The sequence below is a fragment of the Vibrio sp. 10N.261.52.C2 genome, assembly GCF_041471425.1.
GTDB lineage: Bacteria > Pseudomonadota > Gammaproteobacteria > Enterobacterales > Vibrionaceae > Vibrio > Vibrio crassostreae_C.
In genome coordinates this window covers 115,343-155,750 of sequence record NZ_JBFROH010000010.1, presented here as the reverse complement: position 1 = coordinate 155,750, position 40,408 = coordinate 115,343, and the positions used below count along the sequence as shown (strand labels likewise).

Here is a 40,408-nt window from a genome sequence, read left to right as displayed (position 1 = left end):
ACTATTGGGGGTCAGTTCAGATTTTGAGGCTTTTCATATATATGAAAACTTATCAAAACTGCACCATATTTCCTTCATTTTTACATACACTTTTCCGTGATAGATCCCGCCATTATTGATGAAATGAAAGCGATTTCAAGCTGATATTTCACGCGTTTCCTTTCCTAAGTTTCTGATATTAAATTAATAGTTTTGGGTATGACTTTTCTAAAAGTTTCATGGCTCTCGACCTAATTTATCAGTGTGAACAGCAACCAACTTTTCAACGCTTTCATTGCTTAATATTTCCCTGTTCGATGAAAACTCAAAAAAATAATAGGGAATTACAATGCAAAAATTTAAGCTTTTGCCAATAACAGTCGCAGTGGCGGCCTCGCTTGCTTCACTCTCTTCTTTTGCTGCTGATACTGATATCGAAGCATTAGAAAAACGCATTCAAGAGTTAGAATCTAAGGTTGTGGATATTGATTATGTTAATGATCAACAACCCGCAGTTTTAACAGCAGAAACTAAGGTGCCAGATGGCATCGTCTTCTCTGGTTATGCTCGTTACGGCGCTCACTACAAGAGCGGTGATGAGCGTTACGTAGACATCGGTACAACAGGTCGTTCTGTCGGTCGTTTGGGTAACGAAGCTAATGGTGGTGAGGTTCAGCTAGCTAAGCTTTTCCAAGCTGACAATGGTGCGATTTGGGACATCGTATTCATGGCTGACCACTGGGAAGCAGACGCTTGGGCTGACGACGGCGGCCTGAGTATGAAAAAAATGTACGCAGGTGTAACTAACGTATTTGAAAGCCAACCAGAACTTTATATGTGGGCTGGTCGCGACTTCCATCAACGTCCGCAACAAGGTTTGAACGATTACTTCTGGATGACACACGATGGTCAAGGCGCTGGCTTTAACAACCTAGATTTCGGCGGCGCTAAGCTAGATATGGGCTTTGTTGGCCAAGTGAAAGGCGGCCTCGTAAATGACAATGGCCGATACGCCGTGACAGCGAAGCTACACAGTATTGACGCAGGTATTGGTAATCTGGATTTTTACGCGAACTACGGTTTTGCATCGAGCGAAGCGGATACGTCTACGACGACTGAGTACGTATACGATCCAGTGACAGATTCAATGCAGCCTGTCGTGACTCAAGGACAAAAAGTCAGTGATGAAACGGCCTACCTAGTAGGTGCAACATTAGGCTTGGGTGAGTCTAACAAGTTGGTTGTTAAGTACGGTGACGGTGCCGATTCATCGGTATATGACCTTAAAGGTGATTACCAGACTTTTTATGCAAGTGTTGAGGGTAGCTACGCTGCATCTGAACAGTTCATCATTGATTACTTAGTGTCTTACAAAGACAACTCTGGCTCAGACTTAGATCGTGAGAATACTGAATACGCGGGTATCGTTCGTCCACAGTACCAATGGGATGATGTTCACTCTACATGGTTAGAAGCTGGCTACGGCATGGTTGATTACGATGATGACGGTGAAGAGAACGCGTGGAAAGTCACTTTGTCTCAAAACGTATCTTTAGGTGGCTTACCTTGGAGCCGTCCAATGCTTCGTTTCTACACAACCGTGGGTGATGTAGAAACCAAAGGCAACACAGTGAAGACAACGAATGTTGACACATTGTCGTTCGGCGCAATGTTTGAAGCTTGGTGGTAATCACCGATATAGAAAGAGCGGCTCTTTGAATTCGGCATATTTTCAAAGAGCCATGCTTTCGAATATCCATGCTTTTCAATAGTACGTAAATACTGTCCATTTTAGCCCTAAAGGCAGATTGATTAGGGCACGTTTCAATTAACTCCATTCTTGGGCACATTTTTGTGCCCTTTTTTTCGCCACTAGATCAGGGATTTACTATGAGACTTTCTTCCATCGTGTCTCGAGTTTATTTAGGTTTCTTCGTACTGACTGTGATCATGCTGGGTTCTGCATGGTTAAGCATCAGTAGCAATAAAGACATCACCACTCGAATCGAAAACATCACCCAGCAAGCTACGCCATTAATACTTCAATCTTCAACGTTAACCATCCGATTTCTGGACATTAATCGCAGCACCACACCCTACTTATCCGCTAACTATATTGATGAACTTGAGCCACTGAAACAAACCGTCTTAAACAACATCGAGCTATATCAGCAGCAATTGAACTGGTTCGAAGGTAAGGGCGTAGCTGGTTCACAAATGGAAGCCATGCTTAACAACATCACTCAAACAGGTTTGTTGACTATCGATAAGATAGAGCAGGTATTAGAGCTTTATGTTGAGTATTTGGATAGCAAAGATCTCGGTTCGATGGGACAAGCGCAATTTCAATCTGTGGTTGGACAGCTCAATAATACTTTGGTGAATCAACTCGCGAGTGCAGATTCAGAGCAGACACAAAAGGCAGTCGAAGCTTTGTTGGTGCAATTGAGTTTGATTGCCGCGGAAGCCAACGAAGCGTTTTCACTGCAAACATCTTCGGAGGTTCGTGGGGTAGAGCGTCGCCTACAAAGTCGCAAAGAGCGATTCGAACAAGCGGTCGCAGGTTTAGATAATCTGGATTCATCTTTGCTGCGCCGCAGTAAACAGTCTTTATCGTTGCTCGCTTCACACGCGTTTTCAGCCAGTGGCTCAGTCGCTACCCATAAAGAAACCGTCAAACTCGATGAGTCTATCTCCCTTCAAAAGCAGGAAATTGAACAGCTAATCGATCAACAGTTAAGTCACTTTGATGAGCTTTCAATGTACGCTGAAGACACCGCGACACGCCTGTATCACGAATCGATGGACTCTTCACAGCAAGCCCTTGTGATGCAGGGTTTTATTGCACTTGCTTCCGTGCTTATTGCTCTGTTGATCGGGTTGAATATTGCCAAAGGTATCCGTAAACCAAGCAAGCTGCTACAAAGTGCACTCGACCAAGTTGCCAATAAAGACTTGAGCGCGATGGTGCAGTATCAAGCCAATAATGAGTTCGGCTCAGTGAGCGACAAGGTCAACTTAGTGATCAGTCACCTGACTCAAATGATTGAGAACATGCGCCAATCGTCAACGCGCCTAAAAGAAGCATCTTTAGAGAACCAAAGCACTAGCCGTTCATTGAGCGAGGCGATGCAAGACCAAACCAATCAGACCGTGATGGTGGCAACGGCCATGGAGCAAATCGAGTGCTCAGTGACCGAAATAACTCAAGCCGCTAATCAAACGTTAACCTTGGTGACCGAAGCGGTGTCGAGTTCCAATCATGGCCAACAGACGATGGACAAAAGCGTCGAGTTGATGGGCAGTTTAGAGCGTAAGTTAGCAGAATCAACAGCGACCATTGGTCAGATTGAAAGCGAAAGCGCCAGTATTGGCTCTATTTTGGATGTAATATCTGGTATCTCTGAACAAACCAATTTGTTGGCATTGAATGCCGCCATTGAAGCGGCGCGAGCAGGAGAACAAGGGCGCGGTTTCTCTGTGGTGGCTGATGAAGTTCGCGTGTTAGCGGCCAAAACCAATGCTTCTACGCAAGAGATACACAACAAGATCGAGCAGTTGCAAACTAGCTCTAAACTGGCGGTTGAACAGATCAATCAGTGCATGGTGGGTATGGTTCAATGTGTTGAGCAAACGGGCGAAGTGAATCACTCGATATCGACGGTGTCTGATCTTCTGAACGAAGTAGAGCAAAGAAGCCATCAAATTGCGACCGCGACGACAGAGCATCAAGTCGTTGCCTCTCAAGTCACTCAAAATATCAGTCAGATACACACCTTGGCTGAAGATAACTCGCAACGTTCTCAAGTGCTTTTTTCCCACGGTCAACAGCTTGAAACTATGTCGCAACAGCAATTCTCATTAACTCAAGAGTTTAAGTTAGCGGAATCATCTAATCACAAAGATTAGAGCCAGCTAATTTCTTCTATGATTTCACGCCCAGCCTTCCGCTGGGCGTTTTCGTATCTGGTTTTTCTGATGAAAAGGCTTTGAGCTAAAATTACCGTGAAATGTTCTCATACAATTTCGAAAGGCCATTGAAATAACAAGGTCACTTTCCCCGTGTATATTGCCGTCAGCTGCGGATTCATCATCAAATGACGTTTTCAAAAAATGGATTTAGGCGGGCTTGTTTGATCTGACGAACAAGTAACCGAGCGCCATCTTGATAATATGAACAATAATTTCATGAAACAGTTTCATGGCGTGAAGTGAATCTGTAAGCGCTTTCATGATTTCCACAACTGGCCTTTTTACCTCCAACTTTAGTGTGATGACACTCACTTCAACTAAAACGTAATTTCTTAATAATCGTTTTGTAAGCGGTTACAAGCTAATGAAGTATCGAGGTTCGAGTGGCGACAATTAAACACGTATCAGAACATGCAGGTGTGTCTCAAGCGACAGTGTCTAGAGTGATCAACGGCACCAGTAGAGTGAGTCATGACAAGAAATTAAAGGTTGAAAAAGCGATCAAGGAGCTGGGTTATCGCCCGAATTCTATCGCCCAAGCCTTGGCTTCAAGTCGTACTGGTAGTGTGGGTGTTGTTGTTCCAGAACTTGGCGGCTCTTTCTATTCAGGCATTTTGCATTGCATAGAGGAAAACCTACGCCGCTTTGGTTACCACGCTGTGGTTACAGCGGGTTCGAATACTGAGCAAGGGCAACGTGAGTCTGTGGAGTTTCTGTTGGGGCGTCGTGTTGATGCTTTGATTCTTCATACTCAACTGCTCAGTGATGATTATTTAATTGAATTGGAAGAACAGGGGACCCCTGTGGTTTTAATTAACCGCTTCATCCCAGAAATGGCGATGAGTTGCATTGATATTGATAACGAAGTCGGGGGGCTACTCGCTACTCAATATCTTTTGCAAAAGGGACATACAGATATCGCGTGTATTACCGGGCCTTTAGATAAAGCAGATGCTAGGGGGCGTTTGCAGGGGTATCGAAAGGCCTTGGAAGAAGCGGGTGTGCCATACGATGAAGCATTAGTCTCGGAAGCGGGCTTTACTGAAGAGACGGGCATCAGTGCTATGAAGAAGCTGATTAATCGTAAGTGTCATTTCACAGCAGTATTTGCTTCGAATGACCACATGGCATTTGGCGCCTTCGAGGTGTTGCATCAAGAGGGACTGTCTGTTCCTAAAGATGTATCACTGGTGGGCTTCGATAACACCATCTTCGCGCGCTATCTGACCCCTAGTTTGACCACCATTAATTTCCCTATTGAAGAGATGAGCGTTGAAGCAGTACAGCTCACTCTACAGAAGCTAAAAAAAATAAAACATGACGTGAACTTTAAATTGCTGCCGACGTTGGTCACTAGAAACTCGGTATCGGATTTACCAGTTACCCTATAAAAATATTAAGGATAGAACATGAAATTTAAGACCTTAGCGCTTTCATGCGCGGTTGCTTTAGGATTAGGTACAACAGCTGCAAATGCAGCAGACAAAGAAATTCGTTTCGACGGTTTCCCTGATTTCGATAGCAGCCTGAAGGTATTACTGCCTGATTTCGAAAAGGAAACGGGTATCAAAGTTGATTACCTTATGAACAACCACGGTGACCACCACACGAAACTCACAACGAACCTTGCAACGGGTTCTGGTGCCGGTGATGTGATTGTTGTCGACGTTGAGAAAATTGGTCCATTTGTTGGCTCTGGCGGCCTAGTTAACCTGTCTGAAAACTACGGTGCAGATAAATACGAAGAACGATTCGCACCTTACGCATGGGCACAAGGCAAAGGCGCTGACGGCGATATGTATGGTATCCCTGTCGACCTAGGTCCAGGTGTTATGTACTACCGTACCGACGTGTTCGAAAAAGCGGGCATTGATGTAGAAGAAGCAATCAAAGATTGGGATTCATACATTGCTGCTGGTGAAAAACTGAAAGAGCAAAACGTACAACTTATCGCTTCGGCAGCCGACGTGGCACAAGCGATTATCTTCACGACCGTTCCTGAAGGTGAAGGTCTGTACTTCGATAAAGATGGCAACCCAGTGGTTACATCAGAGCGTTTTGTTCACGCTTTTGAAGTAGCAAAAGAAATTCGCGACAAAGGCTTAGACGGCCGCATTCTGGCTTGGTCTAACGAATGGTACGAAGGCTTCCGCAACGGCACATTTGCAACTCAACTTTCTGGCGCTTGGCTTCTTGGTCACCTAAACAACTGGATTGCTCCTGAAACTAAAGGTAAGTGGGCAGTAGAAAACCTACCTGATGGTATCTACGGCAGCTGGGGTGGTTCATTCCTTTCAATTCCAACTCAATCAGACAATCCAGATGAAGCTTGGGCGCTTATTGAATACATGACGACTGACCGTGAAGTACAGCTTAAGCACTTCGAAACGATTGCCGCTTTCCCTGCGAACATCACAACGTATGACGATGAGCTTTTCCAAGAAGAGATGGAGTTCCTAGGTGGACAAAAAGCCCGTCTTCTTTTTGCTGAAGTGGCGCAAAACATCAAACCCGTCTCTCCAGCACAAGGCGACCACGTTGCACGTTCTATTATCTTAGAGAACGCATTGATGGAAGTACTTGATGAAGGTAAAGACATCAAGACTGCGCTTAAAGAGGCAGAGCGTCTAATCAAGCGTCGCACGCGTAATCTTTAATTTGTTTTTACTTTAAGTAAGTGAGGGAGCGTGGATAACGCGCTTCCTTTTTAAGAGGTCGTTACTATGAATCATACAGCGAGCACAACGATAGAACCTGCGGACAAAAGCCTTTTTTCTCGTCTAAATTTGAAAGCGCTTACACCGTATGGATTTCTTCTGCCGTTTCTGATCATTTTTTCTGTATTTGGGATCTTCCCGCTGTTGTTCTCTGTTTACCTGTCGTTCCACGAGTGGAACCCGGTAAGAGGCATGGATGCGATGGAGTTCGTTGGTTTTGAGAACTATCACATTGCTTTAACGGACCCATGGCTATGGCGTTCATTGAAGAACACGCTTTGGCTAGCGATCACTTCAGGCGTGGCTCAGCACTTAGTCGCTATTCCAGTGGCTTACATGTTGGTTTCAATGGGTGACCGTATGCGTCACTGGCTAACATCGGCGTATTTTCTACCGTTCATTACATCAACGGTCGCAGCGTCACTGATTTTCTTCAATATGTACTCTCCTAACTCAGGAATTATTAACCAAACGCTAATGGCACTAGCCGATAGCACGCTGTTTGGTTGGGCATTCGCTTGGGTTAACGATTTCCAACCCATCCGTTGGTTAGACGATGCCACTATGGTGAAGCCGTCTATCGCAATCATGGTTTTCTGGAAATACACCGGTTTTAACATCGTCCTTTACACCACAGGTTTAATGACGATTCCTAAAGACATCTTAGAAGCTGCACGTATGGATGGTGCCAATGCCTTCCGCCGCTTCTGGAACATTTCACTACCAATGATTCGTCCATTCATCTTCTTTGCTATCACGATGACCATCATCGGTAACCTGCAAATGTTTGAAGAACCGTTCGTACTAACACGTGGTACAGGTGGTACTGGCCAATCTGGTTTAACTATCTCGATGTACCTCTACAAAGTGGGTTGGGAATGGCTAGAAATGGGCACAGCATCTGCTATCTCGTGGTTACTGTTTGCACTCATCGCGACTTGTACATTGGTTCAATTTTTACTCTTTGGTAAGAAAGGCTTAGGGGAACATTAAGATGTCGACATCAATTAAGACAAATACCTCACCACTAAGTGGACTGATGCCAAGCGAACGCAGCATGTACATTCTGACTAAGATCTTGATGGTCATGTTAGGCATATTACTGGTTGTTTCAGCGCTGATTACAGTCTTCCCATTTGTGTGGTCGGCACTGCTATCAACGCGTGACCGTTCTGAAATTTTCGGTACGGGCATTAGCTTTGCGATAGGCGATAGCCTGGCGATTAACTACGCCAAATTGCTTGAAATCATGCCGTTTTGGAAAGCGATGTTTAACTCGATTTACGTGGCTTTCTTAGGCACCACCATCTCGCTGCTGTTTTGTAGCATGGGTGGCTACGCGTTTGCTGTGTTTAAGTTCCGCGGTAAGAACGTGTTGTTCGGCATGCTGGTTGGCTCAATGGCGATTCCGCCTGTGCTTAGCTTGATCCCTTACTTCATGATCGTGAAATTCTTAGGCTTGCTGGATAACCACATGGCGGTATGGCTACCGTTCACCACCACACCATTTGGTATCTTCTTGATGCGTCAGCACGTGATTGCATCGATTCCCAAAGAGCTACTTGAAGCGGCGAAATTGGATGGTGCTGGTGAGTTCAGAACGTACTGGAGTGTGGTATTGCCACTGATGAAGCCTGCACTCGCAACATTGGCTATCGTTCAGTTCGTTTTCTTCTGGAACATGTTTATGCAGCCTCTCGTGGTGCTAAATAACCCAGATAACTATGTTATTACGCAAGCACTTCGAAGTGTTCAAGGTATTCCGAATACGCCATGGGGCGCGGTAATGCTAGGTACCACAATTTCTATTTTACCGCTCGTGATTACTTACCTGTTCGCATCGAAACAGATGATTAGTGGTTTAACGTCCGGCGCAGTCAAAGGTTAGGTTTAAGGGTTATAACAATGAATAAATATCAACTTCCAAGTGATTCAAAGTTACGCAGTAAGGAATTTGTATTCGGTGTCGCGACATCTTCATACCAAATTGAAGGCGGCGTTGAAGAGGGCGGTCGTACACCGTCTATCTGGGACACTTTCTGCAAGACGCCGGGCAAGGTCGATAACGGCGACAATGGTGATGTGGCGTGTGACCACTACCACTTATGGAAACAAGATATCGAGATGATTCAAGGCTTAGGCGTTGATGCTTACCGTCTCTCTATTGCATGGCCGCGCATCCTGCCACAAGACGGTGTCGTCAACCAGCAAGGTCTAGAGTTTTACGGTCAGATCATCGACGAGTGTCATGCTCGCGGTATGAAAGTGTATGTGACGCTGTATCACTGGGATCTTCCGCAATACCTTGAAGACAAGGGCGGGTGGCTAAACCGAGAAACGTCTTACAAATTCGCAGAATACGCAGAAGTGGTGAGTAAATACTTTGGTGACAACATCGATGTGTACACAACGCTGAATGAACCGTTTGTGTCTGCATTCCTAGGTTACCGCTGGGGCGAACATGCGCCAGGTATCAAGGGCGAAAAAGAGGGCTACCTAGCGTCTCACCACCTAATGCTGGCACACGGTTTGGCAATGCCGATCCTTCGTAAGAATGCACCTCACGCTAAGCATGGTGTGGTATTCAACGCGACGCCAGCTTACCCGCTGACGCCACAAGACCAAGCGGCAGCAGACTACTGCGAAGCCGAGAACTACCACTGGTTCATCGACCCAGTATTAAAAGGCGAGTACCCACAATTGGTGGTTGAACGCCAAGCGATGAACATGCCTATGATCCTTGAAGGTGATTTAGACATCATCAGCGCACCGGTCGATTACATCGGTATCAACTACTACACACGCAATGTCGCTCGCTTCAATGAGAACGGCGATATTGAATCGGTGAAGCAAAAAGATGCTGAACACACTTACATTGGCTGGGAAATTAACCCACAAGGTTTAACCGACTTATTGCTAAGACTGGATGCTCGCTACGAAAATATGCCACCTATCTACATCACAGAAAATGGCGCAGCGGGCAACGATGAACGTGTAAACGGACAAGTGATGGACGACCAACGCGTTCGTTATTTCCAAGGTCACATCGAAGCGGTTCACAACGCGGTTGAAGCGGGTGTGAAAGTCGACGGTTACTTCGCTTGGAGTCTGATGGATAACTTTGAGTGGGCATTCGGCTACTGCCAGCGTTTTGGCATTGTCCATGTTGACTACACCACCCAAGAAAGAACATTGAAACAGAGCGCAATTGCGTACCGAAATATGCTGCTAGAGCGCGCTGAGGAGAACAGATAATGGCTAAAGTAGAATTTAAGAACATCAAAAAATCATTCGGTGATGTTGAAGTCGTCAAAGAGTTTGATTTTACGGTTGAAGACGGTGAGTTCGTGGTTTTCCTTGGCCCATCTGGCTGTGGTAAATCGACAACGCTACGCATGCTTGCTGGCCTTGAAAGTATCAGTTCTGGTGACATCGTGGTTGGTGGCAAGTTGATGAATAAAGTCGACGCTAAAGACCGTGACTTAGCGATGGTATTCCAAAGCTACGCTCTGTACCCGCACATGACGGTGTACGAGAACATCGCGTTTGCGCTAAAACTGAAGGGCATGCCGAAAGCAGAAATCGACGTAGAAGTGTTAAAAGCGGCGAAAATGCTAGAGCTTGACCCACTACTCAACCGTAAGCCGAAAGAGCTTTCTGGTGGTCAACGTCAGCGTGTGGCAATGGGCCGTGCGATGGTTCGTACGCCTAAGGTTTTCTTGTTTGATGAGCCGCTGTCTAACCTAGATGCAAAACTTCGTGGCGTGATGCGTGAAGAGATCAAACATCTACACCGTGAACTAAAAACCACCACGATCTACGTAACCCACGATCAGATCGAAGCGATGACATTGGCGGATCGCATCGTGATCCTGAAAGACGGATATGTTGCTCAAGTTGGTACACCAACCGAGGTGTTCCAGCGTCCGGCAAACAAGTTTGTCGCGCAATTCATTGGTAACCCGTCAATGAACATGTTGGAAGCAAAACTGATTGAAAAAGAAGGCGAGTACTTCGTTGAAATCGGCGATGTTCATATCCCACTGCCTGAGCGCTTTAAGTCTCTGGCGTCTAAGAACCTAGCGCTGCATTTTGGTGTTCGTCCAACAGACATTCATCTACGTGCCGAGCAAGTTGACCACGACCGCGTGCTGCCATTCCCTGTGAAAATCAAAGACAAGGAATTACTGGGCGCAAGCATTCTTCTGAAAACAGAAATTGGCGGTCAGCCGTTGATGGTTGAAACCCAAGCCGCTGAAGTGGATGTAAAAGATCTGACGCTTTACTTGGATTTGGATGCTTTCCACTTGTTCGATGCTCTGAGTGAGAACTCGCTAGCGAGCTAGTCAGTCAATTTAAATCAGTCATTGAGCTGACACCAACCAACTTACGACAAATTGTTTTGGCTCCTCCTGATTTGGGAGGGGCTAGGGATAGTGATGATGAAATTCGGATATTTTGACGATAAAAACAAAGAATACGTAGCAACCACACCGTGCACACCGATCAAATGGTGTAACTATGTTGGCACATTAGATTTCGGTGGCATTGTCGATAGCAACGGCGGCGTGTTGTTGTGTAAGGGCGATCCTGCACTCAACCGCATCACTAAGTACATTGCTCAATTGCCAAACTCAGATTTCAAAGGCTCGACCCTATACCTCAAGGTGCGTGACGAACCTGGCAACGTAGAGGTGTTCTCACCTTTCTACACGCCAACCTTGAAGCCGCTAGATAAGTTTGAAAACCACACCGGTTTATCATACACAACCATCATTGCAGAAGCATTTGGTGTGCGTTGTGAAGCGACTTTCTTCGTACCAAAAGCTGACCAAGTACTGCTACAAGACATCAAAGTCACCAACATTTCAGGTAAAGCACTGCACGTTGATGTGGTACCTGTGTATGAATTCACACACTTCGATGCACTTAAACAGCTACTCAATGCGGACTGGGTTCCACAAACCATGACGCTAAAAGCACACCAGCAAGAGTCGGGTCATACCGTGCTTGAGCAGTATGCCTTCATGAAGCGTGACTACGCGGTGAACCTGATGACAGCGGATCGCCCTGCAACGTCTTTTGATGGTGATCGCCAATCGTTCCTAGGTAATTTGGGCTACGGTACATGGGCAGCGCCACAAGGACTAAACAATGATGAATTAGGCAACACCGAGTGTTTGCGTGGCGACAACATTGGCGCACTGAACCTGCGTCTAGGTTGGTTATCTCCAGAGCAGACAGAACGTACAGTTGTACAAATCGCACAAGAACAGAGCCTAGAAGCAGCATTGCCTCTGCTGGCTAAATACCGTGACCATCAAGTGGTTGATTCAGCTTTCGCTGAACTGGCTGAACATTGGGATGGTTACCTGCAAGCGGTTCAGGTTGAAACGCCAGATCCTGCGATGAACTCGATGTTGAACGTACATAACCCACGTCAGTGTCACACAACCAAAAACTGGTCTCGTTACCTGTCTCTGTACCAGCTTGGCTATGGCGCACGTGGCATTGGTTTCCGTGATTCTTCGCAAGATACGTTAGGCGTAATTACTCACATGCCAGAAGAAGCGCGTGAGTTCATTGAGCGTCTGTTATCTGTGCAAAACACCAACGGTTCTGCGATGCACCAGTTCTTCCCATCAACCATGGAAGCGAACGCGGGTGACTCTCGTGAAGAGGAAGATCGCCCTGATTACTACGGTGATGATCACCTGTGGATCATCTACGCGGTGACGCAATATGTGAAAGAAACGGGCAATGCAGACTTCTTGAATAAAGAGATCTCGTTCTATCAAAAAGACAAAGCGGGCAACCCAGTTGAAACGGGAACGGTTTGGAACCACCTGTGCCGCGCGATTGAATTTACTTATACCAATACTGGTGAGCACGGCCTACCGCTGTTAGGTTTCGCTGACTGGAATGACACGGTGAACCTGCCAACGGGTGCAGAATCGATGATGGTGGCTAACATGTACGGCAAAGCACTGCTCGACATGTTGGACTTGTGTGAGCTGCGTGGCGAAGTGCAACTGACGGCTAAGTTTAACGATCAGTACCAACAGATGCAGAGCACCGTCAATGAATGCGGCTGGGATGGCGAATGGTTTGTTCGTTACTTTGATGAGCAAGGTTTGCCAATCGGTTCTCATAAAAACGAGCAAGGTCAGATCTACACCAACGGTCAAAGCTGGCCTGTAATCTCTGGTTTTGCGACTCAAGAGCGTGCTACTCAGGCGCTGGATTCGGTTTACAACAAACTGAACACGACCAATGGCATCAAGCTTTCAACACCGGGTTACAACGGCTTTGATCCTCAGCTAGGTGGCGTATCGACGTACCCACCAGGTGCGAAAGAGAACGGCGGTATATTCCTGCATTCCAACCCTTGGGTGATGATCGCAGAAGCGAAAATGGGCAATGGCGAACGTGCTTACGAGTACTACCGTCAAATCAACCCGGCTTCTAAGAACGATGACATTGATACCTTTGAATCTGAGCCTTACTGCTACCCACAAAACATTTTGGGTGACGAACATAAGCAATTTGGTTTAGGCCGAAATGCATGGCTTTCTGGTACTTCATCTTGGACTTACGTGGCGGGTACGCAGTGGATTCTGGGTGTTCGCCCTGAAGTGGATGGTTTGCTGGTGGACCCATGTATTCCTGCTGAGTGGCCTGAATTCAAAGTCCGTCGTCAATTCCGTGGTGCAACATACCATATTCATGTCACTAACCCGAATAACGTGTGTAAGGGTGTGGTGGAGATGAAGGTAAATGGTGACCTGATTTCAGGTAATAAAGCGCCAGTATTTACCTCTGGTGAGCACACCATCGAGGTGATTTTAGGTTAACAAAGAGAAGGGCGCTTTATGCGCCCTTTATTGCTTCTTTAGTTTGCTTCTTTCGTTGCAGTTGTTTCGTTAGCAATGCGTTCTCTGGGGGCTGATTTCGCATACAGCAGTTGCTTTAGTTTGCTTTCTTTATGTTGGCTGATAGGTGGCTTGGCATTGCCAAGTAAAGGTTTGAGATTGGTTCGGGCTAAGTGTCAATAAGCCAATCTGGTTATTGAAGGCATCAGCGGGGCAAGTCATTGGTTCTATTGCAATACTTTGCTCGCTAGTTGGCGTGTACAGCTGAACGAATGGGTAGCTTTCATCTTGTTGGTAGCGAATAGCGGCAGACGAATCTGAGCGCGTAAACGCAAGTTGGTTGGTTGTCTTGGAATCAAATTCAAAGCAGTGATTTAAGCTTTGATTGGTGAGCGAGTCGTCCAAAGACAAACGGTCAAAAGCGTGCTTTTCACCATTGGGTAGGTCGTTTTCGTGTATGACCTCAGAGCAAGGCGACATAGCGAGTCCACATTGTGCTAGCTCAGTACCGAGTGAAAAATAAGGGTGCCAAGCATCACCGAATGGGAAGGCTGAATCACCCAGATTAGAGACGGTCGTTGAGGAAGTGAGCTTACCCGTGGTATCGATAGTGAAGGTGACTTCAAGGTTGAACGCAAACGGGAAAGCAGGATGCAAAGACGACGTATGATATTGCAACGTCACACTGGCGGATTCTTCAGTGGCTACGCTGTTTGTAATTGAAAAAGGTTGGTTGTAGAGCAGGCCGTGTACGGCGTGATCAGACCAAGGAAAGTTAGCTGGGAGTTGATGGTTTTGGTTATCGAAACTGTAACGACCTAAGTTTAAACGGTTTGGAAAAGGGAATAATTTAGCACTGCGGGAAAAGAACGGATGTTGGTTGATCAGTTCATCATAATTCTGATAACCACAAATAAAAGAGAATGGACTGTTATTTACGATATATTTATTAATAACAGCACCAAATCCATTGATTATTTGAAGTTCTATACCATGTTGGTGGTTTATTAATGTGACAGAGTCAATATTTCCAAATTTTTCATTTATAATTTTAAACATGTTGATGTCTCCATTTTTAAAAGATATTAACAAGAAGAAAAAAATATTCAATGGCGGTTTTAAAATGAATAATAAAATTCCATATACGAGCTACTCAGGAAATTCAGAGCACTTGTGTAAAAAAGGTGATGCAGTTGAATTTATTCAACCTTGGTACACGCCAATTTCGACCACGCCAGAAAATACCGGTATGGCAGTCGGCGGAATTGGTAACACATTTACACTCACACCAAACGGCAACACGCCGAACTTCAGCTTTATTCCGGGAATATTTGTCGATTGTTCAGAGCAAGTTGTTAATTTTAATGATTTTTATGCGTCAGTGATGAATGTGCCAACCATCGACACGCTGCAAGTTCTTAATGAACAAGAGCTAGGTGTTCACCTGAACTTCTATCCTGCTTTGTTCGATGGTAAGAAGATTGACAATACAGACATGTCGAATGCGATTAACCACATTCGTTCGGCATTAAAAAATGGTGGCTTCTACCAAGAGAATAAAGCTAACTTTACAAAATGGAACATTGAGTTTTCAAATAAGACTCTATTATTGATTGACTCAGATTCATCTTCAATTATTTGTCAATTATATGTAGCCTTAGATTTCTTTAATGGTTTATTAATAAATGATACAGTTAAATTATTATCACTTACTGCTGGTGATAATAATGATATGGATAGTCTCAATGGCAGTGATATAGATAGTGTCAACGGTAAGGATATCGAATATCAAGCTTTGTATCCATTAGCTGAATATAAATATAACAGTTTTGATGACATTAAAATAAAACGTAAAGTGGTTTCTCCAATCGTTAAAAACGACAAACGCCTGTGCTCTTTACCGATGCACTGGAATCACTTCGAATTAACCAATCATTCTGCGCAAACACGCGTGATTACGCTTGCTCAGCCGCTACAAAACTTGATTGGCTCAACTTATCGCAAAGGTCGCGATGGCATTCAAGATTCGGCGTGTACCTTGTCTCAAAATCCAATCGCCCAGCAGCATCAAGCGGTTAGCGTAAACGGTGAAAACCACGGTTTTATGGGTGTCCAGCTCACTAGTCAGTCCCCGTATCAAAGTGATATTGAAGGTGAAGTGGTGTTTGGTGTTCAAGCGAATAACCACCTGACCGAATCTGGCAAGATATCGGTGTCTGTGAAGCCAACACTTTATACCTCTAAGGCAGCGGAGCAAACAGAGTTCGCACTGAGAACAGGCCGCACAAACGCTGAATTCCAAACAGGTATCTACACTGGGCGTGAAGCTCTGAGTGCATTGATTGTGGTTCAGGTTGAGTTGGAGCCGGGGGAGTCTGTTGATCTGCGTTTTACACAGGTGATGGCACACAGCAAAGTCATGCTTAATGGTTGGCGTTCAGAGAAGGCCTACACGCAATTCTATCCGCAAGCGAAACCTGCTCTGCCGATGTTAGAAGAGGTATTGCCAGAGCTAGAAGCGATTGAGCAACGAATTGTCGAACAACAAACGGCCTTCCTACAGCAAGCTCAACGCAAAATTTCACAGCCTGAATCGGCACTTCGATATGCGACGATGGCGATGAATTCACTATCATTCCTAGCCGAATCAACGGTATGGGATAAAGAAGACAAGTTCCTGGTGAAGGAGTGTGTTGATTACCCGTTCTTTAACTCTCTGGATGTGTATTTCTACGGCTCATTTTCGCTTCTTTATTTGTTGCCGGAGCTTGATGGCTGCGTGATGAAAGAGTTTTCGAAAGCCATTTTGGCCGAAGACTTTACTCAGCGCCGATACTGGGAATATGAAGCAACACCGAATGCTGAATTGATCGATGAGAAGTACCAAGGCGTGCGTGCTATTCGAGGTGCGGTTATTCATGACTTGGGTAGCCCGTTCGACATCCAGCCTGACGCGTACAGCTGGCACAACGTGAAAGAGTGGAAGGACTTAGCACCGAAATACATTCTGATGGTGTACCGTCACTATCAAAACACGCAAGATATTTCTGTAGTTAAAGAGTGCTGGCAGGCTGTGACTGAGAGCATCGATTTCTTATCGAACTTGGTCGCTGAGGGCGATGATTTACCGCTAACCCGAGGCACAGACGATACCTTTGATAACCTGGCTTCTCATGGTATTTCAATTTACTGCGCGAGCCTTTGGGTTGCTGGCCTTCAAGCCGCGAGTGAACTTGCACAATTGATGGGCGAAAACGATCTGGGTTCGGATTACCTAACACGTTCGAAAAAGGCATTAGCAACAGTTGAGCAAAGCTTGTGGGATGAGAAAGAAGGCTACTACCATTTCTTCGTGACGCCAGTTCAAGCCAAGCATCTAACGGGCGAAGGCTACCAAAACCTGGAAACCTTAGGCCTGACTTTGACGGGCGATGCGATTGCCGATAAGAACACGCTCAATGCCTATCTCAATGAGACCGATACCTCCATCAACATCAGCAAGGTATCTCAAAGAGTCTCTAAGAAACGCTTACTGAGTGAGACCGCGCCTCAAGCCTTTACTCAAGAATATCTAGAACTAGTACCAGATTCAGACAACAGCTTTGGTGATGCACTGCTCGCAGACAGCTATCTCAAGCTGATTGGTTTGGAGGGCATTTTCCCGCAAGAGCGTATTCAACGCGCATTGGACTATGTTTATAAACATAACTTTGAGATCAACAGCCCTAAGCTGGGTGTGGCGAATATGACATTGGCAGATGGTTCACCACATGAGGCTTTTCAGGCACAAGATGTGTGGATTGGTGTGCAGTTTAGTGTCGCAACGGCGTTGAGTCTGGCAGGTAAAAACCAGCAAGCAGAAACATTGATGGATACCGTGTATACCGCACTCTATGACTATTCAAAAATTCCATTTGCAGCGCCAGAAGGGTTCAATTGCTCTGTGTCTGTCAATGAGAAATATCTTATAGAAGCCTTTAAATTGACGCAAAATGATGCGAAAAACTGGCTAAGTGTACTTAAATGTCAAAACTGTGTGCTGTCTGACGGTCGGATCAATCCAACATTGACGAAAGATACTGATAATTTTGTTAAAATGGTGAGCGGTGAAATTCCGTTAGAAAAGCTGGCAGGCTTACACAAATGGTTACTGAGTACTGGCTTGAAATATACGGCTGGTCGTTACTTTAGACCGGGGATGATCTTCGCCTACTTGTATTAACTTAATGACACGATTTTCAGCTAAAGCAGTGGTATGCAGGTTGAAACTGATGGGGAGCTTAAAGCTCCCCGAATATCATTTGATTAGGGATTCGAGATGCGCACTAAAACAAAAAAAACAACAGTATACGATGTAGCAAGACTGGCTGGTGTTTCTCCCAGCACCGTGTCTCGCTTCCTTAATCGAACCACTTATGTGTCTGACGATAAAAGCCAAAATATTGAGCAAGCCATTAAAGACACGGGCTACAAACCTAACTTCCAAATGCAAGAAAACACCAACCGACGTTCACTCACCATTGGTGTGTTGGTGCAACACCCTGACAGCCCTTATACCAGTCGTATCCTCAACGACATGGAGAAAACCCTGATAGCTCAAGGCTATTCGTTAGTGATAGCAACCGGGCATTGGCAAAAAAAGCTCGAGATACACGCCTTAGAGTATCTGGCTAAGAGCAATGTCGATGGAATGATCATCGTAACAGGCAGCATCACCAAAGAGGATATTGCCAAGTACGCGCAAGACATCCCGATTGTCGCGGTCGGTTATGATTTCGCTGAAGACAACGTTCGTTCAATCAATATCGATAATGTGCTAGGCGGTTACATGGCGACGCTTCACTTATTACAACAAGGGCATGTGAACATCGCCCATATCAAAGGGCTTTCGAGTCAACCAGATGCGGGTAATCGTTTTGAAGGCTATAAGAAAGCGCTGCAAGAGGCGGGCATTAAGGTGATGCCAAAGCTCGTCAAGCAAGGGGATTTCAGTAGTGAAACTGGCTATGAGAAAACCGTGGAATTAATTGAATCTAAGATTCACTTCTCAGCCCTGTTTGCTGCCAATGATCAAACGGCTTACGGCGCGATTAAGGCGCTCCATGATCACGGCTACAAAGTGCCAGAAGATGTGTCAGTGATTGGGTTTGATGACTTGCCAACGTCTAAGTATTTCACACCTGCGTTAACAACATTAAGGCAGCCAATTGAAGAGATTGGAGAGGTGTGTGCTCAGTCGATTTTGAACTTACTTTCAGGTGAGAGGCATGAAGCACGACTACCACCGATAGATTTAATCGTCAGAGAGTCGACCAAGTCTCTGTATCGTTAGTTGTGAAATGATTGAATCATAGGGAGTTACAGTCAAAGACACATTATTTCCCTTCAGAAACGAAAAATGTCGCATCCATGCGACATTTCTCTTTTGGCGGCCAAACCAGTTTTGCAATATCCGTTCTAGAGTGAAACCCATTCTACTCTTCATACTTGAAGCCGCAGCGTTGTTAACTGCCTAAGTTCACCCAAATCACATAGAGCCCCTATGCTCATAGGGCTGAACTTATTTGTTGCCTAGCTGCAATTCCAATTATTTTGAGTAGCGATATTATTCAGAATGTACTTATAAGACGCTGTTAATGTTGATTAGTTCCCTCTATGCGGCATTTTTTTTCGATTTATTTTCTAAGTCGAATGACGCAGCGATTAATTTCTTGGTGTAGTTGTTTTTCGGCGCATTGAAAATCTCTTCTGCAGACCCTTCTTCCATTACTTCGCCCTTCTGCATCACCAGTACGCGATCCGACAGTGCTTTCACTACCGAGAGATCGTGGCTGATGAACAGGAAGCCGATATTGTGCTTGGCTTGAATGTCTTTCAGCAGGTCAATCACGGTCAGTTGTACTGAGCGATCGAGTGCTGAAGTCGGTTCATCCAGCAAAATGAAAGAGGGCTCTAGAATCAGTGCGCGAGCAATCGCGATACGTTGTCTTTGCCCGCCAGAGAACTCATGTGGATAACGGTTTATTGAATTCGGCTCTAAGCGAACTTCAATCAATGCTTTGCGCGCTCTTTCTAAACGTTCTTGCTTGGATAGATGAGGTTGATGCACCGTTAAGCCTTCGGTGATGATTTCCCCAACTGTCATGCGTGGTGATAAAGAACCATAAGGATCTTGGAACACCATTTGGACATCTTTCTTGAGCTTGTGACGCTCTTTATCATTTAATAAGCTAACGTCTTGGCCTTTGTAAACAATACGTCCGGTACTCGGCAGCAAGCCGATTAACGCTCGTCCCAGTGTTGATTTTCCTGATCCGGATTCACCAACAATACCCAAGGTTTCGCCCTGTTTAAGATTCAACGAAATGCCTTTTACGGCTTCGAAGTACTGACTTTTACTCTTGATGAAATGTGATTTAACCAAGAACTGAACTCGGATATCGTCAGCAGACAATAGCTCTGGGGCTGACGCCTCAACAGGAACCTTAGCGCCTTTAGGAATCGAGTTAATCAGCATGCGTGTGTAATCGTGTCTTGGATTCTCGAATAAGGCTTGAGTCATCCCTTCTTCAACTAGCTCACCTTTGCACATCACCAGAACACGGTCGGCAAAATGTTTTACTACGCCAAGGTCATGGGTGATGAACAAAATTGCCATGCCCATTTTGTTTTGGATTTCTTTGATAAGAGAAAGCACTTCCGCTTGTACGGTCACATCCAATGCGGTGGTGGGTTCGTCGGCAATCAAAATATCGGGCTCGTTGATTAAAGCCATCGCAATCATGATGCGCTGCAACTGACCGCCTGAAAACTCATGCGGATACTTGTTGTAAGCCTGTTCTGGCATTGGTAAATGCACAAGATTGAAGAGCTCTAGCACACGCTGTTTTGCTTTTGATTTCGATACATTGCGGTGGCACATAATGGCTTCAGCCACTTGTGTGCCCACGCGCAGGTATGGGTTGAGAGAGGTCATCGGTTCCTGAAAGATCATGCCGATTCTGTCGCCACGAATCGACTGCATTTCTCGTTCAGTCTTGCCAAGTATTGATTGCCCCTCAAATTCTATTTCAGATTGAGCATCAATGATGGCGTTATCAGGGAGCAAACGCATGAGTGCGTTAGAAGAGACTGATTTACCTGAACCTGATTCACCAACAATGGCCAAGGTTTCGCTAGAATTAAGGGTAAAGTTAACCTTTTTTACCGCATCAATGATTCCATCATTGGTTGTGAAGCTAACGGAGAGGTTATTGACTTTAAGAATGGCCCGGTCCGACATGATATATCCTTATCAATTTAAGACATTAGGTGAAAATTTCACTTCTGACGTGGTTTTAAGTTGCCCAAAATGGTGATGAGCACGTTGAATTTGTTCTAGTTCGAGCATCCAATACGAACTGCGTTGAGCACTGCAAAAAGCGATCAAGTGATTGAGTAGATCTTCACTCTGTTTTTCCAGCAGTGAATAGGTGCGTTGGATCAGTTCTGTGCTTTCGAGAGAGATAAATTGCATCAGTGCGTAAGACTGATTCAAGGTGTCGAAGGCTTGCTGATGATGGCCTAAACGGTTGAAAATCTCTGATTGAGCGACACTTGCGTCTCTAAGCCCTGCAAGTAGACAGGCAAATTGGCAGGGCTTGATGTCGCTTTGGTATGCAGCATCTTGGATGTGGTGAGGAAGAGACGTTAGAACATCACCATACAGGCGCTGTGCTTCTGGCCAGTGACCTTGTTCCATTAACTGTTCAGCTTTTAGGTAGTGCATCCAGCATCGTTCAATTTCCATATCCACATCCTCAATTTATAATATCTAAAAATGTTAATGATACTTATTATCAAATGCAAATTAAAATCATTCACATGTTAAGTTGGCAAATAAAATGGCCGGTTATTCTTAAAAATGGCTCAAATTGTGCGTTATTTGCTCAGTTGAACAGCGATGTTGCGTAAGTCACTAAATTTATAGGAAATTACATCTACACTGATTTTATCTACACCCAAGTAATGAAGGACTAAGGAGGCGGCGATGGCGATGCAAAGACTCAATACAGAACAGCTGTATCAGGTAGCGGATTTAGACAAGCTACCATGTAAGTCGACCAAAGAACTGGCTCCAATTGACGAAATCGTCGGGCAGGAACGGGCACAAAAAGCCGTTGAGTTCGCGATGTCAATCAAGGAAAAGGGTTACAACATTTATGCGATAGGGCGAAATGGTCTGGGTAAACGCACCATGATCTTGCGCTATCTGAACCGTCACCCTCAAGAAGTGCAGGAGCTTTTTGATTGGTGTTATATCGCGAACTTTGAAGATATTCGTACACCTAAGGTACTGAAATTGCCGCGTGGCGTTGGCAGCAGCTTAAAGCAAGATATTGAAAAATTGATGCGTAAACTGCTGAAAGGTATGCCTCTAGCGTTTGATAACGAGATGTACTTTAGCCGTGCTGACAGGCTTAAAAACCAATTAGCAGCTAAGCAACAAGCCGCGTTAGAAAGCATTAGCCAAGAAGCGAAAGACAAGGGCATTAACCTGACGATCACCACTCAGGGTGATTACCAGTTTGTGGCAATGAATGGCGATGATCTTCATACCGAAGAGAGCTTTGATCTGCTTTCGCCGGAAGAGCAAGATCAATTCGATAAAACCATTGATGGATTGGAAGTCGGTCTACGAACCATCTCTCGTGAACTGACGGAACTTGAAGAGACGTACACTGAGAAAATTCAAAAGCTGAATGATGATACGGCGCGAGATGTGATCACGCACTTCATCAAGCAATTGAAGAAGGATTACAGCCAATATCCAGACATCAAAAAGTACCTAACGGCACTGCGTAAAGACATTGTCGACAACGCTGACATCTTCTTAGAAGAGAGCACGGAGCAAGCAGAAGTTGCAACGGCCTCTTTGGATAAGAAAATGCCGCGTCGCTACAAGGTTAATGTGATTGTGAGCCAAAAGGAGGAGACTCTGCCGATCGTGGTGGAAGAGAATCCAAATTATCACTCTCTGTTTGGCTATGTAGAAACGGCGACGTTCAAGGGTACTGTCTTTACTGACTTCTCATTGATTCGCGCAGGTAGCTTACACAGAGCCAACGGTGGCGTATTACTGATGGATGCGGTGAAGGTACTTGAGCAGCCGTACGTTTGGGAAGGCTTGAAACGAGCACTGCGTTCACGTCAATTGAGCTTCACTTCATTAGAAAAAGAGGTGACCTTAACGGGGGCGGTATCGCTTGATCCAGAACCGATTCCATTGGATGTTAAGATCATCCTGTTTGGCGATTACCGAACTTACCAACTGCTGCAACACTACGATGCAGAGTTTGGTGAACTGTTCCGTGTAACGGCCGATTTTGAAGATGAGATGAAGCGCACTCCCGATTCTGAAATGCATTACGCGCGCTTTATTTCGAGCATCGTGCACGACAACAACATGCTGCATTGTGACCGTAAAGCGATCGCTCGCATCATTGAGCACAGCTCTCGTCAGGCGGGTGACCAAGGTAAATTGTCTCTGCACTCTGCTCACATTGCTAATCTGCTTCGTGAATCAAACTACGTGGCGAGAGGCTCAAAATCGAACCTGATTCGTGCAACGCACGTTGACCAAGCGTTATCTAACCAACAGATGCGTGTCGGACGACTGCAAGACAGCGTGATGGAGACGTTTACCAACGGCACAACGCTAATCCATGTTGATGGTCAAGCGGTTGGGCAAGTGAATGCGCTGTCTGTACTCAGCACGACGGATCATATGTTTGGTGCGCCGAACCGAATCACGGCAACCACCGCTTACGGTGATGGTGAAGTGATTGATATTGAAAGAAACGTAGACCTAGGTGGCAGTATTCACTCAAAAGGCGTGATGATCTTGTCGGCTTACCTTTCTTCCGTATTTGGTAAGACAGCCAAAGTCCCGCTCACCACTAACATCACCTTCGAGCAATCGTATGGTGGCGTCGATGGTGACAGTGCGAGTATGGCCGAGTTCTGTGCGGTTGTATCAGCGTTCTCTAAGCAACCAAACCGTCAAGACATCGCGATTACAGGCTCGATGAACCAGTTTGGTGAGTCTCAGCCAATTGGTGGTGTGAACGAGAAAATTGAAGGTTTCTTTGATGTGTGTGAAATCAAAGGGCGTTCAAACGAACAAGGGGTGATCATCCCGCGTTCAAATGTTCACAACCTGATGCTGCGTAGCGATATTGTGAAAGCGGTTGAAAAGGGCGAGTTTAATATCTGGGCGATTGACCATGTAACAGAAGCGATTGAACTGTTCACAGGCAAAGCCGCAGGTGAGGCAAGTGATGAGGGTAGTTATCCAATTGATACTATCTTTGGTATCGCCCAAGCTAAACTGAACGCACTGCGCAAATAGTTTGAATATCTAGATACAAACTATTTGCTAAATAGATAGCTAAACAAATAAACAAACAGCCAAAACGCAAAAGCCATCGATTCTAGAGTCGATGGCTTTTTTGTTGGTTGAGGTTTAGTTTGCCAGTGAGCTATTTGTATTTGGTCAGCTTACGGTATTCGGTGAAAGTTGCGTGTTAAATGGTGTTAACCGTTTCGCAAGCATAGCTTGGTGCCATCGAACTTCAGTTTTGCCAATAAGTGTTTGGCGTTAGCTCTGCCAATATCATCAAATTCGACACCGTATCGAGCGTAGTGTGTCGATTTCTGTAGATTGCAGACGATGCCTCGCAATGGAGGAATCAGTGGTCCGTTGTAGTTCTCAGGGGTTATCTCAATAGACACGCGATCGGCAATCTGAATCGCACGAGAGGTTGGTGAGGTAACGAAACGACAACCACTTTTCGATAAGTCTCTTATCTCACAGTTTGCTCGCTGGTCGTTGAATATGATTCTTGAAGCCAGATTCACTTCATAGCGTGTTTCTTTACGCAGCTGAGTCACTTGCATCGTGCTTGGTGTTGAAAGTACAAGAATAGGGAAGGGTTCACCAATCTTATGGTGAATTTGGCTTCTAAAGTGGATAAGCGCGCCTTCACCTCGTAGAGAATACGCACGAGCGGTCATCCAAAAACCTTCTTGAAAGAAAAAGTTCAGATCTTCATTGGATACCTCGGGAACCTCAACCACAATACAGTTATCACTGTGCGTTCCGATAAACCTGGTGGTGGCGAGAAACTTCGTGCCAACGGGAGTCGAGACATTTAATGTCAGCTCACTGCCGTGCTCAATCATGGCCAGTGCATCAGTGCTATTGATAGTGGAAACGGTGCGATTACGAGGGTCTTGAAGTGCCTGATTATGCTCCAAAGGCTTCTTCAGGGGTGCGTTCATTATATGTTCTCCATGCGCCAACATGCGTCTGTTAGTTATATTGGTAACTTGCTAACAAGGGGTTATTACGTGCTAGATTTAGTGGACGTACTCACATAGATTTATAGAGTGCCTTTTATCATTGCTGATTTTATATTAAGCCGATTGCACTGAATTATTTGCTGTGTTTGTAAGTACTTAGTTTTATTTATATGCACTTGCGCTAGTCTATTACAAGGAACTCATACTTCAAACTTTTATTGTTTGTCGTATCAATTATTTGCAGGAGTTGAGAATGCAGGCAGTAAAATGGGATCAAGAAGTGAACCAGATCACGGTAGAGTTAGAACCCAACCAGTTCGCGGTCGTTAAGTATCAAAAGGGCGGAGATGTACTACATATCACGTCGACACGCATTCCTGATGAACTGCAAGGCAAGGGCTTTGGGAAGGTGATGATGGAATCGGTATTGCCTGAAATTGAACAAGCGGGCTTCAAAATTGTGCCGGTTTGTAGCTATGTGGTTCACTACATGAATAGGCAGCCACAGTGGTCACACCTTCTATCCGATAAAGCATAACAACGAGTAATATGTCTCAATCAATATCGTCGAATAATCGAGCTCAACCTGAAGCGGGTTCAAGTCAAAATCAGCCAGAGCTTTATCAACAAGAGTTTTATCAAAATGAGCTTTATCAAAAAATAGCGACCTCGCTGGGTTGTCATGAAGGGTTTGATGTCCAAGTGATTCAACGCCTATGGGGTGGATATGGCGAGTTAGTTCGCTTAGTCTTTTCTCAAGAAAGCAGTGCGGAACTCAAGAGTGCGATTGTTAAACATGTCGCGTTGCCAGATAAAGCTGAACACCCAAAGGGTTGGAATACCAAACTCTCTCACCAACGAAAGGTACACTCTTACCAAGTGGAAACAGCTTGGTATCAGTCATTCACCCAACAATGGGACGAGCGCTGCCCTGTACCTGTTGGGCTGCAATGTGAACTAGAAGAGAATGAGTGGCTGATAGTGATGCAAGACTTAGCGGATATAGGTTTTCCGTTAACCTCTCAGTTTGATGTACTTGCAGCTTCTGACTATCAGGTATCTAGTTACACACGAGAAGAGCAAAAACAACGTAATGCTTGCCTTAAATGGCTTGCTAACTTTCACGCAAAGCACATCAATATCAATCAAGAGCAGTTGTCATCATTGTGGCAAGTCGGTACTTATTGGCATCTAGATACACGCCCTGATGAACTCAATGCCTTGGCTGATTTACCATTGAAGAACCAAGCCAAGCACATCGACCGTTTATTAAAAGAATGTCCATATCAAACCTTAGTCCATGGTGATGCTAAGCTCGCCAATTTTTGCTTTGATTCGAAAAGCGAACGCGCGGCTGCGGTCGATTTCCAATATGTGGGTTACGGCTGTGCGATGAAAGACGTCGCCTTGTTCATGAGCAGCGCGATTAGGCCACAAGATTGCGCAGAGCTTGAATCAGAAGTACTAGATGCTTACTTCCACTACTTGAAAGAGGCATTGGCGTACTATCAGCCACACCTTTCATTTGATGAGGTAGAAGCAGCATGGCGACCAATGTTTTACGTGGCGTGGGCCGATTTCCAACGTTTCGTAAAAGGCTGGAGCCCAGAGCATTGGAAGATTAACCCTTATACTGAGCAGTTGACCTTACGAGTGCTCACTCAATTAGACGAACAGGAGTCCGTCAATGTTCGATAGAACCGCGAGCTGGAAAACGCCGCAAAACTTTTTATTACTGATTTCGATTGTTGTACCGATCGCGTTTTCGAGCTGGATGGCTCTGCTTAATAACTTCGTGATTGAGAAGGCGAACTTTGATGGTGCGGATATTGGCTTGCTGCAAAGTGTGCGTGAGATCCCGGGTTTCTTAGCGTTTACCGTAGTGTTTGTGTTGGCATTCATTCGTGAGCAACGCTTCATGTTGATATCGCTGGCGATGCTCACTGTAGGCACCGCGATTACGGGTCTGTTCCCCTCACTCACTGGATTGTTGCTGACTACCATTTTAATGTCGACGGGCTTTCACTATTTTGAAACGCTGAAGCAGTCTTTGTCACTGCAATGGTTGAGTAAAGAAGAAGCGCCAGAGATGCTAGGTAAGATGATCTCAGTCGGCGCACTGGCATCCTTAATCACTTACGGATCTATCTGGGTGATGCTAGAACAGCTGAAGCTCGACTTTGCTTGGGTGTACGGTATTACTGGCGGTATTGGTTTTATTCTGGTTTTGGTGATGACCTTTGGCTTCCCTGAGTTTCAAACCAAGACGCCACAGAATAAGAAGTTGGTACTGCGGAAGCGTTACTGGCTCTACTACGCGCTAACGTTTATGAGCGGTGCGAGAAGACAAATCTTCACTGTGTTTGCAGGCTTCTTGATGGTAGAGAAGTTTGGTTACTCGGCTGCCGACGTCACATTGTTGTTCTTGGTTAATTACCTATTTAACTTCTTGTTTGCGAAGCGCATTGGTCGATTTATCGGTGTGGTTGGCGAGCGTAAAGCGTTGATCTTCGAGTATGTTGGCTTGATTGGTGTGTTTGTCGGTTATGGTTTGGTGCAAAGCGCGGAATGGGCGGCGGCACTTTACGTGATCGATCACCTGTTCTTTGCATTGGCGCTGGCGATCAAAACTTACTTCCAGAAAATCGCAGACCCGGCAGACATGGCATCAACTGCTGGTGTCTCTTTCACCATCAATCATATTGCAGCGGTCGTTATTCCAGTGGTGTTTGGTGTGATTTGGTTGTCTTCTCCTGCAACGGTTTTCTATATTGGTGCTGCGATGGCGGCGGTTTCTTTGGCGTTGTCTTTAAACATTCCTAAGACACCTGAAGAAGGTAATGAAGTGCGAATGTTTAGCTGGCGTTAATGTTGGTCTCGATATTATGAAATAAGCAAAAAGCTCCAATAGTGATATTGGAGCTTTTTGTTTATGTGGGATATGTATATCTAATCCGCAAAATAGGTTTCACGCGGATCAGTTTCTTACGGTTTTTAATTCGGTACGCAGCTTGAAGATTCCCTTTGGTGCTTTGGTTAGCAGGATGCCGCAAAGTAGAGGAATCATCATTACAAGTGACTGTTCAGATAGAACCTCACCATTGATGTAACAAGAGATCAGTAGTGCAACCACAGGGAAAATTAGGAAGCAGATAGATGCTTGGAAAGGTGTCGAAACCTGACCTAATTTAAAGTAAGCAACAATGCCGCCAACACTCGCCACAAAGCCTAGGTAAACCACAGCAGAGATTGAATCCCAAGTGAAAGATTCAATATTCACGTTTTCACCTATAGCTGATACAGCAAATAAGAATAGAGCTGCAATTAAGCTTGGTACGGCGTTGTAGGTCAGTACTTCAATACCTTTGCAGTGCTTTTGAACCAGCACATACATCACTGCGTGAATCGCAACAGCAAGGCCTAAGCAAACCGTGCCAATTAGGTAGTCATCGCCACCCATCTGCATTTCATTACCAAGGATTAGACATAGGCTCACAACAGCAGCGACCAACCCGAATATCTGGTGCTTCGCTAGTCGTAGACCTAAGAATAAGCCAGACATCAACATCACAGCCACAGGCATGTTGGCGAAGATGATCGACGCTAAACCTGAAGAGATGTATTGCTCGCCATAGATCATCAACGTAAACGGAATCGCGAAATACATCAACGCAACAATAAGCAGCCATTGGCGCTTACCTTTAGGGAACAGCAGTGGTTGGTTGAAGACTTTCGCCAATACTGCAAGCAGAGGTGCTGCAAGTAAAAAGCGCAACGCAGTAGCAAAAATAGGTGGGATAGAATGCAATGCTACTTCCATCGCGAACCAAGTGGTTCCCCAAATTAAGCAAACAGAGACAAAAAGCAAAATAGTTAGCGACTTCGAATTCATGGTGACTACTCATTAATAATTATTTTAAATCATAGGCTTGTAGCGCCTTAATGACGTGGCACAGTATAGAAAGGTAGTCGGAGAAAAGTTTTGTCTTTTTATCTCTAATTTGAGTTTTTTGTGGAAATTAAATCTCTAGTATGATTATTTTATAGAAAATAAATTCGCTTTAGATAGTTAAAGTAAAGTCATTGTTCTTTGTGAGGTTTAATTTAACTTAAGGAATGGTCAACTCAACGAGTATGGCTGTTGGGTTATTGCTGTTAGCGTAGCAACAAAAAACGCGCCCTTAATGAGGCGCGTTTTTGAGCAATACGTTTAAGAGGCTGCGTCTACTGCGTAACAGGCTTAACTTGTTTGGGTTGTCTTACCGCAAGGATAAGTTGTGGTAGCAGTGACATCACTATCATGCCGGTCATTAGTGAGTATTGTACTGCAGTGAATGATTCACCCATTAACACCATGCCTGTCACGATGCCAGCCACTGGGTTTGCGATTCCACCGAAGGTGAAATCAACCACCGACATACGCTGTAGCAACCACACATACATGCCGTAACCCAGCGCTGTGTTTAGGCCAATCACCCATACGAGTCCCATAGCATTACGAGTATCGAAATGAGTCACGGCATTAATATAAGGCTGCGGATCGATGAATGCATGAACGCCAGACGCGACAGACAAAATCGTACCGCCCAGAATCAGTTGCCATGTTAATACCTTCCACCAGTGCATGCGGTTACCCAGTGACTTGGTAATGCTGCTGCCGATGACAATACACATTATTGCGGCAAACATTGCGCCTAAACCGATTGGGTTCAGAGCAATTTGGCTTGGGTTAAACAGTATCCACGCTAAGGTGATCAAGCCAATACCCGAAAGGGCTTGAATCAGATGCGGGCGCTGTTTTTTCACTACCCAGTGGAAGATCATCGCGAACACTGGCACAGAGATCATACCCACGCCAGAGATTGCCGAAGGCAGCGTTAGCGCCATCACGAAGATCAAGCCAAAGAAAGTCGCGATATTGATAAGGCCCAGTGTGAAAATGATTTGCCACTCGCCTTTTTTAGGCAGTGTTGGTTTTACTGCTAGCAATAACAAACCAGCAGGTAACGCACGCAAAGCACCCAATAATAATGGTGGCCACTCCTGTAGCGTAAATTGCGTCACTGCATAGGTTGTTCCCCAAAAGAACGCGGGGATCATTGCTAATAATATGTTCATCTGAAATATCTTTACGTTAAGATAACTATTGTGTGAACTGTATACTGAGAACTAGTGGTTGTAAAGTATCTTTATGTTAAACTAGTTTGAAGTAATCAGACTAACAACGGAGCGAGATTGCAAATGGATGCTATCGACCGCGTAGTAGAGCAATGGGCAAAGGAAAAGCCCGAACTAGAAACTGAGCCTATGGCAATGATGGGTCGGATTATGCGTATTGCCAAGTATATGGAGACGCAAGTTGCCGAGCTTCATAAGAAATACGACATGAAGCTGGGGGAGTTTGATGTGCTGGCGACGTTGCGACGTTCTGGGAAGCCTTACCGACTGACGCCATCTGAATTGATTGGATCCATGATGCTGACATCTGGCGCGATGACCAATCGCCTTGATAAGCTAGAAGCCAAAGGGCTGATCAGTCGTGAACACAGCAAAGAAGACAGACGCAGCGTGAGTGTTCAGTTAACAAAAGATGGTCTTATTCTTATTGACCAAATGATGACTGAGCATGTTGAAACGCAGAAGAAGCTTGTGAAATCTCTGTCTGCGAGCCAGAAGAAAAATACTAACCAACTTCTGAAAACATGGTTGAGCGCGTACGAGTAGTTTTTCTGATCTTCCTTTAGATTCAATAAAAAACCGAAGCTTAATCGCTTCGGTTTTTTTGTGCTTGTTTAAGAACTTCAAGTACAGCGAATTGGCGAGTTAAGCTTGCAGCATCTCGTCACTGAACAGTTCTGCACAACCAATGCCGTTGATGGCGCAACTTTCGTCGATGTCTGAGATGTCACCGCTGACCCCAATCGCACCAAGTACCGTTTTATCCTTATCTCGAATCAGTAGCCCCCCTGGAACTGGCACCATGTTTCCGTGCGCGAGCACGTTTACGGCGGAGATAAATGCTGGTCGGTTGTCAGCATCTTGGGCGAGTTTTCTAGAGGAACAACCCAGTGCGAGTGCCCCCCACGCTTTAGCGATCGCGATGTCTGGTCGCATCATGCTAGAGCCGTCTTGACGTTGCAGAGAAATCAGCTTGCCACCGCTGTCTAAGACGGCGACCGTCAAAGGTTCTGTGTGGATTTTGTTTCCTGCTTTTAAGGTTCCATCGATGATGGTTAACGCTTGTTGTAGAGTCAAACTTCCCATGTTATCTCCTAGTTTTTCAAGGGGCATACGTACCAAGCTCAGCCAGCCAACCATTACGCTTGTTGTGAATATCATTGACTGATTCAGCTCGGTACAAGAGTCCTAACTGGACTCTTGTAATAGCCCATAGCTGGGTAAAGTTAGGAAGGCAGCGAACTCTTCGGCTGTAGAAAGTTGATAGAAAAGATCAGCTGTCTCTTCAAATCGACCTGCTGCATAGCGCGAGTCACCGACTTCATGTTTTATCGTGTCTAACTCCTGGTAAAGCCAAGAGTGGAACAATTGTTTGGTAAAGGTTTGGCCGTCATCAAGCGTGACGCCGTGGTGGATCCATTGCCAAATATTGGCTCTTGAGATCTCTGCGGTGGCGGCATCTTCCATAAGGCCGTAGATAGGTACACAGCCGTAGCCTTGAATCCAAGCTTCGATGTAATACAGCGCAATACGGATATTCTTGCGCACGCCGGCTTCGTCGCGGCTGCCTTCACAAGGTTTTAGCAACGAGTCTGCATTGATCACATGCTCCGGGCTTTGAAAATCCATTTGGTTTACTTTGCCATCTAAGTGCTTATCAAAGATCGACATTGCCAAATCAACCAGTGCAGGGTGCGCGACCCATGTGCCGTCGTGTCCGTTCTGAGATTCTCTTTGCTTATCTTCGATAACCTTGGCGGTTACACGCGCCATTTCTTGCGGATCTTTCGCTGGAATAAAGGCCGACATACCACCCATCGCCAGTGCGCCGCGAGCATGACAAGTACGCACCAACAGTTGGCTATAGGCATTTAGAAACTCTTGATCCATGCCGATCCCGTGGCGGTCGGGCAGGATGCGGTCTTTATGGTTTTTCAGCGTTTTGATGTAGCTGAAGATGTAATCCCAACGGCCACAGTTCATTGCCACGATATGATCACGCATTGCGTACAAGATCTCTTCCATTTGGAATACGGCTGGAAGCGTCTCAATCAAAACCGTCGCACGAATGGTGCCTTTGGGTACGTGGAAATAGTTTTCGGTGAAGCTGAAAATATCGTCCCACCACTGTGCTTCTTCCATGCTCTCAAGCTTGGGAATGTAGTAGTAAACCCCTAAACCTTGTTGTGCTCGTGATTGATAGTTATGGAAAAAGTACAAGGCGAAGTCCATCAAGCAACCGCCGATAGGCTGATTGTTGAATTGGATGGATTGCTCAGGAAGGTGGATCCCTCGTGGGCGTGCGATCAGCAGTGCAGGATCGTCGTTTAATTGGTAACGCTTCTGCTTCTTCTCATCGAAGTAGCTAATGGTGCCAAGGTTGGCGTCTCTTAGGTTGATTTGCCCTTCGACCATATTGGCCCAAGTCGGGGAAGACGCATCTTCAAAACAACACATGAAGACTTTCGCGCCTGAGTTTAGCGCGTTGATCACCATCTTTCTCTCGATAGGACCGGTGATTTCTACGCGGCGATCAAGCAGCTCTGGTGGCGGTGTTGCTACCTTCCACTCTTTATTCTGACGAATGGAAACGGTGTCTTTTCTGAAATTGGGTAGCTCTCCCTCGTCATATTGAGCTTGTTTTGTGTCGCGGTCACTTAGCAGGGCATGACGGCGATCTCCAAACTTATTGACGAGAGCTTCTAAGAATTTTAATGCATCTTTAGACAAGATCTCTTTGTACTCGGAGTTATCCATATTCCCGAGTACCTGCATACACTGCACTTCTTCTCTCTCTTTTACGTCATTCATCATTGTTGTCTCCTTTAAACAATACGATGTCATTTTGTATACAAAATGCTCTTTTTAAGGATATTTATATTGTAGAAATTGTAAACAAGCAAACGGTATTTAACATTTATTTATCATTTGATCTTTTTGTAATTTATTTTTACGTAAAGATATTTTATATAAAGCAATGAATTGTAAGCTTTTCAGGATGAGTACGTACTTAATGTGATGGGTTGATGTAACAAAATTGTTTCATTCTGGGGTTGATAAATAGCGAGGATGGTTCATAGTACACAAAAGTTGATTTAATTGTATACAATCTGAATTGGAGGTTCGAATGGCAATTATGAAAGCGATTGAAGCAGCGGTAGAAGTGCTTAAACGTGAAGGTGTAGACATCGCATTTGGTGTTCCCGGCGCAGCAATTAACCCTATGTATGCGGCTATGAAAAAGCTTGGAGGAATCGACCACGTCTTAGCTCGACATGTAGAGGGTGCATCGCATATGGCCGAAGGGTACACGCGTACCAATCAAGACAATATCGGTGTGTGTATTGGTACCTCTGGCCCTGCGGGAACGGACATGATCACGGGGCTTTATTCGGCGTCTGCAGATTCAATCCCAATCCTATGTATTACAGGTCAGGCTCCGCGTGCTCGCCTTCACAAAGAAGACTTTCAAGCGGTCGACATCGAATCGATTGCCAAGCCAGTCACTAAGTGGGCAACCACGGTGCTGGAACCTGCTCAAGTACCACGCGCATTTCAAAAAGCCTTTCATTTGATGCGTTCTGGACGTTCCGGCCCAGTGCTGATCGACCTGCCTTTAGATGTGCAGCTGGCTGAGATTGAGTTCGATATTGATACTTATGAGCCACTTGAACCTTACAAGCCACAAGCAACCCGCGCTCAGGTTGAGAAAGCATTAACCATGATGTCTCAATCGGAGAAACCTTTGATTGTATCCGGTGGTGGTGTGATCAACGCAGGCGCATCTGAACTGTTGCAGCAGTTTGCTGAAATCACAGGTGTACCAGTGATTCCAACCTTGATGGGATGGGGCTCAATCCCAGATGATCATGAGCTAATGGCGGGTATGGTAGGGCTACAAACTTCTCACCGTTATGGCAATGAAACCATGCTTAATTCTGATTTTGTGTTCGGTGTTGGTAACCGCTGGGCTAACCGTCATACCGGTTCTGTCGATGTTTATACCGAAGGCCGCAAGTTCGTACACGTCGACATTGAACCGACGCAAATTGGCCGCGTGTTCTGCCCAGATTTAGGCATAGTCTCTGATGCCAAGGCAGCGCTAGAGCTAATGGTTGAAGTGGCACAAGAGTGGCGTGACGCTGGCAAACTGCCGAACCGAAATGCATGGGCAAGTGAGTGTCAGGAACGCAAGTCGACCATGCTGCGTAAAACCAATTTCGATGAAGCGCCAATGAAACCGATGCGTGTTTATGAAGAGATGAACAAGGCATTTGGTCGTGACACTTGTTATGTGAGCACCATTGGTTTGTCGCAAATTGCTGCCGCTCAGTTCCTACATGTTTATAAGCCGCGTAATTGGATCAACTGTGGTCAAGCTGGCCCATTGGGTTGGACAACACCAGCCGCATTAGGTGTACGAGCAGCCGATCCAAATCGCGATATTGTCGCTATCTCTGGAGATTACGATTTCCAATTCATGATTGAAGAACTGGCAGTCGGCGCGCAATTCAATCTGCCATACATTCATGTGTTGGTGAACAACTCGTATTTAGGCTTGATTCGCCAAGCGCAACGTCAATTTGATATCGATTACTGTGTACAACTGGCGTTCGATAACCAGAATGCGCCAGAGCTTGAAGGCTACGGTGTTGACCATGTAGCCGTTGTTGAAGGCTTAGGTTGTAAGGCGATTCGAGTTCGTGAACCAGAGCAAATTGCGGCAGCGTTTGAGCAAGCCAAAGAGCTGATGAACAAGCACAAGGTGCCAGTGGTCGTTGAGCTGATTCTTGAGCGAGTAACCAACATTGCGATGGGCGTAGAGATCAATGCCATCAACGAATTTGAGCCACTTGCCGAAAGCCGCGGCGATGCCCCAACAGCGTTAGCGTACAAGTAATCATTAAGTCATGTGTATACGTAGAGCTGAGGTTTAGCTCTACGGAAAGTCTCCAAGAAATCGGAGCCTTACTAAGCAACCGTAGCTCCATCAAATAACCGTTGCTTCACTAAACAGTCATAGTTTCACCAAATAAAGAATAAGGACAGAGTCATGGCAAAATTTGCAGCAAACTTGTCAATGTTATTCACGGAAGTTGATTTTATGGACCGCTTTGAAGCTGCCGCAGAAGCGGGCTTTCAAGGTGTGGAATACCTTTTCCCATATGCCTTTGATGCGGATGAGATTAAACAAAAGCTCGAGGCTAATAACCTAGAGCAAGTGCTATTTAACTTGCCTGCGGGTGATTGGGACGCTGGCGACCGCGGTATCGCGGTAGACCCAGCAAGAGTTGAAGAGTTTCAAGCGGGTGTACCTAAAGCCATCGCTTACGCAAAATCGCTCGGCTGTGCTCAAGTGAATTGCTTGGCCGGGATTGTTCCGCAAGGTGTGACCCAACAAGATGCGCAATCGGCGTTTGTGATTAACCTGCATTACGCGGCGAACGCGCTAGCAGCAGAAGGCATTAGCTTAGTGATAGAGGCGATCAATACCCGTGATATTCCGGGCTTCTTCTTGAACACGACTGAGCAAGCCAAAGCGATCATCAAAGAGGTAGGGAGCGATAACCTTTCTATCCAATACGATATTTATCACATGCAGATTATGGAAGGCGATCTTACGCCGACCATGCAGCAGAACATCGGTCAAATCGCTCATGTGCAGCTGGCTGATAACCCTGGTCGACACGAGCCGGGTACCGGAGAAATCAATTATCCATTCGTACTTAACTACCTTGATGAGCTTGGCTATCAGGGCTGGGTTGGCTGCGAATATAAACCGAAAACGACAACGACAGAAGGCCTTGGTTGGCTGAACCAGTACCGTTAATTGCGCCTGGTAACCCTCAAACGTTAAGGAGAACAACATGTCTAAAATTGCATTTATCGGAACTGGCATCATGGGTAAACCTATGGCGAGTAACCTTCAAAAAGCGGGTCACGACTTGATTCTGTCGGATCATTTCAACGCTGCTCCTGCCGAGTTGGTTGCAGCAGGTGCAACGGTTTGTCATTCCCTTGCCGAAGCCGCGGAACAGGCAGATGTCATTATTCTTATGGTGCCGAACACCCCTCAAGTAGAAGAGGTGCTGTTTGGTGATAACGGTGTCGAGCAAGGTCTTACTGCTGGTGGTGCGACGGGCAAGTTAGTCATCGATATGAGTTCAATTTCGCCAATCGCGACCAAAGCAATTGCAGCGCGAATCAATGAAGGTGGTGCTTCATACCTTGATGCACCGGTATCAGGTGGCGAAGTAGGCGCTATTAATGCAGCGCTGACTATCATGGTTGGTGGTGAGCAAGACGCCTTTGACAAAGCACGTCCACTATTTGAAATCATGGGTAAGAATATTACGCTGGTGGGCGACAACGGTGCGGGTCAAACCTGTAAGGTGGCGAACCAGATCATTGTTGCTCTGAATATCGAAGCCGTGTCTGAGGCGTTAGTCTTTGCTTCGAAAGCAGGCGCTGATCCAGCGCGAGTACGTCAGGCTTTATTAGGTGGCTTTGCTAACTCTAAGATATTGGAAGTGCACGGTGAGCGTATGGTTGAAGGCACATTCGACCCGGGCTTTAGAATCTCACTTCACCAAAAAGACCTCAACTTAGCGCTAACGGGCGCACAAGAGCTAGGGGTTGCACTACCTAATACGGCTAACGCTCAAGAGTTGTTTGGCGAGTGTGCCGAAATGGGTGGCGAAGGTTGGGACCACTCTGCGCTTATCCAAGCGATTGAGAAACGTTCTGACCACTCGATTCGTTAATCTAGTTAACGGTTTGTCCGTTTAGTGGTTAGTCAATCAACCGATTATCCGTTAATTAATTAGGGCTGCTATCGATTCGTAGCCCAACAGTTTGTTTATAAATCGCGTAGTTTCGTCTCCTTTTATACGCGTTCCTGATACGAGGCAGAGGTTGAAGTTGTTCCTTTCCAACTTGATCTTAGCAGGCACCCTTTGGCCTTGTATCGGGGTTCTTTTTTTCTCCGTCAACTAAGGAGTGGCTGATGGACATTGATGCTAAGCAGTTTCTGCAAACCCTTTTCTCAAGTGCTGTTAATCAGGCGCTACCTAAAAATCACATCGAACCTTTTCTTCCTAAAGACATTTTTTATCGCTCTGCTAACCAAGCTGGGCGAACTGTCGTTATAGGAGCAGGTAAAGCAGCCGCGTCGATGGCCGCTGAGCTCGAAGCCGTCTGGCAAGTTAAACAACAGCAAGATCTCGCACTGCGTGATCTTGAAGGCTTAGTCGTGACCCGCTACGAACACACCGCCCCTTGCGAACATATCGAAGTGATTGAAGCGGCGCACCCCGTTCCGGATGCGATGGGTCTTGAAGTCAGTCACCGGATGTTGGAGTTGGTGAGTAACCTCAGTGAAGACGACACCGTGATATGTCTTTTGTCAGGAGGTGGCTCCGCATTACTGAGTCTGCCTGGTGGCGATATTAGCTTGGCAGAGAAGCAACAAATCAATAAAGCGTTGCTTAAATCAGGCGCCGCCATTGATGAGATGAACTGTGTTCGCAAACATCTATCTTCGATAAAAGGCGGTCGACTTGCTAAAGCGGCGTATCCTGCAAGGGTTGTGTCACTGGCGATTTCTGATGTGCCGGGCGATGACATTAGTGTGATTGCATCGGGCCCAACCGTACCCGACACCACCACGCGTTTTGATGCGATGGCCATTTTAGAACGTTATCAAATAGAAACACCACGCTCGGCATTTGAATGGCTAAATAATCCAGAGTCAGAGACGGTTAAACCAGATGACGTATGTTGGAAGAACGCGGAGCACCATATTATCGCGACACCAATGTCGGCATTGGAATCCGCTGCTGCAGAAGCTGAAGGCTTGGGTATTCCCGCTTATGTGTTGAGTGATTGCATAGAGGGAGAAGCGCGAGATGTCGCGAAGGTGCATGCTGCGCTAGCCAAACAAGTGGCTAATAACAAGCACCCATTTGAGACGCCTTGCGTGATACTTTCCGGCGGGGAAACCACGGTAACCGTTAAAGGCAATGGTCGCGGTGGGCGTAACTGTGAGTTCTTGTTGAGCCTATATAACGAGCTCAAAGGCCAAGACAACATATTTGCATTGGCTGCTGATACCGACGGGATTGATGGTGTTGAAGACAATGCGGGAGCATGGATCGCGCCTCAAACATGGCAACTAGGTTCGAGCCTGTCGCTTAAAGCGCAAGACTATCTCGATGCGAACAACAGCTACGATTTTTTCAAGCAAGTCGATGTGCTTCTAACCACGGGGCCAACGCTGACCAATGTGAATGACTTCCGCGCGATATTGATTCTTTAACTTGAACAGTTCAAAAACACGGTATGGAATGGTCGCTTCTTAACAAATAGAGCGGCCATTTTATTGTTATCAATGCGGTGACCTTGAGTTCTGAGATTATCTTCTGGACTAATGAAGCACGTTGATTACTATGATTTTAGTAACGAGCTGTAAAGGATGCAATATGTCTAGGATCAGACAAAAGAATCAAGATTTAATCATCGAAGTCGCGTGTGAACAATTCGCCACTCATGGTTATGCTGCAACAAAAATGGCCGATATCGCGAAAGCGGCCGACATTCCCAAACCCAACGTCTTCTACTATTTCAGCTCAAAAGATAAGCTCTACAACGCTGTGCTTGAAACCGTCACTCAGCCTTTACTAGAAGCGTCTCGTCCGATTGAAGAGTTGAGCGATCCTGTTGAAGCCTTGTCTCAATATATTCAAACCAAGCTGATCATTTCTCGCGACCATCCACATGCTTCTAAGGTATTTGCCAATGAAGTGATGTCTGGCGCTAAAGTATTGCCGAAAGAGATTGGTGACGAGCTGTATAAGCAATCCCAGATGATTCTTGATAAGTTCTCGACATGGTCGGCGCAGGGCCTAATGGACGATGTTCCCGCTCATCACCTGATGTTTACCATCTGGGCGGCAACTCAAACCTACGCCGATTTTGGCTGGCAGATTTGCAGCGTGATGCAGAAGGACCAACTCGATGATAAAGACTATGCCGATGCCGCTGAGTTCATCACTCAGCTAGTGATTAAAGGCTGTGGTGTGAAAGGGAGCACTTGAAAGCTGGAGAGTCTTGCTGAGAGTTGCTTTAAGCTTGCTCTTCAGGAAATTGAAATGCCTTATCGTAGAATAAGGCATTTTTTACGCTTGTATTTTAGCTGTATGAGGCTTAGCCAACTAACAAGAAGAAGAGAGCTGTTGCGACAATACCTATCAATGCGTAGGGGAATTGAGTGGTTGCGTGTTGCATTGAGGTACACCCGGAACCTTGAGCTGACAATACCGTTGAGTCACTAAAGAAACATGAGTGACTGCCCGCTGCTGATGCCGAAAGCAGAGCCGCAATAGTTAAATGTAGAGGTACGCCAAGTTGTTCGCCTAGAGGCAATACGATTGGCATAGCAACTGCAAAAGTTCCCCAAGAAGATGCGGTAGCAAACACCAATGCACCGGTGATCATAAAGATAATTGCTGGGAAGTAAGACGCCGATAGATAAGGGCTTACTGTCTCGATGACATATTGTGTCACTCCTAGAGAATCATTCACAGACTTCAGCATGAATCCACCAATCACCGTTGCCAATGGCAGCAGCATAACTTTGATTCCGTCGTAGACAGCTTCAAACATATCATTCATTGAGATTAGACGTTGAACACCATAGAAGCAGATAGTAAAGATAATTGCGACAAATACGCCTGCTAATAGATCAATACCGAAGTACCAGCTTGCACCAACTAACACCACCATAGGCAATAGGAAGTTGATTAATCCCATCGTTGGGTTGGTGTGCGCTGTAATATCTGCGCCAAAGTCGATGTCTGTTGCACCGTCAGGACGTACTTGACCTTTCTTCGCTCGTTCCTCAGCCTGCTTCATTGCGCCTAAATCCGGCATCTTTTCTAACGCAACGAGAAGGACGATTATCAGCGTAACCCAGCCATAAGCCATGTATGGAATCGCTTCAATATATGCTTTGATACCCTCACCAGCTTCAGCCACTCCATTCGCTTCAAGCAGTGAGCTAAAGAAAATAGCCCATGTTGATATTGGCACCAGAATACAAATCGGCGCAGCGGTGGAATCGACTAGATAAGATAGTTTTTCACGGGAGATGTTGTATCCGTCAGTAATCTTCTTCATCGATGATGAGATAGCGATCGCGTTCAGATAGTCATCAATAAAGATCATGATGCCGAGGAAAAAGGTCATCAGCATAGATTGTTTACGGCTCTTAACCTTTGTGACCAACATATCTGAAAAGCTTAAAATACTGCCGCCTTTTTCGAGAATTGCGATTAATCCCCCCATCAG

At 45.7% G+C, this 40,408-nt stretch carries 30 protein-coding genes (1 of these 30 only partly in view); 21 read left to right on the top strand and 9 right to left on the bottom strand.

Annotated features, from left to right (window positions below; genetic code table 11):
* The first annotated feature begins 328 nt into the window (after nucleotides 1-328).
* The 9 genes from AB4307_RS03640 to AB4307_RS03600 all read left to right on the top strand — a co-directional run bounded on the left by AB4307_RS03640 (nucleotide 329) and on the right by AB4307_RS03600 (nucleotide 13,522).
* Nucleotides 329-1,669, top strand: a complete 1,341-nt coding sequence (locus AB4307_RS03640; RefSeq protein ID WP_229647891.1) for a carbohydrate porin — start codon at nucleotides 329-331, stop codon at nucleotides 1,667-1,669.
* A gap of 200 nt (nucleotides 1,670-1,869) precedes the next feature.
* Nucleotides 1,870-3,888, top strand: a complete 2,019-nt coding sequence (locus AB4307_RS03635) for a methyl-accepting chemotaxis protein (RefSeq protein WP_372131149.1) — start codon at nucleotides 1,870-1,872, stop codon at nucleotides 3,886-3,888.
* Nucleotides 3,889-4,334: 446 nt separating this feature from the next.
* On the top strand, nucleotides 4,335-5,342 hold the full coding sequence (locus AB4307_RS03630; RefSeq protein ID WP_009846150.1) for a LacI family DNA-binding transcriptional regulator: 1,008 nt from the start codon (nucleotides 4,335-4,337) through the stop codon (nucleotides 5,340-5,342).
* A gap of 18 nt (nucleotides 5,343-5,360) precedes the next feature.
* Nucleotides 5,361-6,608: an ABC transporter substrate-binding protein gene (locus AB4307_RS03625; protein WP_017083012.1), complete on the top strand. Its 1,248-nt coding sequence runs from the start codon at nucleotides 5,361-5,363 to the stop codon at nucleotides 6,606-6,608.
* A 66-nt stretch (nucleotides 6,609-6,674) separates the two neighbouring features.
* Nucleotides 6,675-7,661: a carbohydrate ABC transporter permease gene (locus tag AB4307_RS03620; RefSeq protein ID WP_009846152.1), complete on the top strand. Its 987-nt coding sequence runs from the start codon at nucleotides 6,675-6,677 to the stop codon at nucleotides 7,659-7,661.
* A gap of 46 nt (nucleotides 7,662-7,707) precedes the next feature.
* The gene (locus AB4307_RS03615) at nucleotides 7,708-8,556 is read left to right on the top strand and encodes a carbohydrate ABC transporter permease (RefSeq protein WP_017077012.1); all 849 of its coding nucleotides are present in this window, start codon (nucleotides 7,708-7,710) and stop codon (nucleotides 8,554-8,556) included.
* 17 nt (nucleotides 8,557-8,573) lie between these two features.
* Nucleotides 8,574-9,923: a GH1 family beta-glucosidase gene (locus tag AB4307_RS03610; protein WP_372131147.1), complete on the top strand. Its 1,350-nt coding sequence runs from the start codon at nucleotides 8,574-8,576 to the stop codon at nucleotides 9,921-9,923.
* Nucleotides 9,923-11,014, top strand: a complete 1,092-nt coding sequence (locus AB4307_RS03605; protein ID WP_009846155.1) for an ABC transporter ATP-binding protein — start codon at nucleotides 9,923-9,925, stop codon at nucleotides 11,012-11,014. Before AB4307_RS03610 ends, AB4307_RS03605 begins: the two co-directional genes overlap by 1 nt.
* A 93-nt stretch (nucleotides 11,015-11,107) precedes the next feature.
* Nucleotides 11,108-13,522, top strand: coding sequence for a glycoside hydrolase family 94 protein (locus AB4307_RS03600; protein WP_372131145.1), 2,415 nt, complete (start codon nucleotides 11,108-11,110; stop codon nucleotides 13,520-13,522).
* Nucleotides 13,523-13,651: 129 nt separating this feature from the next.
* On the opposite strand, the gene AB4307_RS03595 is transcribed toward AB4307_RS03600, so the two are convergent.
* Nucleotides 13,652-14,599 carry an aldose 1-epimerase gene (locus AB4307_RS03595; RefSeq protein ID WP_372104946.1) on the bottom strand — a complete coding sequence of 316 codons (948 nt, stop codon included), beginning with the start codon at nucleotides 14,597-14,599 and terminating at the stop codon, nucleotides 13,652-13,654.
* A gap of 64 nt (nucleotides 14,600-14,663) precedes the next feature.
* Here AB4307_RS03595 and AB4307_RS03590 point away from each other — a divergent pair, with 64 nt between their 5' ends.
* Entirely contained in the window at nucleotides 14,664-17,762 is a 3,099-nt protein-coding gene (locus AB4307_RS03590) for a GH116 family glycosyl hydrolase (RefSeq protein WP_372131143.1), read from the top strand.
* A 96-nt stretch (nucleotides 17,763-17,858) separates the two neighbouring features.
* On the top strand, nucleotides 17,859-18,872 hold the full coding sequence (locus AB4307_RS03585) for a LacI family DNA-binding transcriptional regulator (RefSeq protein WP_137001361.1): 1,014 nt from the start codon (nucleotides 17,859-17,861) through the stop codon (nucleotides 18,870-18,872).
* Nucleotides 18,873-19,193: 321 nt separating this feature from the next.
* Here the strand turns inward: AB4307_RS03585 and AB4307_RS03580 are convergent, their stop codons facing one another.
* Nucleotides 19,194-20,822, bottom strand: coding sequence for an ABC transporter ATP-binding protein (locus AB4307_RS03580; protein ID WP_372131141.1), 1,629 nt, complete (start codon nucleotides 20,820-20,822; stop codon nucleotides 19,194-19,196).
* A 12-nt stretch (nucleotides 20,823-20,834) separates the two neighbouring features.
* Nucleotides 20,835-21,329, bottom strand: coding sequence for a hypothetical protein (locus AB4307_RS03575; protein ID WP_372131139.1), 495 nt, complete (start codon nucleotides 21,327-21,329; stop codon nucleotides 20,835-20,837).
* Nucleotides 21,330-21,569: 240 nt separating this feature from the next.
* Here AB4307_RS03575 and AB4307_RS03570 point away from each other — a divergent pair, with 240 nt between their 5' ends.
* Nucleotides 21,570-23,930, top strand: a complete 2,361-nt coding sequence (locus AB4307_RS03570; protein WP_017061577.1) for a Lon protease family protein — start codon at nucleotides 21,570-21,572, stop codon at nucleotides 23,928-23,930.
* A gap of 185 nt (nucleotides 23,931-24,115) precedes the next feature.
* On the opposite strand, the gene AB4307_RS03565 is transcribed toward AB4307_RS03570, so the two are convergent.
* A complete protein-coding gene (locus tag AB4307_RS03565) occupies nucleotides 24,116-24,862 on the bottom strand; it encodes a flagellar brake protein (protein ID WP_017067648.1) in 747 nt (248 codons plus the stop codon).
* Between the two features lie 274 nt (nucleotides 24,863-25,136).
* Between AB4307_RS03565 and AB4307_RS03560 the strand changes: the two genes are divergently transcribed.
* From AB4307_RS03560 to AB4307_RS03550, 3 genes are read left to right on the top strand one after another with little or no spacing between them, the layout of a single operon-like run.
* Nucleotides 25,137-25,421: a GNAT family N-acetyltransferase gene (locus AB4307_RS03560; RefSeq protein WP_372131137.1), complete on the top strand. Its 285-nt coding sequence runs from the start codon at nucleotides 25,137-25,139 to the stop codon at nucleotides 25,419-25,421.
* An 11-nt stretch (nucleotides 25,422-25,432) separates the two neighbouring features.
* On the top strand, nucleotides 25,433-26,581 hold the full coding sequence (locus AB4307_RS03555; RefSeq protein WP_372131135.1) for a phosphotransferase: 1,149 nt from the start codon (nucleotides 25,433-25,435) through the stop codon (nucleotides 26,579-26,581).
* The gene (locus AB4307_RS03550) at nucleotides 26,571-27,752 is read left to right on the top strand and encodes an MFS transporter (protein WP_050620146.1); all 1,182 of its coding nucleotides are present in this window, start codon (nucleotides 26,571-26,573) and stop codon (nucleotides 27,750-27,752) included. The genes AB4307_RS03555 and AB4307_RS03550 overlap by 11 nt, the downstream gene beginning before the upstream one ends.
* Before the next feature lie 108 nt (nucleotides 27,753-27,860).
* Here AB4307_RS03550 and AB4307_RS03545 read toward each other — a convergent pair whose 3' ends face one another.
* Together AB4307_RS03545 and AB4307_RS03540 are read right to left on the bottom strand one after the other, a co-directional pair.
* A complete protein-coding gene (locus tag AB4307_RS03545) occupies nucleotides 27,861-28,775 on the bottom strand; it encodes a DMT family transporter (protein ID WP_372131133.1) in 915 nt (304 codons plus the stop codon).
* A 332-nt stretch (nucleotides 28,776-29,107) separates the two neighbouring features.
* Nucleotides 29,108-30,001 carry a DMT family transporter gene (locus tag AB4307_RS03540; protein WP_372090570.1) on the bottom strand — a complete coding sequence of 298 codons (894 nt, stop codon included), beginning with the start codon at nucleotides 29,999-30,001 and terminating at the stop codon, nucleotides 29,108-29,110.
* Nucleotides 30,002-30,124: 123 nt separating this feature from the next.
* On the opposite strand from AB4307_RS03540, the gene AB4307_RS03535 reads away from it, so the two are divergent.
* Nucleotides 30,125-30,607, top strand: coding sequence for a MarR family winged helix-turn-helix transcriptional regulator (locus AB4307_RS03535; protein WP_010432677.1), 483 nt, complete (start codon nucleotides 30,125-30,127; stop codon nucleotides 30,605-30,607).
* A 99-nt stretch (nucleotides 30,608-30,706) separates the two neighbouring features.
* Here the strand turns inward: AB4307_RS03535 and AB4307_RS03530 are convergent, their stop codons facing one another.
* A complete protein-coding gene (locus tag AB4307_RS03530) occupies nucleotides 30,707-31,147 on the bottom strand; it encodes a GlcG/HbpS family heme-binding protein (protein ID WP_008220964.1) in 441 nt (146 codons plus the stop codon).
* Nucleotides 31,148-31,249: 102 nt separating this feature from the next.
* Nucleotides 31,250-32,875: a malate synthase A gene (gene aceB / locus AB4307_RS03525; protein WP_229647901.1), complete on the bottom strand. Its 1,626-nt coding sequence runs from the start codon at nucleotides 32,873-32,875 to the stop codon at nucleotides 31,250-31,252.
* Between the two features lie 313 nt (nucleotides 32,876-33,188).
* Here aceB and gcl point away from each other — a divergent pair, with 313 nt between their 5' ends.
* The 5 genes from gcl to AB4307_RS03500 all read left to right on the top strand — a co-directional run bounded on the left by gcl (nucleotide 33,189) and on the right by AB4307_RS03500 (nucleotide 39,156).
* Nucleotides 33,189-34,961, top strand: a complete 1,773-nt coding sequence (gcl, locus tag AB4307_RS03520; protein WP_372131131.1) for a glyoxylate carboligase — start codon at nucleotides 33,189-33,191, stop codon at nucleotides 34,959-34,961.
* A 153-nt stretch (nucleotides 34,962-35,114) separates the two neighbouring features.
* Nucleotides 35,115-35,891 (top strand): hydroxypyruvate isomerase, encoded by a 777-nt coding sequence (gene hyi, locus AB4307_RS03515; protein ID WP_372131129.1) that lies wholly within the window; start codon nucleotides 35,115-35,117, stop codon nucleotides 35,889-35,891.
* A gap of 37 nt (nucleotides 35,892-35,928) precedes the next feature.
* Nucleotides 35,929-36,825 (top strand): 2-hydroxy-3-oxopropionate reductase, encoded by an 897-nt coding sequence (locus AB4307_RS03510; protein WP_372131127.1) that lies wholly within the window; start codon nucleotides 35,929-35,931, stop codon nucleotides 36,823-36,825.
* Nucleotides 36,826-37,067: 242 nt separating this feature from the next.
* Nucleotides 37,068-38,378: a glycerate kinase type-2 family protein gene (locus AB4307_RS03505; protein WP_372131125.1), complete on the top strand. Its 1,311-nt coding sequence runs from the start codon at nucleotides 37,068-37,070 to the stop codon at nucleotides 38,376-38,378.
* Between the two features lie 163 nt (nucleotides 38,379-38,541).
* Nucleotides 38,542-39,156 (top strand): TetR/AcrR family transcriptional regulator, encoded by a 615-nt coding sequence (locus AB4307_RS03500; protein WP_065584813.1) that lies wholly within the window; start codon nucleotides 38,542-38,544, stop codon nucleotides 39,154-39,156.
* 109 nt (nucleotides 39,157-39,265) lie between these two features.
* On the opposite strand, the gene AB4307_RS03495 is transcribed toward AB4307_RS03500, so the two are convergent.
* A protein-coding gene (locus AB4307_RS03495) for a Na+/H+ antiporter NhaC family protein (RefSeq protein WP_372131123.1) crosses the window boundary here: on the bottom strand, nucleotides 39,266-40,408 show its 3' portion. 333 nt of this gene lie beyond the right edge of the window; 1,143 of the gene's 1,476 nt are visible here — the last part of the coding sequence; its start codon lies beyond the right edge, outside the window; its stop codon occupies nucleotides 39,266-39,268.

Bases quoted from the DNA above. Each gene is read 5' to 3' on its own strand.
- AB4307_RS03640 (WP_229647891.1), top strand. From the start codon at position 329: ATGCAAAAATTTAAGCTTTTGCCAATAACAGTCGCAGTGGCGGCCTCG.
- AB4307_RS03635 (WP_372131149.1), top strand. From the start codon at position 1,870: ATGAGACTTTCTTCCATCGTGTCTCGAGTTTATTTAGGTTTCTTCGTA.
- AB4307_RS03625 (WP_017083012.1), top strand. From the start codon at position 5,361: ATGAAATTTAAGACCTTAGCGCTTTCATGCGCGGTTGCTTTAGGATTA.
- AB4307_RS03620 (WP_009846152.1), top strand. From the start codon at position 6,675: ATGAATCATACAGCGAGCACAACGATAGAACCTGCGGACAAAAGCCTT.
- AB4307_RS03615 (WP_017077012.1), top strand. From the start codon at position 7,708: ATGCCAAGCGAACGCAGCATGTACATTCTGACTAAGATCTTGATGGTC.
- AB4307_RS03610 (WP_372131147.1), top strand. From the start codon at position 8,574: ATGAATAAATATCAACTTCCAAGTGATTCAAAGTTACGCAGTAAGGAA.
- AB4307_RS03605 (WP_009846155.1), top strand. From the start codon at position 9,923: ATGGCTAAAGTAGAATTTAAGAACATCAAAAAATCATTCGGTGATGTT.
- AB4307_RS03600 (WP_372131145.1), top strand. From the start codon at position 11,108: ATGATGAAATTCGGATATTTTGACGATAAAAACAAAGAATACGTAGCA.
- AB4307_RS03595 (WP_372104946.1), bottom strand. From the start codon at position 14,599: ATGTTTAAAATTATAAATGAAAAATTTGGAAATATTGACTCTGTCACA.
- AB4307_RS03590 (WP_372131143.1), top strand. From the start codon at position 14,664: ATGAATAATAAAATTCCATATACGAGCTACTCAGGAAATTCAGAGCAC.
- AB4307_RS03585 (WP_137001361.1), top strand. From the start codon at position 17,859: ATGCGCACTAAAACAAAAAAAACAACAGTATACGATGTAGCAAGACTG.
- AB4307_RS03580 (WP_372131141.1), bottom strand. From the start codon at position 20,822: ATGTCGGACCGGGCCATTCTTAAAGTCAATAACCTCTCCGTTAGCTTC.
- AB4307_RS03575 (WP_372131139.1), bottom strand. From the start codon at position 21,329: ATGGAAATTGAACGATGCTGGATGCACTACCTAAAAGCTGAACAGTTA.
- AB4307_RS03570 (WP_017061577.1), top strand. From the start codon at position 21,570: ATGGCGATGCAAAGACTCAATACAGAACAGCTGTATCAGGTAGCGGAT.
- AB4307_RS03565 (WP_017067648.1), bottom strand. From the start codon at position 24,862: ATGAACGCACCCCTGAAGAAGCCTTTGGAGCATAATCAGGCACTTCAA.
- AB4307_RS03560 (WP_372131137.1), top strand. From the start codon at position 25,137: ATGCAGGCAGTAAAATGGGATCAAGAAGTGAACCAGATCACGGTAGAG.
- AB4307_RS03555 (WP_372131135.1), top strand. From the start codon at position 25,433: ATGTCTCAATCAATATCGTCGAATAATCGAGCTCAACCTGAAGCGGGT.
- AB4307_RS03550 (WP_050620146.1), top strand. From the start codon at position 26,571: ATGTTCGATAGAACCGCGAGCTGGAAAACGCCGCAAAACTTTTTATTA.
- AB4307_RS03545 (WP_372131133.1), bottom strand. From the start codon at position 28,775: ATGAATTCGAAGTCGCTAACTATTTTGCTTTTTGTCTCTGTTTGCTTA.
- AB4307_RS03540 (WP_372090570.1), bottom strand. From the start codon at position 30,001: ATGAACATATTATTAGCAATGATCCCCGCGTTCTTTTGGGGAACAACC.
- AB4307_RS03535 (WP_010432677.1), top strand. From the start codon at position 30,125: ATGGATGCTATCGACCGCGTAGTAGAGCAATGGGCAAAGGAAAAGCCC.
- AB4307_RS03530 (WP_008220964.1), bottom strand. From the start codon at position 31,147: ATGGGAAGTTTGACTCTACAACAAGCGTTAACCATCATCGATGGAACC.
- aceB (WP_229647901.1), bottom strand. From the start codon at position 32,875: ATGATGAATGACGTAAAAGAGAGAGAAGAAGTGCAGTGTATGCAGGTA.
- gcl (WP_372131131.1), top strand. From the start codon at position 33,189: ATGGCAATTATGAAAGCGATTGAAGCAGCGGTAGAAGTGCTTAAACGT.
- hyi (WP_372131129.1), top strand. From the start codon at position 35,115: ATGGCAAAATTTGCAGCAAACTTGTCAATGTTATTCACGGAAGTTGAT.
- AB4307_RS03510 (WP_372131127.1), top strand. From the start codon at position 35,929: ATGTCTAAAATTGCATTTATCGGAACTGGCATCATGGGTAAACCTATG.
- AB4307_RS03505 (WP_372131125.1), top strand. From the start codon at position 37,068: ATGGACATTGATGCTAAGCAGTTTCTGCAAACCCTTTTCTCAAGTGCT.
- AB4307_RS03500 (WP_065584813.1), top strand. From the start codon at position 38,542: ATGTCTAGGATCAGACAAAAGAATCAAGATTTAATCATCGAAGTCGCG.